The sequence below is a fragment of the Enterococcus malodoratus genome (assembly GCF_027659535.1).
GTDB lineage: Bacteria > Bacillota > Bacilli > Lactobacillales > Enterococcaceae > Enterococcus_A > Enterococcus_A malodoratus.
This window is the reverse complement of sequence record NZ_JAQDPG010000011.1, coordinates 57672-115342: the sequence shown is the minus strand read 5'-3', so window position 1 is coordinate 115342 and position 57671 is coordinate 57672. Positions and strand designations below refer to the sequence as shown.

Annotated in this window: 53 protein-coding genes and 2 pseudogenes (2 of these 55 cut by a window edge); 14 read left to right on the top strand and 41 right to left on the bottom strand. The window is 40.5% G+C overall.

Translation table 11 applies throughout. The features are described 5' to 3' along the window. The 3 genes and pseudogenes from PGP85_RS16965 to PGP85_RS16955 all read right to left on the bottom strand — a co-directional run. Window positions 1–190: pseudogene (locus PGP85_RS16965) on the bottom strand (sodium ion-translocating decarboxylase subunit beta) (it extends 925 nt beyond the left edge of the window). A gap of 30 nt (window positions 191–220) precedes the next feature. Further along, window positions 221–598 (bottom strand): acetyl-CoA carboxylase biotin carboxyl carrier protein subunit, encoded by a 378-nt coding sequence (locus PGP85_RS16960; RefSeq protein ID WP_251865642.1) that lies wholly within the window; start codon window positions 596–598, stop codon window positions 221–223. Between the two features lie 14 nt (window positions 599–612). After that, window positions 613–930, bottom strand: a complete 318-nt coding sequence (locus PGP85_RS16955) for a hypothetical protein (RefSeq protein WP_270328567.1) — start codon at window positions 928–930, stop codon at window positions 613–615. Between the two features lie 402 nt (window positions 931–1332). On the opposite strand from PGP85_RS16955, the gene PGP85_RS16950 reads away from it, so the two are divergent. The 3 genes from PGP85_RS16950 to citG all read left to right on the top strand — a co-directional run bounded on the left by PGP85_RS16950 (window position 1333) and on the right by citG (window position 4379). Next, window positions 1333–2679, top strand: a complete 1347-nt coding sequence (locus PGP85_RS16950) for a CitMHS family transporter (RefSeq protein ID WP_270328565.1) — start codon at window positions 1333–1335, stop codon at window positions 2677–2679. Between the two features lie 97 nt (window positions 2680–2776). Then, window positions 2777–3472, top strand: coding sequence for a GntR family transcriptional regulator (locus PGP85_RS16945; protein ID WP_010743069.1), 696 nt, complete (start codon window positions 2777–2779; stop codon window positions 3470–3472). After that, window positions 3465–4379: a triphosphoribosyl-dephospho-CoA synthase CitG gene (gene citG / locus PGP85_RS16940; protein WP_010743068.1), complete on the top strand. Its 915-nt coding sequence runs from the start codon at window positions 3465–3467 to the stop codon at window positions 4377–4379. Before PGP85_RS16945 ends, citG begins: the two co-directional genes overlap by 8 nt. Here citG and PGP85_RS16935 read toward each other — a convergent pair. Beyond that, entirely contained in the window at window positions 4325–5035 is a 711-nt protein-coding gene (locus PGP85_RS16935; protein WP_270328564.1) for a response regulator transcription factor, read from the bottom strand. The two genes, citG and PGP85_RS16935, sit on opposite strands and share 55 nt — an antisense overlap. 51 nt (window positions 5036–5086) lie before the next feature. Here PGP85_RS16935 and PGP85_RS16930 point away from each other — a divergent pair, with 51 nt between their 5' ends. Next, window positions 5087–6859 carry a sensor histidine kinase gene (locus tag PGP85_RS16930; RefSeq protein ID WP_270328563.1) on the top strand — a complete coding sequence of 591 codons (1773 nt, stop codon included), beginning with the start codon at window positions 5087–5089 and terminating at the stop codon, window positions 6857–6859. 162 nt (window positions 6860–7021) lie between these two features. Here the strand turns inward: PGP85_RS16930 and scrK are convergent, their stop codons facing one another. The 5 genes from scrK to PGP85_RS16905 form a co-directional block, all read right to left on the bottom strand. Continuing rightward, window positions 7022–7900 (bottom strand): fructokinase ScrK, encoded by an 879-nt coding sequence (scrK, locus tag PGP85_RS16925; protein WP_010743065.1) that lies wholly within the window; start codon window positions 7898–7900, stop codon window positions 7022–7024. A 20-nt stretch (window positions 7901–7920) separates the two neighbouring features. Beyond that, on the bottom strand, window positions 7921–10602 hold the full coding sequence (mngB, locus tag PGP85_RS16920; RefSeq protein WP_270328562.1) for a mannosylglycerate hydrolase: 2682 nt from the start codon (window positions 10600–10602) through the stop codon (window positions 7921–7923). Window positions 10603–10692: 90 nt separating this feature from the next. After that, window positions 10693–11793 (bottom strand): PTS fructose transporter subunit IIC, encoded by a 1101-nt coding sequence (locus PGP85_RS16915; protein ID WP_090403662.1) that lies wholly within the window; start codon window positions 11791–11793, stop codon window positions 10693–10695. 18 nt (window positions 11794–11811) lie between these two features. Then, window positions 11812–12135, bottom strand: coding sequence for a PTS fructose transporter subunit IIB (locus PGP85_RS16910; RefSeq protein WP_010743062.1), 324 nt, complete (start codon window positions 12133–12135; stop codon window positions 11812–11814). Beyond that, a complete protein-coding gene (locus tag PGP85_RS16905) occupies window positions 12132–12593 on the bottom strand; it encodes a PTS sugar transporter subunit IIA (RefSeq protein WP_270328553.1) in 462 nt (153 codons plus the stop codon). The genes PGP85_RS16910 and PGP85_RS16905 overlap by 4 nt, the downstream gene beginning before the upstream one ends. Before the next feature lie 262 nt (window positions 12594–12855). On the opposite strand from PGP85_RS16905, the gene PGP85_RS16900 reads away from it, so the two are divergent. Next, entirely contained in the window at window positions 12856–14790 is a 1935-nt protein-coding gene (locus PGP85_RS16900) for a BglG family transcription antiterminator (RefSeq protein ID WP_270328552.1), read from the top strand. A gap of 35 nt (window positions 14791–14825) precedes the next feature. On the opposite strand, the gene hxlA is transcribed toward PGP85_RS16900, so the two are convergent. Genes hxlA through PGP85_RS16885 form a run of 3 tightly spaced genes read right to left on the bottom strand, consistent with a single transcriptional unit; the run spans window position 14826 to window position 16986 of the window. Beyond that, on the bottom strand, window positions 14826–15452 hold the full coding sequence (hxlA, locus tag PGP85_RS16895) for a 3-hexulose-6-phosphate synthase (RefSeq protein ID WP_270328550.1): 627 nt from the start codon (window positions 15450–15452) through the stop codon (window positions 14826–14828). A 21-nt stretch (window positions 15453–15473) separates the two neighbouring features. Next, entirely contained in the window at window positions 15474–16037 is a 564-nt protein-coding gene (hxlB, locus tag PGP85_RS16890; protein WP_270328549.1) for a 6-phospho-3-hexuloisomerase, read from the bottom strand. Between the two features lies 1 nt (window position 16038). Then, a complete protein-coding gene (locus PGP85_RS16885) occupies window positions 16039–16986 on the bottom strand; it encodes a class I mannose-6-phosphate isomerase (RefSeq protein ID WP_270328547.1) in 948 nt (315 codons plus the stop codon). A 144-nt stretch (window positions 16987–17130) separates the two neighbouring features. Here PGP85_RS16885 and PGP85_RS16880 point away from each other — a divergent pair, with 144 nt between their 5' ends. Beyond that, window positions 17131–17889, top strand: coding sequence for a DeoR/GlpR family DNA-binding transcription regulator (locus tag PGP85_RS16880; protein WP_270328545.1), 759 nt, complete (start codon window positions 17131–17133; stop codon window positions 17887–17889). A 40-nt stretch (window positions 17890–17929) separates the two neighbouring features. Here PGP85_RS16880 and PGP85_RS16875 read toward each other — a convergent pair whose 3' ends face one another. Then, on the bottom strand, window positions 17930–18583 hold the full coding sequence (locus PGP85_RS16875; protein ID WP_270328543.1) for an isochorismatase family protein: 654 nt from the start codon (window positions 18581–18583) through the stop codon (window positions 17930–17932). A gap of 129 nt (window positions 18584–18712) precedes the next feature. Between PGP85_RS16875 and PGP85_RS16870 the strand changes: the two genes are divergently transcribed. Next, complete coding sequence (locus PGP85_RS16870; protein WP_270328542.1) at window positions 18713–19045, top strand: hypothetical protein; 333 nt, start codon at window positions 18713–18715, stop codon at window positions 19043–19045. 51 nt (window positions 19046–19096) lie between these two features. On the opposite strand, the gene PGP85_RS16865 is transcribed toward PGP85_RS16870, so the two are convergent. The 4 genes from PGP85_RS16865 to PGP85_RS16850 all read right to left on the bottom strand — a co-directional run bounded on the left by PGP85_RS16865 (window position 19097) and on the right by PGP85_RS16850 (window position 25447). After that, a complete protein-coding gene (locus PGP85_RS16865) occupies window positions 19097–19975 on the bottom strand; it encodes an ROK family protein (RefSeq protein WP_270328540.1) in 879 nt (292 codons plus the stop codon). Between the two features lie 140 nt (window positions 19976–20115). Next, the gene (locus tag PGP85_RS16860; protein WP_010743052.1) at window positions 20116–21429 is read right to left on the bottom strand and encodes a glycoside hydrolase family 125 protein; all 1314 of its coding nucleotides are present in this window, start codon (window positions 21427–21429) and stop codon (window positions 20116–20118) included. Further along, a complete protein-coding gene (locus PGP85_RS16855) occupies window positions 21383–24031 on the bottom strand; it encodes a glycoside hydrolase family 38 N-terminal domain-containing protein (protein WP_010743051.1) in 2649 nt (882 codons plus the stop codon). Before PGP85_RS16855 ends, PGP85_RS16860 begins: the two co-directional genes overlap by 47 nt. Window positions 24032–24067: 36 nt before the next feature. After that, window positions 24068–25447: a PTS sugar transporter subunit IIC gene (locus tag PGP85_RS16850; RefSeq protein WP_010743050.1), complete on the bottom strand. Its 1380-nt coding sequence runs from the start codon at window positions 25445–25447 to the stop codon at window positions 24068–24070. 157 nt (window positions 25448–25604) lie between these two features. Here PGP85_RS16850 and PGP85_RS16845 point away from each other — a divergent pair, with 157 nt between their 5' ends. After that, window positions 25605–26321 (top strand): GntR family transcriptional regulator, encoded by a 717-nt coding sequence (locus PGP85_RS16845; RefSeq protein ID WP_010743049.1) that lies wholly within the window; start codon window positions 25605–25607, stop codon window positions 26319–26321. 42 nt (window positions 26322–26363) lie between these two features. On the opposite strand, the gene PGP85_RS16840 is transcribed toward PGP85_RS16845, so the two are convergent. Then, window positions 26364–27782, bottom strand: a complete 1419-nt coding sequence (locus PGP85_RS16840) for a glycoside hydrolase family 1 protein (RefSeq protein ID WP_010743048.1) — start codon at window positions 27780–27782, stop codon at window positions 26364–26366. Between the two features lie 297 nt (window positions 27783–28079). On the opposite strand from PGP85_RS16840, the gene PGP85_RS16835 reads away from it, so the two are divergent. Then, window positions 28080–28793, top strand: coding sequence for a GntR family transcriptional regulator (locus PGP85_RS16835; RefSeq protein WP_010743047.1), 714 nt, complete (start codon window positions 28080–28082; stop codon window positions 28791–28793). 150 nt (window positions 28794–28943) lie between these two features. Continuing rightward, window positions 28944–30293 carry a PTS sugar transporter subunit IIC gene (locus tag PGP85_RS16830; protein WP_010743046.1) on the top strand — a complete coding sequence of 450 codons (1350 nt, stop codon included), beginning with the start codon at window positions 28944–28946 and terminating at the stop codon, window positions 30291–30293. Window positions 30294–30386: 93 nt separating this feature from the next. Here PGP85_RS16830 and PGP85_RS16825 read toward each other — a convergent pair whose 3' ends face one another. Together PGP85_RS16825 and PGP85_RS16820 are read right to left on the bottom strand one after the other, a co-directional pair. Then, window positions 30387–31535: a hypothetical protein gene (locus PGP85_RS16825; protein WP_270328539.1), complete on the bottom strand. Its 1149-nt coding sequence runs from the start codon at window positions 31533–31535 to the stop codon at window positions 30387–30389. 439 nt (window positions 31536–31974) lie between these two features. Beyond that, window positions 31975–32418 (bottom strand): MerR family transcriptional regulator, encoded by a 444-nt coding sequence (locus PGP85_RS16820; RefSeq protein WP_010743044.1) that lies wholly within the window; start codon window positions 32416–32418, stop codon window positions 31975–31977. 142 nt (window positions 32419–32560) lie between these two features. Here PGP85_RS16820 and PGP85_RS21345 point away from each other — a divergent pair. Both PGP85_RS21345 and PGP85_RS16805 read left to right on the top strand, forming a co-directional pair. After that, window positions 32561–33255 (top strand): annotated as a pseudogene (locus PGP85_RS21345) (SDR family NAD(P)-dependent oxidoreductase). Between the two features lie 157 nt (window positions 33256–33412). Further along, entirely contained in the window at window positions 33413–33976 is a 564-nt protein-coding gene (locus PGP85_RS16805; RefSeq protein WP_010743041.1) for a hypothetical protein, read from the top strand. A gap of 119 nt (window positions 33977–34095) precedes the next feature. On the opposite strand, the gene PGP85_RS16800 is transcribed toward PGP85_RS16805, so the two are convergent. The 15 genes from PGP85_RS16800 to PGP85_RS16730 form a co-directional block, all read right to left on the bottom strand. After that, the gene (locus tag PGP85_RS16800) at window positions 34096–35325 is read right to left on the bottom strand and encodes a glycosyltransferase (RefSeq protein ID WP_270328536.1); all 1230 of its coding nucleotides are present in this window, start codon (window positions 35323–35325) and stop codon (window positions 34096–34098) included. A 12-nt stretch (window positions 35326–35337) separates the two neighbouring features. Continuing rightward, complete coding sequence (locus tag PGP85_RS16795) at window positions 35338–36030, bottom strand: aspartate/glutamate racemase family protein (RefSeq protein ID WP_270328533.1); 693 nt, start codon at window positions 36028–36030, stop codon at window positions 35338–35340. Window positions 36031–36100: 70 nt separating this feature from the next. Next, window positions 36101–36925: a class I SAM-dependent methyltransferase gene (locus PGP85_RS16790; protein WP_010743038.1), complete on the bottom strand. Its 825-nt coding sequence runs from the start codon at window positions 36923–36925 to the stop codon at window positions 36101–36103. Window positions 36926–37202: 277 nt separating this feature from the next. After that, window positions 37203–38312, bottom strand: coding sequence for a hypothetical protein (locus PGP85_RS16785; protein WP_270328531.1), 1110 nt, complete (start codon window positions 38310–38312; stop codon window positions 37203–37205). A gap of 230 nt (window positions 38313–38542) precedes the next feature. Beyond that, window positions 38543–39472 (bottom strand): nitronate monooxygenase, encoded by a 930-nt coding sequence (locus PGP85_RS16780; protein WP_270328530.1) that lies wholly within the window; start codon window positions 39470–39472, stop codon window positions 38543–38545. Between the two features lie 37 nt (window positions 39473–39509). Then, entirely contained in the window at window positions 39510–41096 is a 1587-nt protein-coding gene (locus PGP85_RS16775) for an HAL/PAL/TAL family ammonia-lyase (protein ID WP_010743035.1), read from the bottom strand. A 98-nt stretch (window positions 41097–41194) separates the two neighbouring features. Then, complete coding sequence (locus tag PGP85_RS16770; RefSeq protein ID WP_010743034.1) at window positions 41195–42457, bottom strand: L-lactate MFS transporter; 1263 nt, start codon at window positions 42455–42457, stop codon at window positions 41195–41197. Continuing rightward, the gene (locus PGP85_RS16765) at window positions 42444–44018 is read right to left on the bottom strand and encodes an acyl CoA:acetate/3-ketoacid CoA transferase (protein WP_270328529.1); all 1575 of its coding nucleotides are present in this window, start codon (window positions 44016–44018) and stop codon (window positions 42444–42446) included. The genes PGP85_RS16770 and PGP85_RS16765 overlap by 14 nt, the downstream gene beginning before the upstream one ends. 211 nt (window positions 44019–44229) lie before the next feature. Further along, the gene (locus PGP85_RS16760) at window positions 44230–45579 is read right to left on the bottom strand and encodes a sigma-54 interaction domain-containing protein (RefSeq protein WP_270328528.1); all 1350 of its coding nucleotides are present in this window, start codon (window positions 45577–45579) and stop codon (window positions 44230–44232) included. Window positions 45580–45820: 241 nt separating this feature from the next. Next, window positions 45821–46465, bottom strand: a complete 645-nt coding sequence (locus tag PGP85_RS16755; RefSeq protein ID WP_270328527.1) for a DUF998 domain-containing protein — start codon at window positions 46463–46465, stop codon at window positions 45821–45823. 75 nt (window positions 46466–46540) lie between these two features. Continuing rightward, a complete protein-coding gene (locus PGP85_RS16750) occupies window positions 46541–47272 on the bottom strand; it encodes an AAA family ATPase (protein WP_333490243.1) in 732 nt (243 codons plus the stop codon). Between the two features lie 127 nt (window positions 47273–47399). Next, a complete protein-coding gene (locus tag PGP85_RS16745; RefSeq protein WP_270328522.1) occupies window positions 47400–47708 on the bottom strand; it encodes a DUF2089 family protein in 309 nt (102 codons plus the stop codon). 27 nt (window positions 47709–47735) lie between these two features. Continuing rightward, entirely contained in the window at window positions 47736–48527 is a 792-nt protein-coding gene (locus tag PGP85_RS16740; RefSeq protein WP_270328521.1) for an LPXTG cell wall anchor domain-containing protein, read from the bottom strand. A gap of 17 nt (window positions 48528–48544) precedes the next feature. Further along, on the bottom strand, window positions 48545–49102 hold the full coding sequence (locus PGP85_RS16735; RefSeq protein ID WP_270328520.1) for a hypothetical protein: 558 nt from the start codon (window positions 49100–49102) through the stop codon (window positions 48545–48547). After that, on the bottom strand, window positions 49095–50534 hold the full coding sequence (locus PGP85_RS16730) for a helix-turn-helix domain-containing protein (protein WP_270328518.1): 1440 nt from the start codon (window positions 50532–50534) through the stop codon (window positions 49095–49097). Before PGP85_RS16730 ends, PGP85_RS16735 begins: the two co-directional genes overlap by 8 nt. Window positions 50535–51014: 480 nt before the next feature. Between PGP85_RS16730 and PGP85_RS16725 the strand changes: the two genes are divergently transcribed. After that, window positions 51015–51767, top strand: coding sequence for a CPBP family intramembrane glutamic endopeptidase (locus tag PGP85_RS16725; protein WP_270328517.1), 753 nt, complete (start codon window positions 51015–51017; stop codon window positions 51765–51767). A gap of 39 nt (window positions 51768–51806) precedes the next feature. On the opposite strand, the gene PGP85_RS16720 is transcribed toward PGP85_RS16725, so the two are convergent. The 6 genes from PGP85_RS16720 to PGP85_RS16695 all read right to left on the bottom strand — a co-directional run bounded on the left by PGP85_RS16720 (window position 51807) and on the right by PGP85_RS16695 (window position 57234). Beyond that, window positions 51807–51992, bottom strand: a complete 186-nt coding sequence (locus PGP85_RS16720) for a hypothetical protein (protein ID WP_270328515.1) — start codon at window positions 51990–51992, stop codon at window positions 51807–51809. Between the two features lie 174 nt (window positions 51993–52166). Continuing rightward, window positions 52167–52526: a hypothetical protein gene (locus PGP85_RS16715; RefSeq protein ID WP_010743022.1), complete on the bottom strand. Its 360-nt coding sequence runs from the start codon at window positions 52524–52526 to the stop codon at window positions 52167–52169. 137 nt (window positions 52527–52663) lie between these two features. After that, window positions 52664–53326, bottom strand: a complete 663-nt coding sequence (locus PGP85_RS16710; protein ID WP_010743021.1) for a TetR/AcrR family transcriptional regulator — start codon at window positions 53324–53326, stop codon at window positions 52664–52666. A gap of 96 nt (window positions 53327–53422) precedes the next feature. Next, window positions 53423–54253, bottom strand: a complete 831-nt coding sequence (gene msrA / locus PGP85_RS16705) for a peptide-methionine (S)-S-oxide reductase MsrA (protein ID WP_270328602.1) — start codon at window positions 54251–54253, stop codon at window positions 53423–53425. A 139-nt stretch (window positions 54254–54392) separates the two neighbouring features. Then, complete coding sequence (locus tag PGP85_RS16700; protein ID WP_090403608.1) at window positions 54393–56492, bottom strand: FtsX-like permease family protein; 2100 nt, start codon at window positions 56490–56492, stop codon at window positions 54393–54395. Continuing rightward, window positions 56473–57234 carry an ABC transporter ATP-binding protein gene (locus PGP85_RS16695; RefSeq protein WP_270328513.1) on the bottom strand — a complete coding sequence of 254 codons (762 nt, stop codon included), beginning with the start codon at window positions 57232–57234 and terminating at the stop codon, window positions 56473–56475. Before PGP85_RS16695 ends, PGP85_RS16700 begins: the two co-directional genes overlap by 20 nt. 147 nt (window positions 57235–57381) lie before the next feature. Here PGP85_RS16695 and PGP85_RS16690 point away from each other — a divergent pair, with 147 nt between their 5' ends. Then, window positions 57382–57671, top strand: partial view of a LytR/AlgR family response regulator transcription factor gene (locus tag PGP85_RS16690; RefSeq protein WP_270328512.1) — the beginning only. Its footprint extends 403 nt past the window's final position; only the first 290 of its 693 coding nucleotides appear in the window; its start codon is at window positions 57382–57384; its stop codon lies beyond the right edge, outside the window.

Below are 57671 nucleotides of genomic sequence, written 5' to 3'. Positions count from 1 at the left end.
TCTCCGCCAGCGCTCAACACACCGGATGCTGGGAAATTCACTAGGATAGTACCCAGTCCCATCGGAACAAGCAGCGTTGGTTCATACTCTTTCTTAATTCCTAAATACATCAATATTCCGCGATAACCATCATCACTATCCGACCTGGCTCTTGGCCCATACCTATTACACCTTGGATCAACGTCTCCAAAAATCTTCACTTCCTCTTTTAAAATAATAATTAATTGATCGTAATCAACGCTTCACCAGGATTGATGACATCGCCTTCTTTTACATGCAGAGCAGAAACCGTGCCGGCTTTCCCAGCAACAATCTCATTCTCCATCTTCATTGCTTCTAAAATCATCAATGGCTGGTTTTCTTTTACCGAACTGCCGGGCGCCACTAAAATCTTTAAAATCGTTCCCGGCATTGGTGCTGTGATGGCATCCGCCCCTGCTGGAGCAGTTTCTACTATCGGTTCTGCTGCTGGTTCCGGATCAAGTGTTGCAGTCGCGGCCATCGTCGGTGCAGCAGCTGGTTGTGGTACGCCGCCGATTTCTTCCATTTCAACTAAATACTCGCTGCCATCAATGGCAATTTTGAATTTTCTTAACATAATGATGCCTCCATCTATTTTTTCTTAGCTACTCTTTTTACATTCAGCTGATTTCCATTCATGGTGGTCGCTGTTAAGCTGGCCGCAATCACTGAAACAAAACGAACTTCGGGGTTGCGTTTCATAATTCTTTTTACGACAAACTGGCTGTTCGGGTGGTCGCCCGCAGCAATAGCTGTAGCAATCAAACTGACACGTTCATGCTCATTTCTATCTGAAGAAACAAACGCAGGCAGCGGCTTCCAGCACGACTCAACATCTTTATTTTCGTTATTTTTAGGTTGTTTCTCAGCCATTTTTCGTTTTCCGAGTAATCGTTCAAAAATTCCCAACGCGCTACTCCTTTCCAACTATTTTTTTGCTCATCCACATTATAAAAGCATTCCAAACAGAAGAAATATAATTTAGTTAAACGAATTGTTCTTTCATTGTTTTTATTTTAAAAAAATCGATTAAAAATCATAAAAACGTTGATATAAAAGGTTTTTAACAGCGTTAAGATTTTGTTAATAACTTATTAAACAATGGCTAAGAATTATCAATTGAGAATTGTTCTTTTTCTGTTTTTTACGAAATTCCCGCTATCTAAATACTTGCATTTTGATTATTCTATAGTCGTCAAGCGGAGCAATTCTATCAAAACAAGCAGCTGCCATGGAAGAACTTCTATATGTTATTACGTTTTTTAATCGGTATTTATTGTTAACGCTTACAAAAATAGAGAGGAGAATATCATGTTACTAACTGTTTTATCTTATGCAATGATCATCATCTTCATGTTTGTAATAATGAAAAAGAAAATGTCGCCCTTTACCTCGTTAGTGATCATCCCATTGGTTTTTACGCTGGTGGCGATGGCTTCAGGTGTAGCCAAGAAAGGAAATATTGGGGATTTTGTTTTAGAGGGGATTCAAACAACAGCAAATACGGGAATCATGTTACTATTCGCGATTCTTTACTTTTCAATTATGCTGGATGCCGGACTATTCGATCCAATCACGAAAAAAATGATTCTCTTTGCTAAAGGAGATCCAATGAAAATTTTGGTTGCAACGGCGGTCGTTGCTGCGGCAGTTTCATTAAATGGTGATGGAACGACAACAACACTGATTTGCTGTTCTGCTTTCATTCCGATCTATAAGAAGTTGAATATGAAAATGATCAACCTTGGTGTTTTGGTAATTTTACAGAATACCATTATGAACTTACTACCTTGGGGCGGACCTACTGCACGAGCGATGGCGGTTCTAGAAGTAGACGCCGATATTCTGACTTATTTAGCTCCGGGAATGATCATTTCCCTTCTATATGTCATCTTCTTTGTTGCTCGTCGAATGGGTAAACAGGAACGTGAACGCTTAGGGATCACAGAATTGACCGATGCTGAAATCGAAGAAATGACCACCGTTACTGATCCCGAAACACTAAAGATCCGGCGGCCAAAAAACTTCCTATTCAATGCTGTACTGACATTTATTCTAATTGCTTGGTTGGTTTCCAGCTCATTCATTCCATCTATCGCGATGCCTCCGCTGCTATTGTTCTTGATCGGAACGTGTATCGCATTGATGGTCAACTATCCAGTTCTAAAGGATCAGTCAAAACGGATCGGCGACAATGGCGGCGACGCGGTCCAAGTAGTCATTTTAGTATTTGCGGCGGGCGTTTTCATGGGCTTATTCCAAGGTTCAGGAATGGCGGAAGCTTTGGCCTTGAGTTTCACCCAAATCGTTCCGAAGCAGCTTTCTGGTTTCTGGGGGCTGGTCATCGCTTTGATCTCTGCTCCAGGGACATTCTTCATTTCAAATGATGGTTTTTACTTTGGTGTCTTAACGGTTCTTGCCGAAGCCGGTCGTGAATACGGCTTCACCAACATGCAAATGGCTCTGGCTTCTTTAATGGGACAAGCGTTCCATCTATTAAGTCCTTTAGTCGCTTTCATCTATCTATTGCTTCGTCTAACTGGTTTGGACATGGGGCAATGGCAAAAGGAAACCGCAAAATACGCGTTAGGCGTTTTCGCAATTTTCATCGGTACGATTGTTTTACTTGGCCATATGCCAATCTATATTCCACAATAATCAATTAAAGGGATCAGGCTGTCTTAGCAGCCGGTCCCTTTCAGACGTATATCTTTTATGTATGGACTGTTCATTTTTTTACGAAAGGAACCTTTTTATGAATACAGTCGTCGAATCTGTACGAAAAAATTTAGATTTTACTCAAAATAAAACATTAAAAATTTTGATTTATGAAGCGTTCAAAAAAACTATAGTCCTGGGAGATATTCCAGCAGGCTCAAGAATCAATGAGAACGAGTTCGCCGATGTCTTGAATATCAGTCGAACGCCGATTCGTTTCGCCATGTCGCAACTAGTGAAGGAGCAATTAGTCGAACATGTTCCTCGAGTCGGCATTGTGGTCAAAGGAATCAGTATCAAGGATGCTCATGAAATTTATGAGATTCGAAAATCGTTAGATACTTTAGCTACGATCGCCGCGATGAAACAAATGAACGAAGAAGATTTTGCCGAACTGAAGAAAATTTTGGAACGTGGTGAAGAACTAAATAAGGAAGAAAAAGTCGACAGTGTCCTGCAGAATTTTTCTGATTTTAATGCCTTCATTTACGAAAAAAGCCAAATGTTTCGTTTGAAATCCTTTGTCCTAAGTCTGCAAGCCTACTTGCTCTACTTTAGAGATATCGCCATTCGTTCATCTGATCGTCGGGATCGAGCATTGGAGGAACATTGGCTGATTTTCCGCGGTATGCAAACCAAAGATGAGGATCAAATTCAATTAATTACTCATGAGCATCTTGATCACTCATTGAAATTTATTCTAGCTGAAATGGAGCGGCGCAAAATTGATTGAACCAACATTACAAACGATCGCTGCCTACGCGGAAAAAGCGCTGCTTTATGAAGTCTCACTGTCGCCAAAACCTGGTTTGGTCGATCGTTTAACTAATGGTGCGCATCAAGACATGGATTACGATACTTTTATTGACAGCATCACTGGCCTGCGTCCGTTTTTCATGCGCTACCTTCAAGCCGGCTTTAAACATCATGGAACAATGCCGCAATTATTCACACAACTGCGCCAAATCGGAATCGAAGCAGAAGCGGCTATGTTGAAAGCAACCGCTGGTATCAACACGCATAAGGGAGCGAATTTTTCTTTTGCCATATTGCTTGGCGCGACCGGCTACTATTTACAGCAATCATCCGCTCTTATTTTCAGTCCCGAGGATAGTCAAACGATAGTCCAATTAGCTAGTGAGATGACCACGGCTCTTGTCGAAAAGGACTTTCAGCAGTTACCAGCAAAAAAGAACCTATCTTATGGCGAAAAATTATATCTAGATTATGGACTGACCGGTATTCGCGGTGAAGCCGCGGCGGGCTATCCATCGTTAACTAAGCTTTCTCTCCCTTATCTGCGAAAAAGAAGCGAAGAAGCGACCGAAATACGCCTCTTACGAACTTTGATCTATTTAATGAGCGAAGTGGAAGATGGCAACCTTTTGCATCGCGGCGGCTATCAAATGTGGCAGCTCGTTCAAATGGAATGCAAAAAAATTCATCAAGAGAAGCTTCCCGCAGAAGAATTTCTTGATGAATTGGTACGTTATGATCGGCTCTTGATTCAACGGAATCTAAGTCCTGGTGGTTCCGCTGATCTTTTAGCATTAAGTATTTTTTTTGGTTTCTTAGAGGAGCTATTCTACTCTCCTTCTGGAATGAACGTGTACCCAATGCCCCAAACCGTTTTCAAGTAGCGGACATTTTTAGTGTCATCTTCGATTTTGTTTCGCAGATGATTGATGAAAACCATAATGGTATTCGCATCAAATTTGCCGTCATCCCAAACATTGCTGTAAATCTGTTCTTTGGAAAAAACTTGATCCGAATTTTCCATAAAAAACTGCATAAGCTTGATTTCCTTTGACGATAGCTTAATCAATTTCTCATTTTTGAAAAATTGATAGCGTAATTTATCTAAGCGAAAATTGCTTTTCACAATCTCCTTGTCACTGTTTTTCCGTGTCTGATCACGAATCAGTTTACCTCGGTCAAGCGTTGTTATGACTTGGGTTTTTAGGATATTTGGTGAAAATGGTTTGGTCAAATAATAGTCGGCGCCGACTTCCAATCCAGCGATAATTTCTTCTTCACTTTTTTTTCCGCTTAAAAAAAAGATTGGTACGATGGGATCTTGTTCACGTATAATCTGAGCTAAGTGATAGCCGTCATTTTCATGCTCCAGGCTAACATCTAACAGAAAAAGATCGAATTCGATTCTCGAAAGAATATCCACAGTTCGCTCAACGGAATCACTTTGATAAATAAGGATGCCCGTCGATTGTAATGATTTCCAAATTAACCGTCGAATCGCTGGATCATCATCAACTACCAGAATTTTTCCTTTTCGCATTGTCGCTTCCTCCTCGTGTTTCTGGACTGATTTGTATGAAAGGGTTAGGTCATGAAAAAACCGTCGAACAAATGGCTCTATGTCGGAATTATCACCGTATTATGTTTAACTATCTTAAGTATTCTTTATACCGCTTTTAGCTATTACAACACTCAAAAGCATGCATTAAAAATAGGTCAAAGTCAATTAGCAATCATAAATAATTCAACGATCAAAATTTTACAATTAGAGCTTGAGGCTTATTCCCTAGCACTGGAAAATTGCGCTACAGATATCCAAAACGGTGGACACGGCACAGTTCAAAACCAGCTGCAGAAAGAAGTGCCCGCCGCAAAAGGAATCTATCAGATCCAACCAAACGATCAGTTCAATAAAGGCTGGCAATTTCAAAAACATAAAATGCTTGATGCGGCGACTGCACCGGATTATCTCAAAAATGATCCTTTGTATTTAGACGCTTTACAGGGAAAAATTACGAAGAACGGACAAGCCTATTTTTATAAAAATACTTCCTATTTAAATTTGTATTATCCCATCTTCAAAGATTCGCAGATCCAATCGCTGATTGTTCTGCCTATCGATCTTGAAAAAGTCTATCAGAACAACTTTCAGCAGAATGAACAATTGAATGGATACTCCATGGTGAAAGATCAGGACATGGAAATTATTATGCATCCATCCACTCAGCAAATCGGATTATCTGTGGTAAAGGATCGCAAAAGAGAATTCCCTGACCTTGATTATTCTGATTTGAAACGCCTAGAAAAAGATCAATTGACTCATCAATCGGGAACCTTGAGCTATTATTCTTATTGGTGGACAGAAAATACACCAAAAAAGGTGTTGAAAATGACCGCTTATCGCTGGATCACTATTGGCGATGCTAAATGGATCGTGGCCAGTGTTTCTGATTTTAACGAACGCAACGGAACCGTTTTACAAAAAAGTCTGATCACATTGGCCTTGCTGGCTATTCTATTGATTGTAATTATCCTTCTTGCAATCACGATGCGCAACTATGCGAGACATAATCATACCTATTTGGAAAATATTCGATTAAAGGAACGACAGGCGTCCTTGAAGGAAAAGCATTCCTTAGAAAAGAATCTATTGCAAGAATCTAAATTGGAGACTATCGGCCTATTGACCACCTCGATCGTTCACGACATGAATAATTTCTTGACGCCGATGATCGGCAACCTGCAACTATTGATCGACGAACACAAAGACAATGAACTGCTCATCGCTGATTTGAACGAGGTCTACCATGCTGCTGAAAAAGGTCAGCAGTTATCAACTAATGTGCTCCGGTTCAGCCGTGTCAGTAATACCCAGAAAAAAACGTTCTCTATTAATGCCGTTATCAATGAAGCGCTCGATACGATGAGTATCTTGATTCCCAAATACACTAACCTAACACGCGATCTTCAGACAGATGGTCTCTGCTATATAGAAAAAGACGATTTACAAATTATTTTGTACAATTTGATCACTAATGCCTATCAAGCACGTAGTAAAGGAAATGTCATCCATGTGACGACTTATTCCGCTGATAAGCAGCAACTAGCACGTTTTGAGAAACATTCCTTAGGTTATCAGCATAAAAATATTCTTGTGATTGAGGTTCGAGACCATGGTCCCGGAATACCAAAAGAAATTGGTGATAAGATTTTTACGCCGTTCTTTACGACCAAACCAACCGATGGCGGAACCGGATTAGGATTGTTCATCGTCTCTTCAATCATTAAGAAAAACGATTGGCTGCTGGAAGTCGAAAGCTCGACGGATGGAACCCTCTTTCGAATTGCTCTGCCGATAAATTAATAAAACGATGCCGAATTTTTGGCATCGTTTTTTTGATGCAATCATCCGCTTCTCACTTAATTATAACGAGGATTCTTTTATCTAGACAGGAAGTACAACGAAAGAACAATCTTTTCAATTAATACACAACGAAAAAGCCGCCAAATTCGGCGGCTTCATTTTTTATGAGTGTAATTTTGCTTCTTTGGCTAGTGCTAGACAACCGATCGTTCCCGCATTGTTGCCAAGTTTCGGAGTAACGATATAGTCCTCTAATTCTGGTGTCTTCACATATTCGTTCACTAGTTCCTTAAAGCGAGCACGTACTTTTTTAACTAAGTGTTCTTGCTGCATCACACCGCCGCCAAAAATGATCACGTCTGGTGAAAACATCAAGGTCGTGTTGTAGGCGCATTGCGCGATGTAATCGGCTTCGATCTCCCAATAGGGGTCGTCTTCACTCAAGTCTTGCCCCTTGCGTCCTAAACGTTTTTCAATGGCTGGGCCTGCCGCCATACCTTCCAAACAATGTCCATGGAAAGGACAGCTGCCTGCAAAATCATCATTAGGATTACGACTCACCAGCACATGTCCCATCTCTGGATGGCTGAAGCCTTCGATGAAATTGCCCTTTTGCAAGGCACCGCCGCCAATACCCGTACCGATTGTGTAATAGACGACACTATTAACACCATCGCCACGGCCTTTTACATATTCGCCATAACAAGCGGCGTTCACATCTGTCGTCCAAGCGATTGGTAAATCGAATTCTTGCTTTAACGCGCCAACAAAATCAAAATTTTGCCAAGCAAGTTTCGGCGTTGAAGTAATATAGCCATAGGTTTTCGAATCCCGATGAATATCGATCGGACCGAATGAACCAACACCAATACTGACTAGTTGTTCCGCATATTTCTTGAAAAAGCCGATCACCAAGGCCATCGTTTCTTCAGGTGTGGTCGTTGGGTAGCTGGCCCGTTCTACGATTTCCAGCTCACTATCTCCCACAGAGCAAACAAATTTTGTTCCGCCGGCTTCGATGCCGCCAAATAATTTTTCCACTAAGCTTCACTCACAATCATTTAGATTTGTTCCACATACAAGGTCACAAATTTCGCGTGCCCGATGTTTTCAAGCTCTATTGTATCATTAATTATTGATAGCGGTTCCTTTGTTTCTTCTTTCAAGTCAACTTTTTCTGCTGCTTTGACGGCATGATTAAAGGTAATCTTTGCTCGACCATTTTCCTTCAACAGACCATTATAAAGACGTAAGATATATCCTGGCCGGTCTTCGGCTTTTTTCAAGACACTTAAAGTCAAATTCCCTTCGATTTCAAAAAGGCTGAAATTCGCCGGCAAAGTCTTTTCCACATCGCCTAAAGTAAAGATCAGACGCGAATTTAAAAACTCTGCATATTGATAAACTTCGATCGGTGTAACCACTTGTTTCGCAAGTTGCGCAACGTTTGACTGATCGAAACCATCCGCAAAATAAGCCACTGAAAAATCAAAGCTCATAGTTTTGTGGCATTGTGCATCGGGAGTAGCAATTACGGTCTCACCGGATGCACGACCCGGACGATACATCAGATTCTCTTTGCCCATAAAGCCATAGGTCCGGAAAATCGTTAAACGAATCGTATCGAAAGCTTCACCAACAATCTCATACTCTCGCACAGCTTTTGGCATCACGGAAACACCACGACGCTCCTCGAATAGACTAACGAAGGATTGACACGTTTCAACCGCGATCGGCTGTTCATTCCACTGCTCTTTATTGGCTTCCCAAAGCGCCATTTCCTTTTCAAAAACAACTGGACGCTCCAGCGTACCAAATTGCTGATCGGCGATCGAGAATTTCGAAGCGATTCCGGTATCAAATAGGACACAAACGCGATGACTATCCACCTTTTGATTTTCGGCAGTCAATGTGAAATCAATGATCGGCGAGTTTTTCCTTAAGGCTAATTCTAAAGCGATCGGGAATTCCGCCGAGGCCTTTTTCTCAGCCCGTTCAGCTAGATCCTTTGGTACCTTCAACATGAATTCTAAACGCACCGACTGATAAATAGCCGACTGCTTGATCGTGATTTCCGGTTCGAAATCAGCGGATGAAATCACCCAATCCTTAACTGGCGGCGAATAGTTGAAGGAATCACCATCATCCCCGTTTTCTTCAATGATTCCTTGATTCTTATAGAGTACTTCATTGGCTTTATCTAAAATATCTAAAGATCCGTTCTTATTGACTGTGATGTGGTAATAGCCATTTTCGATCACGTTATCAGAGATTGTCTGCAATGGTGCACTGCTGTCACCTTTAAGATCGATGGTCAATTGTGTATAGCCAACGCTTGGTACTTTGCTTGCTTCGAATGCGATTTTGGCTTTGTAGACTTTTTCTGGCAAATAGATTTCCTTAACAGAGTTCAATACGTTGCCTTGATTTAAGACATACTCTGTTTGATCGATCAGTTCTAAAATCGTGTATGGCAAAGAATCGCCCGCTTGATCAAGAAGCGCGAATTCTTTTTGCGGTAGGTAAACTTCCGCTTCAATCACACCTTCACGTTCTGTGTCATAAGTATTGAACAGCGTAAATGTGATTTCGTGTGCCTGCGGATTATCGATTGCGGTCGAGATTTGGCGCAAGGTTAATTCAACTAAGTTCATAGAGATATCCCGAGCCTGCTTGTAGCGCATATAGACATCTTCATTCGTTGTGTCCGATACACAGGAACCGATAGAATCATGGGCAGCATTCTCAAACATCAGCTTCCAGATTTCTTTGACTGTTTCGACAGGATATTCAAAACCGAGCTGCATCGCCATCGTCAGTACCGGCTCCATTACGTTCACTAGATAATGCTGAATCTGCGTGTTCATCGCCTTTAAATCAGAACGGGAAGAGAAAATCGTTTTGTGGATGCGCATCAGCTTGCCATTGATCAATTCACCCGCGACCTCTTCTAATTCCGGCTGACGTTCTTTAACTGTTGCGATATATTTTTCGATTGTTGAAAATTGCAGCTCGTATTCCGCTTGATAAAGTTTATTCATTTGACCGACTAGCTCAGGCAAATTTTCTCGCACGGGTGCTTGGTCAAAACCATTTGGGAAATAGACTTGATCGGTCGAACTGCGTCCCCATGTTGTTTTGAAGGGCTCTTGATGTAAAAATTCTGCTAAATCTTTTTCCCGTTCAGGAATCGCACCGCCGATATAATAACCGCTAGGAATTTGATAAACATTGACCACCGAACCATCTTCTCCGCGCCAAGTGTATTCTGTATGGGCCACATCGTCGTCACTCACCCCGCGCCAAAACATCGTGTCCTCGATACCAAACTCACGATAAATTTGCGGCATACTGGCTGCTTGCCCAAAGGAATCGGGCACATAGCCGACATTCATATAGTCGCCGAATTCTTCGCAAATCTTCATGCCGTATAACATATTGCGGACAATACTTTCACCAGAAATTACCAGCTGATCCGTTTGGGTATACCATGGACCAATGATCAGTTTGCCTTGTTGAACCAATTGCTTGATTCTGGCTTTATCCTGCGGACGCCAGTTCAAATAGTCATCCAATAGCGAGGCTTGTCCATCTAAAATGAAACTATCATAGGGAGTGTCTTTTTCTAAGTGCTCCAAAACTTTTTTCAAATCGTGCATCAAATAGATTTTTGAACGGCTGGTAGTAAAATACCATTCGCGATCCCAATGACTGTGAGGTACTACGTGTACTGTTTTTTTCATGCAAAAATTCCTCTCGTTTGATTAAAATAGGCACTCAACGATTTTCACCGTCAGTGCCTATTAATTTTTTTCGTTTATCGAACCCGCTTTTTAATTTTCAAAGCTGACATCGATGTCTTCCAAATCGATGTCTTCAGCTTTATCTTCCTGTTTGTTGAAGTTCACGAATAGTGGAGCGACAAAGCCGATAAAGGCTGCCCCAACGAATAAACCGACTAAGTAAGCCCAGCCATTACCAACGGTGAAGAATCCATAAATTCCTCCGACCGGCGGCATTTTTGCGTACATTCCAAGGGCAATACCTAACCCAGAAGCGATCGCACCGCCAATCATGTTGATTGGTACTAATTTCAAAGGGTTCACTAAAGTAAATGGAATCGCCCCTTCCGTGATCCCGATAAAGCCCATCACAAAATTGTTGCGTCCTGCATCCAATAATTCTTGGTTGAAACGTTTTTTATGGAACAAAGTAGCTAACGCATAGCCAAATGGCACAGCACAAATCGCTACATTTACAATAATCGCTGGTAAATAAACGCCTTCTGCCAATAGAACATTTCCGGCCATCCAAGCGGCTTTGTTGACTGGTCCGCCTAAGTCAGAACCGATCATTGCGCCCATGATCATCGCAAGCAAGATCTTGTTCACATCGTTTTCGATCATCGTACGAATCCAATCAACGAGACTGGTATTAATCCACGCGAGCGGTTCGGACAATAGAGCACCCATAACTATCGCTACCGATAATGTCGCGATCAGCGGTAAAATCACTAATGGCATAACCCCTGAGAATGATTCCGGTAATTTGATTTTTTCTCTAGACCATTTCACTAAATAACCCGCTAAGAACCCGGCAATTACAGCACCAAGGAACCCGGCATTGGTACTTGTCGCCACCGCACCGCCGATAAAACCAGCACCCAACGCGGCTTTGTCTCCAATAGAATAAGCAATAAATCCAGCCAATACCGTATTGATCAACCCGATCCCGGTCCACCCAACTTGCTCAATCAAATAAAGTGCATGCTTCAAACCTTCTGTTTCTGCGTAAGGATCTAAACTCGTCAGTCCCATACCCAATGCAATCATTTTCGGAATCGCGACGACTAAAGAAGCACCAATAATCAACGGCAACACAAAACTGATTCCACTCATTAAATGACCTTTGAAATCTGCTAGAACTTTTTTCATCATTCTTGCCCCTTTTCTTTAATTAGTTTGTCTTTGTTCAACAGCAGCGATACATTTCTTCAAAACAGCTTCCGGCGCTTTAATACATGTATTGATATTCACGCGAAGCTGCGGTTTTCCATCGAAGCGTTCTAAGCCAACCACCTTTTGATCCGTCGCCAACAGTAAAAAATCTGCCGCTCTTGCTTCTTCCGGGGTAATCTCATTGACCTGTCCCAGTGATCCTTGTTGTTCAATTTTGACATCATAACCTAATTTTACTCCAGCCTTTTCTAGTGCCTTCGCTGCCATCGGTGTGTGTGCCAATCCTGCTGGACAAGCGGAAATTCCTACGATTTTCATATGATCCTCTCTCCAATCATTTCTTTTTTAATCAATTCTACTAATTGTGTTTTATCCTCAGATTGTTGAATCTGTTGAGTAAACTCGTCTTCTAGCAAAGCCGTTGCCAACCGACTCAGCATTTCCAGATGGACGGTTCCTTCGTCTTTTTTTGGAACCATCAAGGCAAAAATATTTTTTACCTCAGAATCATCAAAGGTTTCCCATTCAACTTCATGTTTTAAACGAATAAACAAAACCGTCGGCTCCAGAACTGTCTCTGCCTTCGCATGAGGAATCGCGAAGCCATCTTGCAGTCCAGTCGAATACTCCGCTTCCCGTTCGTTAAAAGCCCCGCAGGTTTCGATCGCATTCGCGACATAACCTGATTCATAGGCATAATTTGCTATAACTTCAAACAGTTCTTCTTTCGAAGCGACCACTACATCCAGAAGGATATTATTTTCTTTAAAGTCCATATTGGAAACTCCTTTCTCATAATTTAGGAAGTAATTTTTCTTTGTAGCTAGTTTGACTCGTGTTTCGTTTTTCTTTACACGTTTAATTTACGAGTTCTGGGACTTTATGTAAACACTTCCAATTTCCAACTAATTTGGCAATTGTTAGTAAAGCGTTTTCCAAAGGGATTGCCAACTTTTTTGGAAAATAGCGGTACTGCTGAAAGATTTCAATCTTTTCTTCTATACTGTATGATTGGTTTAAGTACCGGAGGTGAACCAAGTGTCGAAGCTTGCTTATCAACGATTAGATGACCTATTGGAATTATTAGCCAAACAAACCACACCGCTACCGATGAAGGAATTAGCCAAGAGCTTTTCCATTTCTGAACGAACCGTGCGGACAGACATTGCGAATCTGAATGACCTATTAAGCAACGTCGGTGCCACGATCACACTGGTTCGGGGACAGGGCTATTTGCTGACGATTCTTTCCAAAGAACAATTCAATGACTGGTGGACAAAAAGCATGTCTTCTGCAGATTCTTTTTTGACGACAAGCGAAGAACGACAGGCATATTTACTCTTTCTTCTATTTAAGAATGAAACCCCTTTATCATTAGACGATTTTCTAGATCAGCTGTTCATTAGTAAAAACACGTTCTATTCCTATTTGAAAACTGCGCGCGATAATTTGATGACCTATCAATTAAAAATCGTGAATCGTCCGAATATTGGTTTTGAGCTTTTAGGGAATGAATTTGCGAAACGACAGGCGATCAGCGATTTGTTGATCGAAAAGGATTTGCAAGAATATTTGATTGGTTTCACTGAAATGGAGCTGGCTCTCTTTGATAATATCGACCTAGAGCTCTTACAGGACTTAGAACTCACCTATCTCGCACCTTTGGAATTATTGGATTCGGATTACTATCATAAAAATATCCTTTCTCATTTTGCATTAGCGATCAGCCGCTTTTTAGCGGGTCATGAAATGACTGGATTTCCTTTGCGTGTACCAATCCTAAAACAGCATGCACAAAAAGCCTTATGTCATTTTTTAGATGAGATTGACCAAGCCTTTGATATTCAATTGAGCAGTGGAGAAAAAGAATATTTCACCTACTATTTAGCATTGAATGCTCCGCGGTTAGTTGAAACAGCATCGACCAGCAATTCTTCTAGTGAGACAGCCAAAGCGATCGTTGATGACTTACTGCATGCCATTAAACGAACGTCTAATTTTGACTGGGTCGAAGATAAGATGCTGATTGAAGACCTAACTTCTCATATCGAAGGTTTTATCAATATGAACTTAATGGAGGCACGCCGCAGCAATCCCTTATTAGCAACGATCAAAAAGTCCTTTCCACAGGCTTATGATCTCTGTTTGACTCATTTAGAAATATTGGGCAAACAGCATGGATTGTATTTTTCTCAGGATGAGGTCGGATATATCGCACTGCACATCGCCGGCGCAATGGAAAGAAACTCCAGCAGTGCCCATCGAAAATATCGCGTAATCCTAGTTTGCGGGACCGGTCGCGCTATGAGCCGGATCATTGAAGCTAAGATCAACAAAAATTATCAAGAAACGATCGAAGTAGTGGATCGCCTTTCGTATGTGGAGTTGCAGCAGCACAATCTATCCACTGTTGATTTTGTGATCACGACCGTTCCGTTGGAGCAATTAAGTATTCCTCATATCTATATCAATATGGCAAAATTAGATAAAGAAATCGTAAAAATTGAACACTTCATAGAGAATTTTAAAGGCTCGAAGGCCGAAATCTACTCATTATTTTACGAAGACTTTTTTCTTCACGAAGATTTTGATACTAAGGACCAACTGCTTAAAAAAATGACTCAGCAATTATTTCAAAAGGATTTTGTCCCAGAGAATTTTCATGCCAGCATTATGAAACGAGAAGCGATCAACCAAACCAATATTAACGAATGGTTGGCGATCCCGCATCCGATGTCCTTATTAGCCAAACAATCTGCCGTGTCGGTAGCAGTCATTCCGAATGGTGTGGATTGGGGCGAAGGCGATCTGGTAAAATTTGTCTTCCTCTTTGCTATCAGCAAGGAAGACTACGAGGATACCGAAGAGATCTACAGCCTGCTGTTAGAGTTAATGGAACGTGAAGAAATTCAACAAGCGATCTTGCAGAACAGTGAATACAAAAACTTTTTAGAGCACATCAAACAATTATAAAAAGGAGCCGGGAAATCTTCCCAGCTCCTTTAAGCTTATCTCAATGCCGCTTTGATACTTTTCGCAGCCTTTAGCGGATCGGCCGCATTCAAGATTCCGCTGCCGACAATCACGATATCTGGTTCTAATGCGACATAATCACCAACCGTTTCACTGTTAATTCCGCCGGCTACAGCAACTTTTACTTTTTTCGTATATTGCTTCAATTCTTTTAAATCCTCCAAAGGTGTTCGTCCAGCATGCTGCTGATCTGCCCCAGTATGAACCGCGATAACATCAACACCTAAAGCCTCAATAACCGGAATGCGTTCAGCATAATTCTGTACACAAATCAGGTCTACCATAACTTGCCGATCCTGTTTTTGCGCCTGTTCCACACACCCCTTGATCGTCAAATCATCGGTGATTCCTAAAACAGTTACATATTCAGCGCCGGCATCATAAGCCAATTGTGCTTCATACGACCCCGCATCCATAATTTTTGCATCACATAATACTTCAAGCTTCGGATAACTCGCCTTAATTTGGCGCACCGCTTCACGGCCTGCATCAATCAAAAACGGTGTGCCTACCTCCACAATATCAACATACGGATGCAGTTCTTTTAATGCCTCAAGTGCCTCAGCTAGATTTAACTCGTCAATCGCTAGTTGTAATTTCATTTATTTTCCTCCTTTATGACTTCATTCTAAATTCGCGTGCTTTTCAAATGCACGATCCGTCGGTATCTTTTGTTCTAGCGCCAGCTCAACAATCAAGGAATCCGCCAGCAATAGCACTGCTTCTTCAAACATACTGCCGCCAGGTAAAATCCCCTTTTGGTTCTCTCTACTCTCGGGAAGTTTGTCCGTATAGGCTGGAATTCTGATGATTCCAGCTGATAGTTTCGCTAAAGTCGATTCTGGAAAAATGGTAAGGCTGATGATTTCTCCGCCAATTTCACGGGCTTTGCTTGCTGTGTTAATCAATGATGCCGTTTCGCCTGATGCGCTGGCAAGTATCAATAGATCATCTGGCAAAAATGCCGGTGTCGTCACTTCGCCTACGACATAAACGTCATAACCTAAATGCATCAAGCGCATCGCTAATCCTTTTAACATCAGCAATGAACGTCCCGCTCCCGATACGAAAATTCGCTTTGCTTGCTTAATTCCTGTAGCCAAACGATCGATTTCTTCTTGATCGATGTTCTTCAACGTATTTGCTAGTTCCATCGCCGCTGTATAAGCTACCTCTTTGGTTTCCATTCTATTCCTCCTCGTTTTTATAACTTGCGACAAACATATCTAACGTTCCCGCGATCTCTAAGGAATCGACTCCGGCTGGAACCAAGATCGTTTCACCTTTCGAGACAATCACATCATTCACCTTGCCTTCACCTTCTACTATAGTAATGAAGACAAAACGTGCGAGCTGATACGTGCCCCGATCTTCCGTTTTGATTCGGCTTAAACTGTATAAACCCGGTTCATCCCAATAATCAGTAATCTCACAGCCAGCTTTTTTATAAGGTTCGATCCAAACAAATCCTTCTGAGGTATCAGGAACCAGAACATTTTCCAATACCTTGTCAATGTGCAGTTCTCTTTCTTCACCAGTTTCTGGTTCGATTCTGCCATAATCATATAAGCGATACGTCAGATCCGCGTTACGAGAAATGTTGTAGGTCAAGACATCTCGATTTATTGCATGCAAGGTGCCTGCGGGAATGTCAATAAAGTAATCTTTCTTAGCTGGTAAATACTTCAGTAATTTTCCCCATTCACCAGTCTCCGCCCATTCGGCAAATTCCTTTTTGCTTTTCGCATGATGGCCAAATTCGATCTTGCCATCCGCAGGTGTATCTAAAATTACCCAAGCTTCTGGTTTCCCCCGTGAGTTATCATGTTCCAATGCATATGCGTCATCAGGATGAAGCTGAACCGATAAATCCGATAAAGGATCCAATAAATTGACTCGAATCGGCAGCTCCTCCGTATCGCAATCAAACCAGTCCGGATATTCTGTATAAAGCTGAGAAAGAGTCAGATCAGTCCCTGCCACCGGACAATCCGCTGCGCCTGGCAAAGCAACAACATTGTACACTTCTCCAATTGGATAGAGATCCGTCTGATAATTAAATGTTTCAAGCATCCGTTTACCGCCCCAAATTCGCGGTTCAAAAAAAGGTAAAATCTTTACTATTTGTTTTTCCATCAAAAACCAACCTTTCTATTTTGTTTTGCTTCACAATTCAAATTATACATATATTTTTGGTTTTATCAAGATAAACCAAAAAAATAATTTTGTTTTGCCAACAATATAAATATTTTGTGCTATAATTCTCTAAGGAGGGATCGTATGCGTTTATCCAGTGAAGAACGAAGAAACAAAATTCTCCATGAAGTCATGAATCAAAAAGTGGTTTCGATCAATAATTTAGCTGCAAAATTTCAAGTAACGACAGAAACCATCAGAAAAGACGTCGGTTTTCTTCAAGAAAAAAACTTACTAGCAAAAAAACATGGTTCAGTCGAATTGACAAAACCCTTCTTAGAAAGCGAATTTTCAGTTAAAGAAAAACAGCAAATGAAAGAAAAAAACGCGATCGCGGAAAAAGCTTTGGCCTTTATTCCACAAAACGCGTCGCTTTATTTAGATACCAGTACCACTGTTTTACAGTTAGCAAAATTGCTTGTGATGCGCAATGATTTAACGATCGTGACAAATTCACTGCAAATCAGCCAAATCCTAGCGACCTCTGATAATCAAGTCCTATTAGCTGGCGGTCAATTCCGCAAAAAAAGTAATTCCTACGTGGGCGCTTGGACTTTAAATGCTTTACAAAGTTTAAATCTCGACTTAGGCTTTTTAGGCTGTGATGGCTTCTCCAAAACGGGACCGACAATTCGCTCCTATCAAGAATTGGAAATCAAGAGCACCGTTATTGCTCACTGCAAAAAAAATATGATCCTCTGCGACAGCTCAAAAATCGGCAATCAAGGTCTCTACACTTTCGCGGACTTTCAAGACATTGATATGGTCTTGGCAGAACGTCAACTGACTGAGGACGAACGAAAAAACTTTCCGGATGAGCTGCTCTTTTATTCGCAAGATTAAAAAAACTCCTGCTGAAAAATTTCTCGGCAGGAGCTTTTTACTATTTAGTTTCCTTTTTTGCTTGTTCAATCCTAGTTAAAATGTCTTCTGTTGTAGTCGTTTGTCCCAACTTAACAAATAATTTTTCGAAAAAAACTTGATGCAGCTCATCATCGCGATCGGCACAGGCATCTTCTACTACAATGACCTTATACCCATGCTGATACGCATCTAGGGCAGTTGCATAAACACCGTTGGCTGTTGCTACGCCCGTTAAGATAATCGTATCGATATCACGACGGCGCAATTGCAAATCTAAATCCGTTCCAAAGAATGCACCGGGATTATGCTTCGTTACTTTAATGATATTTCCAGTACTTTCATCCGTCGCAATCGGCATCACATAGTCAGCAAACGCCGCAGGTAAATCGGTGTATGCTCGACCACTGCGCTCCTTATTCAAAAATTGCATTGTCGTCGGATCAACGTTGACCAGCGTGATCCAACCTGCTGTATTTTTCAACGCTTCGGCTAATTGATTATTCTTTTCCAATACCTCTGAAGCAGTGTAAGGCTTCAACTCGCCAGTCCCCATAATCCCTTTTTGCAAATCAATGACGACCAAAGCCGTTCTCGCTAAATCTAAATTCTTCAAATAAAACACTCGCTTTCTATTTCTCAAAAAGTACCTTCCGTAATCTACGCCATTTTTCATTGAAAATCCAGTTAAACTAGTCAATTTAAGAAGGAAAACGTTTCATTTAATATTTGTGATCCCTCAATTTGCTAGGTACAATAAAGAGGAATAGCCTGTTTGATATTTCTCACAAAGGAGGAACGTATTATGAAGAAAGCATTGCTCGTCGTGCATCGGTATAAACCAGAAAAAGATGATGAATGGGGTTCTATCGCAAAAGATTACGCTACTTCGGATATGATCGAAAACATTGCTAAAATACATCCAAACTATGATTGGCGTCCTGCTTCTTTGGCGGAGGCTAGACAATTAATGCATGACCTTAAAATCGATCGGCTGATTTTAGTCCCCATGTTGAAGGAACATATCGAAGAATTAAACGCTTATCCTGATGTTCAGGTCGATTCCCTCACTCCTGGCGAGTACGGCAAAGTAAGCAAGCCGCCATTCAACTTTCTAAAAAAAGATTATTTAACGTGATTCATTCTCGCGAAAAAACCACTCTCCTTTTGAAAGGAAAGTGGTTTTAATTTAATCCTGTTCTTCTAAAAACTGATAGACTGCACCAATCAAATTCGCTTGACTCAAAAATTTACAGGGCATAATAGAAGCCTTTAATTCCTTCGCGCCTTTTTTCAGCAATAATTGCTGCACCCGTTCTTCTATATTGAACAATAAATCTTCTCTTGTTGATATTCCACCGCCGATCAATACTCGATCCGGGTCCAATGAAACCAAAATGTTATAGATACCGATACTCAAGGCATTGTAGAAGTAGTCGATCTGTTCTTGAGCCAATTCATCGCCAGCTTCAGCCAAGTCAAAGATTTCTTTGCTGGTATAGTTTCGATCGTCCGCCTTGATGTTTGAAAAACGTTTAGACATAGCCACCGGACTGCCTAGGTCGCTCAACGTTTCCAAAGTATCATTGTTCATGATCTGATACCCGAATTCGCCGCCAAATAAATTCGTCCCTGAGCGTAATTTCCCATTGATCGCGATTCCGCCGCCAATTCCCGTACCGATAATCATAAGTGCAGCCGACTCTAACCCTTTCGCATTTCCCTGCCAAATCTCAGCTAGCGCCGCACAATTCGCGTCATTTTGAAAGGAGACCGGCACACTTAAAAAGTCTGCCAATTCTTGCTTGATCGGAAAACGATGAAGATACGGCACGGCGCTTACGCCATAGATCACACCCTCTTCGACATTGACCGCTCCCGGCGCACTGATTGCCACCCCGTCAGTGATTTGATGTTCTTCCACCAACAATTTTAAATACGCTTTCATTTCATCCCATGTTTTTGGTGTTGGATAGCTAGGCAGCTCTGTTAACGCCTCATTTCCCCATAATCCGCCTTTGATCGCCGATCCGCCGATATCGATTGCTAATATTTTTTGACTCAACACTTTTCCTCCCTAAAAACGGCAAAAGAACTTTTTCTTTTGCCGTTTATTTCTATCTTTTAATTTTAATGAATATGAAACATCGTTACAATATTCTTCTTTATCGAAAAAACAAATTCCAGCAAAAAAATCAGCCGGTCGATTTATTTTTTTAGTTTTAAATAATGCAAAGCCAAATTGCAGTAAGTCATATTCGCCCAGGAAAACCATTCTCGGGTAAACTGATTAGGATCATCTACATTGATACCTTCATGACATTGCAAAGTACCTGCATCTGTTTTTGAAATCAGTTGAAGTTTTGCTTCGATCACTGCTAAATCATCTGATGTTAAGCCTTCCATCGCCAAAGAAATCGGCCATACATAAGCGGATGGTGTATGCGGACTGCCAATCCCCTTCAGACATTCACCAGTATAATAATAAGGATTCGCAGTGCTCAAGATTTTACTTCGAGTAACGAGGTAAGTTGGATCATTTTCTGCGCAAAAGCCTAAAAATGGCAGCGAGAGTAAACTAGGTACATTCGCATCATCCATAAATAAACTATTTCCTAGCCCATCGACTTCATAGGCGTAGTAATACTCGCCATTTTCATCGACTAAACGTCCATATTTTTCAATTCCTTGTGTGATCTCCGCCAACAAGCGAGTCATTTTCTCTTCAAGTTTCGGATTCGATTTTTTCGGCAGCAACTCTAATAACTGTTTCAAAATAACCACGATGAACTGATTCCCCGGAATAAAGTAACCATAGTAACAAGCATCATCACTCGGACGAAAACCGCTCCATACCATGCCTGTATACTCAATCGGACGGCCTTTTCCATCACAAGGAATTGTATCAGATGGCGGACAATCTGTCCGAACAAAGGTGTACATTGAAGTCTCATGATGCTGCTCGCGAATGAATGTATCTATCGCAACAGAAGCAGCTTCCCAAAATTTTGGGTTCAAATGCTCAGTATAACCTGCTTGCTGCAACTGATACCCTAAGAAAAACGGAGCACATAGTGAATCAATTTCAAATTTACGTTCCCAAACTAACGCCGAAATAGGAACATTTGATGTGTCATTACTGTAGTGTCCGCCATCCGCTTCTTTGTTAAAAGCATTCGAGTATGGGTCATGCAGCAAATAAGTTAATTGCTGCTCCAAAACTCCATGAACCAATTTTTTAACGGCCGGAACTTTGTCTGCAATCATTAAATATGGCAGCACTTGAAATGTGGAGTCACGCAACCACATCGCTGGAATATCTCCAGTCGCTACAAAAATTTCACCATTTTCACGAACCGATACTGTATTCGTGATCGTATCAACGAAGGCCTGACGAAAAAGCTTTGTTTCTTTTTCTGTAGGAAGCTCTACTGTATCAGCATAAGCTTGAATTTCTTCAATTAGTTTTTTCTGATCAATCATTGCTTCTCCCATCTTTTCCTCGATTGAAGTAGATACCATATGTGCGAATCTCCCCGCTGTTGAAGTCGGCCAGTTCAAATTCAGTTACATTTGACGCAATAGAACGGATAAATTTTCCTTCTAAATCAAGTAATACGATATTCGCAGGCTGTTCAAAGGATAGTTTTCCGGGAGCTGTTTTAATAGTCTCAAAAGTATTATATAAGCGCAGTTCAAATCCGCTATTATCGATCGTTGGCAAGAAGCTGCTAAAAACGACCGCTAAATCTTCCACCGTGATGAATGATTTTAAAACAAGTTCTTTTTGCAACGGATTTACTGGAAAATATTGAATCGGTGTAGTAAACCGATTGATCGTCTGCGTTTGATAGTACAAGTTTTCCTGAGTAGTTTCCAAATAGAGCATCTGTAATTTTTGCGGATTGTACAGATTTTCTAAAACGATACTGCCTTCAAAAACAAGTTCTCCAATTAATTGACTTTGCGGTGTTGGCACTACTTTTGTTTGCAATCCAGAGGCATCACCGGGTCTTCTCAAAGTATCTGGACGACCTAAAAATCCTACTCCGCGAAACAAAGTGATTGCCAATGTATCATACATTTCTCCTACCACTTGAAAATCTTTTGTTCCTCTGGTCAAAAAACTCCAACTTGATTGTTCATCATGAATATTGGCAAAATGGATCATTGGACGCATACTAGTCGGCTCTTCCTTATACCCGATTTCTCGCCAATCATGTAAATGTGTATCTTCAACTGGACGTTTGATCACACCAAATTGTGTATCCGCGTAAGAGTATGCCGCCTGAACATCTGTTACGATCATTAATCGCAAACGATGATCCAGTACGTGATTGTCAATCGTCAATTTCACATCGATTGCCGTACTATTTTTAGCCAGTTGTAATTCCAATATATAGTCAACTTTGCCATCTAATTCTTGTGCTTTACGTGACTCAAGGTTATACGGGAGTTTCCATTGACCCTCCACGATGATTCGGCTGAGTAAATTTCCTTGCTCGATCCTCACGTCTTTTGTCTGCGTGAAATCAAGAGTCAGTACCCAATCATCAAAGGCCGGAGAAAAATCATATGTGTCGCCTTCGTCTCCCCCGTCTTCAACTTTCAAGAAATCAATCTGCCAAGTTTGCTTGTTCTTTGAGAACAGATCAAACTTTCCTTCTTTAAATTGTAGTAAAAAGTGTTCATTTTCGATTCGTTCGGCTTTGTTGAGCGACTTTGCCAAATCCTCTGTTTCTAAAAGCTGCAGCTGCAGCCATCCCATCGCAGGTAAGTCGCACTCCAACATAATCGTTGACAAATAATAGTAATCATCAATCATCTCAGATCGATCACGTCGCAAACAGCCGGCATTTTCTTTTTGCTGATCAACAATTTCAAAATCGATTACATTCCCTGCCTGATCCATTAAGGAGAAGGACGAGTTTTTCGTCGAAACAATGATTTTACGTATTGTCGCATTTGTAAATGGCAATGGATTCCAAATAAACAAGTCATTTTCCTGTTCGTTATTCAACGAGATGCTTAGTTTTCTCAACAAATAATCAACACACGATTGTGCCTCTTGTAATGCGTTGATTCCACGCATCAAGATATCTTGGTTCGTTTCATCACTATTACAGCCACCGGCGCTGTCATGCGCTTGACCGCGTGCGACAGTTTTCCAAAGACTATTGATCAGTCCTTGTTTTGTCGCGATCCCGTAATTGTTTGCAAGAGCCGACATGGGTTCCAATTGGTACGTAAGCACTCGCTCCAACTGATCATAAACTCGTTTCAAGTCATAGCGTGAAGAATAAATACCTCGATGGATTTTTGAATCAGACGGATCAATGAACTCACCAGATAATTCTTTAAAAGAGGCCTCGTTTTTCTCTAAGGCTTTAAAAAAATCCGGATAGCTGCTTTCGATGAATTGACTATCATTTTCAATTACTTGATTCGCTTTAGCAATCCGCTCTTTTAAATTGAAATCAATTGCACGCTGATCTCCTCCGACCGGTAATACATGTGCATTGCTTTCCGTTTCTGTTGAAATACGATCAAATAAATCAGCAAAATTATCCTGTTCAATCAAATCAACGCCAGCATAATACCCGTTTTTGATATTAGCAGTCAGAACTTTTGAACCATCATTACTTGTCCAATAGAAATAGCGTACCTGAGCTTCTTTAGGCATCCCTCGCCAAAACAATGCTTGCTCAATCCCGAAACCGTTAAAGATTTTCGGCATATCTTGACTTTGCCCAAAGGAATCAGGTAAATAGCCGATTCGCATACAGCTACCTAAATTCTCAGCTTCTTGAATCCCAATTCGCAGATTGCGAACCGTTGACTCCCCAGAGGTCGTCATCTCATCGATTTGTGTAAACCACGGACCAACAAATAAACGACCAGCTGTCACTAATTTCTTGATTTGTTCTTCCTTTTCAGGAAAAATCGTCAAATAATCCTCCACGATCGACATCTGACCATCTAATGTATAATAATCTAATTGGTTGTTTTCCAATGCGGCTAAAACCTCATCCATATGGAAAATAAATTGAACCCGGGCTTCCTGTCTCGTAAAATACCATTCATAATCCCAATGGGTGTGAGCTACCGTGTAAATATCCTTCATCACAAAAAATTCCTCAATTCTTAAAGATCTTTGTTTCTAACCTGCATTTTCTGCCATTAACTGAGCAGTTGTTTCTTCTTTTGTTTGTTCTTCGATTAACTGTTCCGCTCTTTCATGGCGTTGATTTAAAACAACGAATGGTGCGTACAGCACGACATCTAGCACCACTAGTACTGCTGTTAATATAACCGGACTAATATGGAACGCACCTAAAACCCACGTACTTAAAAAGATCGGTTCATTTCCGGAGTTCAGTACAACTAATGGAACAACCCAGCCGATTGACGTCACAATATATGCAATCACTGCATTAATGATCGGTACTAAAATCCAAGGAATGAACATCAATGGATTTAAAACGATTGGCAAACCAAAGATGACTGGTTCATTGATCCCAAAACAACCGGGGATCAATGCCAATTTTGCCACTTCTCGTTCCTTCTCACCTTTTTTTGTGAAGATCAGCATTGCGATAATCAATCCAAAGGTCGCACCTGATCCACCGATCATGGCATAAACATTGGTCATCGTATTAGGCGAAATCGTGATTCCAGCAAAACTTTGGGTCTCTGCGAATTTTGCGACGTTCTCTAAGAACAATGGCAACCAAAAAGCAGATACGACACCCCAAACAATATTAAATCCATGCAATCCAAGGAACCAAAGAATTTGCTGCAGCAAGATAACGATCAGTATCGCCGGCAATCCCGTTCCAACTGAAAGCAAAGGTTTTATCAGTATTTCCGAAATCATTTGCAGCAGTGAAACGTAGCCTAATGATTCAATCAAGATACGTACTGCTCCAAAAATCAACAACACTTCACTGATCGGAATCAATGAAAAGAAAGAATCAAATACATTTTGCGGTACATTACCAGGCATTTTAATCGTAAATTTACTTCGAGTAAATTTTGCAAATAGAGCAACTGAGATCATCCCAACGATCAAGCCAGTAAACATTCCTTCATAGCTGAAGAACGAGGTTGAGAATCCTTCGATCACCTTAGCTTTTGGTTCTAAGAAATTTACATTCTTAGGGACCATCACAAAATACGCCGCAAATGCCAATAATGTTGCTATAATAGGATTTAAACGTTCATTATTTTCTTTACGTTTTAATTCTATCGCATATGAATATGCAGATGAAAACACAACGATCAATGCGACAATACCTAATGTTGCGTTTCCTAAGTAGCCAAATAATTCACTGATATTTGTTAAAATGACATTATCAATATGTTGACTCTTAATAAGTGCGTCTAGCTGCATTTTGATCAAATTGGAAAAAGAACCTACAACTGTAAATGGAATCGTTCGAACAAAGGCGTTCTTAATTGCTTGTAAGATGGTGTTGCCTTCAACCCAAGCAGATGCTTTAAGTAAAGGTTCTTGAAGTTTTTGCATATCAAATTTCATCATCGGTACTCCCTTATCAAATTAGTCGAAAACGTTTTCTGAATCCAATTATATACAAATTGATAAATTTGTAAACACAATATTTTTTAAAAACATTTACAAATTTTATTTTTAATGTTAAATTGTATACACAAATGCTAAAAAGGAGGTTGACAAGTTGTACAAGTACCGCGAAATTTATTCAGACATTAAACGTGATATTTTAACAAATCATTATCGTGCTGGGACTTTACTACCGACACAGGAATTTTTTGCAGAAAAATATGATGTTTCGAGAATTACTCTAAAAAAGGCATTAAATTTATTAGAAAATGATGGGTTGATCTTCAGTAAGCAAGGTTCCGGAACATTCATTCGCCCTCAAATCGAAAATAATGACAGTGAATTATTACCATTAGATTTACCGGTTGGTGTGACCTACTCTCATCGTGATCAAAAAATTTCCAGTAAAATTTTATCTTTTGATGCACGTTTGCCAGAAAAAGAAGAACAGCAAAATTTAGGGATCAACGCAAGCGATCCTGTCTATCAATTCAAACGTGTCCGTTCCATTAATGAACAAATCTATAGTTTGGAGCATGTCATCATGCCTACACAAGTTGCCCCGTTGAATGAAGAAATCCTTCAAGGTTCTGTGTATGATTATCTTGGACATGTAGCCAAATTACAGCTGACCGATGCGCGGCGAATTATCTATGCGGATCACGCGGATCAAGAAGTCAGCGATTCTTTAGAAATTGAAGCAGGTTCTCCTGTTTTGGTTATTGAACAGGTCGCTTATGATCAAAAAGGCAGTGCCTTTGAATTTTCAAAATCCTACTTTATCAGCAGTAAAAGCAAGTTTTCACTAGATATCCATTTGAATCGAAAATAGAAAAGCGGCGGTGACAAATTTTGTCACCGCCGCTTTTTTTATTTATACTAATCGATCAACATCATACTCAAAACCATTTTGATCGCTGAGCTGTTTGTAGAATTCGCCGCTTTTCTTGATCGTCCGTTTTTGTGTTGGCAGATCAAGAGAAACTAAACCATAGCGATTCTTATAAGCATTGATCCATGACCAGCAATCGATGAATGTCCACAGATGGTAGCCTTTGATATTGCACCCATCATTGATTGCCTTCCAAAGATAGGCTAGATGGTCCTGAACATATTCGATACGGTAATCATCGATCACCTGACCTGTTTCATCCATGAAACGTTCTTCATTTGCTACGCCCATCCCATTTTCCGAAATGAAGGATTCAATGTTGCCATAGTTTTCTTTGATATCCATACATAGATCATGAATGCCTTTTTCATAGATTTCCCAACCACGGTATTCGTTCATTCGACGGCCAGGCATCACATGGTTCTCAAAAAACCAGTCTGGTAAAAACGGCCCCTCTGGATTGACAGCCGTTAGACGTGCTTTTACCCGCCGCGGTTCATAATAATTCAGACCCAAGATTTGAGCAGTATTTTCTTTAATACAAGCAAGGTCTTCTTCTGTATAATCACTTGGTAGTTGGTCATATTCCCGCAGCAGTTCGACTAATTTTTCTGGATACCTGCCTTTGACCATGGGATCTAAGAAGCTGCGAACATAAAATAAATCGGCAATCTCCGCTGCCTTCACATCTGCTGGATTTTGACTTCGCGGAAAGGTCGGACTTAAGTTCAAAATAACACCGATCTTACTATTTAAATCACGTTTCTTATGCGCCGCAATCGCTTTGGCGTGGGCCAAGATCGTAAAATGTGTTGCCTGCGCTCCACGCTTAAAATCAATTATATTCGGATAATGGAAATCCTCTAAATATGAACCCAAGATTGGTCCTAATGGCTCGTTAAAGGTGAACCAATGATAAACCAAATCACCAAACTCCTTGAAGCAAGTATCCGCAAATTTCACATAAGCATCGACCACTTCCCGCGATTCCCAGCCACCTTTATCCTGCAAGACAGCCGGCATATCAAAATGATATAAGTTGGCAAATACTTTGATGTTATTCTTGTTCATTTCCGTAAATAAATCACGATAGAATTCGATTGCTTTTGGATTGACTTCACCTGTACCATCCGCTGGAAACATCCGCGCCCATGAGATCGAAACTCGGAAAGAATTATGACCGGTTTGTTTCATCAACTGCACGTCTTCTTTGTAGCGGTGGATATGATCCGTCGTAGTCTCTGAACTAATGCCTTGATAAAAACGATACGGCTGTTCCTTATACCAGCGTTCCCAGACAGTTTCCGCTTTACCTGTTTCCCCCCGGCCTTCTGATTGTTCCGCTGACCAAGCGGAGCCCCACCAAAAATCCTTTGGAAATGTTAATTGCTGTTTATTCATTGTGTCCCCCTTTTTCATAATTAAGACTTCATTTTTAGGCTGTATGTCTATCAGACATACTCTCTAGCCAAAAATTTGGTCATCAATTTCAGTTCTTAAACATGTGAACTGAGAGAAATGACATTTTCTTGAATGCCATTTCATCATAACACCGCTTCCGTAAAAATAAAATAGCTTTTTTATTAAAAATATATACTTTTAAAATCAATTTATCTTTTTACCTTTTAAAGCATTGCTAAAACGTCGCAAAAGTATATAATTATTTATATCTTTATTCGCTTATTCAAGGAGGTAAAAATGAGAAAGAACGCTAAATATATGGAAATTTATTTAGATGTAAAAAGAAAGGTTGAAGATGGCACCTATGCTATCGGGGATAAATTGCCTACTGGTATTGAGTTGGCTAAACACTACAACACTAGCAAACTAACGGTTAAAAAGGGGTTGGACATGTTAGTTTCTGAAGGGGTTTTGCATAGTCGAAGCGGATTTGGGACTGAAGTCTTGCGTAAACCGATCGACAATTCAAAGGTTTTTGGCCCTAGCGAAGGCTTGATGAGCGTTGTTGGAGAAGATCATGTTGATTCGGAGATTCATACCTTTTCAATTGAACTTCCTTCAAAAAAAGTGGCTGAGAGACTGCAACTCAACGAGAAAGAGTACATTTATAATATCGTCCGCAGTCGTTTTGTCGATCAGCAGCCCTATTCCTTAGAACAAACCTTCATGCCCCTCTCCATCATTCCCGGCTTGGAGCCGAAGCATTTAAAAAAATCTGTTTATTCCTATATTCGTGACGAATTGCATTTAGAGATTAATGCCTCACACGTTTGGATGAAGGGAGTACTGGCAACAGAGTTTGATGCTAAAATCTTGGGAATCGATGTGGGCGACTTTATGATCGAAATTGAAAAGAGTGTTTCTTTAGCGAATGGCACACCTTTCGAATATTCCATCACGAGACACTTGTACAAAGACTTTATTTTTGAAGCTGTTTTTATGGAGAATTAAGTTATGAGCTGGATATTTCAGCTCTTTTTTTGTCGCCTCTCAACAAAAGTATATATTTTTCAAAAAAGGTATTTACTTTATTTGAATTACGTTTTATTATGTAACCAAGGAAAGTGCTTACAAAAAATAAAACAATAAGGAGAGTCTAACGTGGATAAAACAAATAAAAAGGAACAGCTCTTTGAACGCTTTGGAATTATCGCGACGAAGCTAGGCAATCAGATCCACATGCGAACTTTACGTGACGCGTTTGCCACATTCATGCCTTTCATGATGCTGGCAGGGTTCGTGACCTTAATCAATTACGTCATTTTAGAACCAACAGGTTTCATGGGAAAGATCGTCAATCCGGCAACACTGACAAAAATCCAAGAAATCGGTATGTCAATCGCCAATGGTACATTGAGTATTACGACATTATTAGTCGTGGCCGCAGTTTCATATCATATGTGTGTCAGCAGAAATTATACCAATCATATTGCAGCGGTCTTGGTTTCGATCTCCACTTTTATGGTATTGACCCCAATGAAAATGATGTTCACTCCTGAAAATGCAAAAAAAGCGATTGAAGTCACAGGGGTTATTCCTGGCACACATACTGGTGCTTCGGGTATGTTCGTCGGAATCTTTGTCGGCTTATTAGCAACAGAGCTATTTATCAAGTTGTCTACAAATGAAAAACTGCAAATTAAATTATCGGGAAATATTCCTCCAGCAGTATTGAAATCATTTAATGTTTTGATTCCGATCATGATTACCGTCACACTATTCGCGGTCATTGGGTTTGGCGTGAACCAACTTTTCAATATGGACGTGAATGGGCTGATCACAAAAGCAATTACTGGCCCCCTAAGTCATGTGACGACAGGTTTACCTGGATTCGTCTTGATTACATCAATTGCGAATTTATTCTTTGGTTTCGGGATTCATCAAGCCGTGATTTCAGGTTCTTTGCTCGATCCCTTTTTACTACAGAACATGCAAGAAAACATGGCGGCCTATGCCAATCATGAACAAATTCCACATATCATTAACATGGCCTTCAAAGATACGTTCGCCGTAATGGGTGGTTCTGGAAATACGATTGCTTTATTGATCGCGATCTTCATTTTTAGTCGCCGTAAAGATTATAAAGACTTCGCGAAGTTATCTGTTACACCTGCCCTGTTCAATATCAGTGAGCCGATCATCTTCGGTTTGCCAATCGTGTTTAATCTTAGTTTGATTATTCCTTTCGTCTTGGCTCCAATCTTCTCATTGGTCACTGCTTATTTTGCGACAGCCGCTGGATTAATCAACCATGTCGTTGTTCAGATTCCTTGGACCACACCACCCGTCATCTCAGGATTCTTAGCAACTGGCGGTGACTGGCGTGCCGCTGTATTGCAAATTGTCATCATTGCCGTAAGTGTCTTTATTTACTTGCCATTCCTGCGTATCGATGAACATGTCACCGCTAAAATGGCACAAGCTGAAGCGGATACGAATGTATTAAACTAAAATTTCCAGCCATAAATAGAAAGGCAAGCAAAACTGTTGAATCATCAGGTTTGCTTGCCTTGTTTTTATATTATTTTGACTTTATGCCTTATTTTAGTAAGCTCCAGCAACTGAGCCGTTTGAGTGATCATAGTTCGTGTTAGCAAATGAAGGTCTGCCACTATTTGTTACATCTTTACCATCTCTCAAGACTTTCAAATTACGGATTTTGAGTGGTGTGTTCGTAGTATCATGTAAAATGTAGGCACCGCCTTCAGCAGTCAAATTCGTTTTATATTGTCCAACGAGTGTATTATTCACAAAATTTTGTACATATCCCGATGCAAAATACTTCACGCGCAGGTGAACGGTTTGGCCATTAGCGATTCGCAGTGCATTTGTGTTAACAGAATAGTATTGTTGCCCAGTAACACCTGAATTTGCTGGAAAATTAATATTGGTTGTATTGATTCTCCCTTGTGCGAAGTTGGCGTCTGATCCCGCTTGGTAATGCAGACCTACCCCAACTTGACCACATGCTTTTCCATTTCCTGCGATAACAAATTGCATCTCATAGTCACTTTTATTTCCTGTCATAGTAACATTTGCCGAAAAATCAATTCTCGCGTTCCCGCTTAAATTTGCTTGATCAAAAGGTTTATTTGAATACAATAAACGATACGATCCTGAAACGCCCTGTTCAACACCGCCAACACCAGTTATGTTAACATCAACTTTCTTTGGTGTTACTCCCGGATTTGGATTATTGTTTGATGCCGCCTTAGTGGAATAGAAACCGATACCCTCATAGCGCCAGCCTACCTTTACTAAGTGATCTTTTTCAGACGCGTGCAATGTGTAATGATGCGTGCCGGTCTTTGCATTTGGGTTATACAAACGATAGACAGGAACAGATCCGCCTGATTGCCACGAGACACCTTCATAACGCCAGCCTACTTTGACTAAATGATTTTTTTCATTTGCATTAATTGTGTAGTGATGGTCGCCGCCGTTGTTTGGATTATATAAACGATAGACAGCCGTTCCACTTGCCGGCGTTTCCCAAGCGTTTCCTTCATTGCGCCAACCTACTTTAACCAAGTGATTACGTTCATTCGTATTTGCCGTATAATGGTGCTCGCCTGAATTCGGATTGTAGACCCTCAGTAACATCGCAGCATCAGCATCCTCCGCCTGAACAAATAATGTTCCGCCGATCAATAAAGCTGCTGCAACAAAAACACTAGCTAAAAACTTTTTCATCTCCATTTCCTCCTATAAATATTTAATAGTTCCTACCAACTAATTGCTTGAATAACGGCTTTTACGTTCTCCTTTCATGCTATTTATTTTTCGAGAATTTCTCCTCTAAAAAAGTACTCGTTTTTTTGTTAGCGCTTTAAAAATAAAATTCTATAATCATCTATTTTACAGACATGAAGCTACATTTTATAAAAAGAATGTTTTATTAATCCATGATGTCAAATATTTATAGAGCATTTAATTCTTACCGCTGAATAAATAATATTTAAAATAATAATTCTATTAATAATGATTATACACATTATCAGGCATTCGTTCTAGTCAAAAATGTCCAGCTATTTGTCATTAATAGCTGGACGATTGTATTCTATAGTGATCCATTTACATTAGTTTGTGGGAGCTGACACATTCAAGAGGACTGTTAGAGTTGTTTCAATCTCTAAACTCGAAATCCATTAGCCAATTGCAGCTCGGCTTTTTCTTTTTTTACGAAAGCTACTTGGGCATCGATTAATTCTTTTGCCTTAGGAGAGTTGTAGCGATCGATTTTGATATCGATCTCCTTAAGATTTTCCATCAATTGTGCTTGCTGCCGCAAAACTTCTTCCTTGTGGGTTTGCAGCAGTGCCTTTCTTTGCGGAATCGTTTTAGACCCGTCCATACAGTATTCAATGTATTGCTTGATATCGTGGATCGGCATACCTGTATTTTTCAAGCAGCAAACGGTGTGGATCAAATTTAAATCAGATTCGGTGAACTCACGATAACCTGAATCATTTTTTGCAACAAATGGTAATAGCCCCTTTTTATCATAAAAACGAATCGTGGAAATCGTCAAATCGAATTTTTCAGCTACTTCTTTAATTGTATATGTTTCAGCCATTTTTATACCTCCTAATTCAGATAGCTAAGTTGATTTGCAAACATGAAAAACCGCTAAACAAGCCCTTTGGCCTAAACCATGGTTTAGGGTTTATGCTTACAGTAAATCAGAAAGAAGAAATAGTCAAACGGAGGAATTTATTATGAAAACAGCAGTAATCACTGGCGCAAATAAAGGGATCGGCTTTGCGATCGCCAAGTCATTGGGGATCAAAGGATGGCATGTCATCATTGGTGCTCGCAACAAAGAACGTGCTGAAACGGCGGTGACTAAACTTCAAGAAGCAGGCGTGTCGCATGTTGACTACGTCTTGATCAATCTTAGCAAGATTGAAACGATCGAAGAAGCAGTAAAAAAAATCCAGCAAGATTTTTCAACGATCGATTTATTAGTGAATAATGCCGGAATCCCTGGCGGACACGGTTCAAGCCTAACTGAAAGCATTGAGGATCTTCAAACGACAATGCAGGTCAATTTCTTTGGTACATTTCAATTAACCCAAGGATTGCTGCCAATTTTAGAAAAAACAATGGTCGTATCGTGAATATTACGATCCCAACTGAAGCAAATCCTTTTTGGAATCCTTTCGCCTACAAGTCAACTAAAGCTGCACAAAACGTGATGATGCAGGCATTAGCAATTGATTTCGAAAAGGAACATAAAAAATTGGAGATTTTCAGTATCCATCCCGGTCCAACCACGACCGATCTAAACGGGAATATTACCGCGGAAGGATTCCATACACCTGATGATGTTGCTGAAAAAATCTCGGACATTCTTTTAGATGGCAACTCTCATCAAGGAGAATTTCTAGAAATCTACGGCGAACTAAAATAATCTCTTTCGATAAAAACAGAACCAATATCAGACTAGCAAACTGATATTGGTTTTTTTATACAACTTAGCGGTCGTATCGAAAAATGAGACGTAAGTCTGATATTAAGGAAATTACAAGACTGGTATACTTTAGAAAAGGTCACGAGGAGGAAAATAAATGAAGAATTCAGATAAAAAAGTGAATGTTGGTAGAAAATTCTTCTGGATTTTATTCTTTTTAGCATTTGCGATTACGGGTTTTACAAACTTTGCGATTGATCATCAATTTACTTGGTTTCGAATTGTCGGCAGCGCTTTGATTTTTGGCGGTTCCTTATTGGATGCTTTGCTTTTCAGTAAGAACTATCGTGTGATTCATTCAGTCTCAGTTTTCACCGTTTTAATTGTCCCGTTTTTCATGGTTATTGAACGGACGGTCAACACTTACTTCTTGGATGCGCCGATTTACTGGCTTTTTCCGATTGGGTTGCCAATCGCACTGACTTGGATCGCGTATTTCTGGGCCAATATCGGGGTTCGCAAAATTTTACATTGGAATATGGGTTCCTGTCTAGGTATCGCCTCACTGTTAGCAATTCCGGCAGTTTTGATTACCAATACCATCGCTAATCAAACAACTGTTTATAACATTATTGAAATGAGTTTTATTACCATTGTCACGCTGTTAGCTTGTGGCGGTCTAGGGTTGATCGCGGGGCTCTTTATGCGTAAACGTAATTAATAAAAAATGAAGGCATCCAGCGTTTGTTCAATCAAACTGGATGCCTTTTTTATGCTTAATTTATTTTTACTAGCAAATAACTATCTACGTCATTTTCATCTGCTGGAAGGTCAAGCGCCCTATTCAAGATACTGTCTTTCGATGATTTCCGCCGCATTCTTAGTACCATTTGTCTTTCTCATTAATTCTCTCATCTCTTCTGCCTTTTCGTACATTTCAGGTGTTTGGAGTATTTCGATTCCCTTATCCAAGGTTTGAGCAGAAACCTTACTCGGACTTAATGCGAGTGCATTGCCAAATTTTTCGCAATAAGCAACATTGACTTCTTGTTCATACTGCAGCCCGATCCCAATAAATGGTTTACCAGAGGAACAAGCCGTCTGCACAGTTCCTTCACCGCCGTGAATCACAGAAAAATCAACTAGCTCAGATACCTCCAAAGCTGGCAGCCAATCGAAAACATGGATATTGCTTGCCGAATGATCGACCTGTAAATAATTTTTGATTGGTGCAATCACCTCAATAGTTGTATTTTCGAAATAGCTCAACACTTTTTTGATCAAGGAGCGATTGCCTGAGCTTCCCATCGCAAAATACACGACCAGTTTCTTTTTCTTGCGCGCTTCTGTGATCACTTGAAGAACTGCATCCGGAATAGCATAAGGCAGATGAGCAAAAATCGGACCAACGGATTGATAATTGGCTGGAAAATTTAATTCTGCCGTGAATGCCGGATGCGTGGTAATCAAATTCAAATCACCGTCTAACATGTCTATCGTATATTTTGGCAGCTCCAACTGATAGCCTCGAGCAACTTTTTTAAAGGCAGCTGGCTTCCAGGTTAGATGTTTAGCAACTCCAAGAAGTGCTTTCCAAAGGGTATTCGCCGGAAGATACGGCTTATTTAACTGACTAGGCAGCACACACGCCGCTGTATTATTAAAATGTGGCCGCGACATCGCGACCGGTTTGACATACACCAGAGGAATCTTGCTGATACGAGCAGACATGAAAATCGTAACATTGCTGCCGGTCACGATTACCTGCGGAGCTAGTTCTTTGATCAGCGCCAACTCACTCTCGACACGTTCCGCGACCATCTTTGTAGTAAAGGGATTTTTCAAACTTTTCCCTTGATCAAATTTCATAATTGAATCTTCTTGCTGCGGCGTCAGCTTTGGACTCAGCAAATAAACTGCAAAATTCTGCGCTTTGATCAGATCAAGATATTTCTCAGAGAAGCCGCAAAAGACACAATGATGATCCTGTCGTAATTGTTTGGCAATCTCGAGCATGCGAGTTGTTTCGGCTAAGTTAAACGTTGCAGGTGCAAAAAGAATCGTCTTCATCATTCTCCTCAATTATTCTGCCAAAGCTTGTTCGACGGCTTTTTGAGAATGGATCTCGGTCGTATCAAACACAGGAATCGTGACATCCATTTGCTGAATCAGCAAACCGATTTCGGTACAGCCTAAAATCACGCCTTCCGCTCCCGCTTTGACGACCTGTTCAATCACGGCAATAAATTTCGCTTTCGATTCTGATAAAATTTTACCGTGGCACAGTTCATCAAAAATTATCTGATTAACCGTTTCGATATCTTCTTCCGTCGGAATCCATACCTCAATTTCACTCTCGATAATTTTTTGTTTATAAAAATCTTGCGTCATCGTATATTTAGTTCCTAATAACGCCACTTTTTTAATATCTTTTTCCTGCAGCTCAGCGATGGTTGCGTCTGCAATATGCAAAATTGGAATCGATAAATAATCCGCGATTTGCGGTGCAACCTTATGCATCGTGTTGGTACAGATCACTAGAAAATCCGCCCCTGCTTGCTCCAATTGCAGTGCTTCTTTTCCTAAAATCTCACCGCTTTTTTCCCATTCGTTTGCTACCTGACACTTTTCGATCTCTTCAAAATCAACGCTTGCCAACTTGATTTTGGCTGAATGCAGACCGCCTAATTTTTGATTTACTATTTCATTGATTCGAGTATAATACGTCACCGTACTTTCCCAACTCATACCACCTAGCAAACCGATCGTCTTCATATACACACCTCTTCTTACTTAATTATTTCTTCATTATAGCAAGAAAAACAGTCTCACACGATTCCGCCTATTATTTTTCAACCACAAAACAAAGTGTCTCTGACTCGACCATAGATGGACGCCCGAGAAGATCTCCGCAAATTTCGTTAGATGCAAATCCGATCTTTTTCAATTCCGCTAGTAGTTCTTCTTCAGCAAACACTGTTTCCCATATAAAAAACTCTTTAAAAGAATCAGGATAAAGCAGATAGTGCTGATCCAAATAGGTGGTTGTTCCAGGATAAGTTTTTTGTGCAGAGAGATGGATACACTTCTCCTTCGTCCAAAAATTATCCTCTTCGACTTGCCATGTATTTGCCTCTTCAAACGCGGCATATTTCTGCGGTGTGAAGACATCAAAAATGAATCGTCCGCCTGGTTTTAGTGCTCTGTAGACCTTTTGAAAAATCCGTTGTCGATCCGTAGGTGAAAAGACACCCAGATCACAATAAATCAGTACGATGACATCATATTGTTCTTTTCCAAGATCTGCTGTTAGATAATCCCCGCACTGATAGTCGATGGTGTAATCCTTTTCCTTAGCCGAATTTTTCGCATAAGCAATACTCAATTCTGAAAAATCGATTCCTTTTACTTGGTAACCCGCCTCACAAAATTTCTCTGCATAAATTCCCGGTCCGCAACCAAGATCCAGCAGTTTCGGAAATTCCTGCACCGGACATTTTTGCGTCAACCACTTCATAGACTGACTAATATATTCTGAATTTCTAGTCGCTCCATCAAACTCGCTGTCTAAGTGAGCAGCTAACATTTTGGGTGCTATGTGGTCATCCAACCAAATTGAATCTTGGCTCTGACTAAACATTGGTACTTCCATTTTAATCTCTCTGATCATTTTCTTTTCCTCTTTCTGACTGACGACAATCCCAAAGGCAACAAAAAAACGTAGAAAAAGTTCTGCACACCAAATAAACTGTCTTTTCTTGCGAAAATTTTCAGTCTATTCAATGTCAGAATCCTTTTCCACGTTTCACTAAATTACTTCAGTTGCGTAATGAGTAGTGCGCCGGACCGAAATCCCCTCTAATCTTTTTTAATGTGATTGTCGTCTGTTTTATTTTAGCATAATCCATAAAAAAGGATCAACCACACATTATGGTTGATCCTTTGATTTAAGCTGCCATCTGACTGGTTTGATCTAACGCCTCTTCAAGCTGTTTGTATTGTTCTTCCGTCAAATAAGGTTTATAGGTCCGCTTGATCTGATCGATCTGAGTTTGTGTCAACTGACTTCCGCTACTGCGGATCGCTTCTAATAGATCGTTGAAATCAGTTTCTGAAATAAGCGCGCTGCTGCTTTGAGCAGAAGAAAGAATTTCCTCTATTTTTTCCATTGAAACCGTATCAGCCTTTTTAGGTAACTGGATTTTTTTCTTTGAATCCTTTGCTTGATTATTCATTGTCAAGTCGACAGTCACTGTTGCGCCATCACTTTTCGCAGCAAGTTTCAGCGTTGTTTTTTGCGTATTCTTTTTCGTATTTAAGGTCGTGGTTTGTTCATATTTTGTCAATTGATCAATATTTTTCTCAAAATCTTTCGCGGCCTTTTTCTCGTCTTTATTGCCATTTTCTTTCGCATACTTGATAAAGCCTTGAATATCTTTCTTAGTGAATGTTCGTTTGATCGTATCGTCTGTTTTCTCAAAAGAATCCGAATCTAACGTATCAAGATAGTCACTGAAAAGTTTCGAATCGATGTTTCCGCTAATTGCTGCTTTGCTTGTCTTACCTTCAGCCGTTTTCTTCATATCCTCTTCTGTGATATGAACATATTTTCCTTGAAGCTCTTTCAAGTCCTGATCATTAATCGGAATCTCCTTACCAAACTCTTTGGCGATTTCGGTCGCCTCTGTCAAAAATTCGGTGCTGAGATAAACGGATTTGTTCTTTTGATCGCTAAAAAATTCGATTGGAATCTTTTGTCCTAGAGCATCGAATTCCATATTCATCGCAAGTAAATTCTTTTTGCTGTCTTTAAGATAATCCCCGGAGATTTTAGTTCCGCTGATCATTTTTGAAGCCATTTCCATCGAAGTGCGTGTCGGTGCGTCTGCATCTTCTGCCTTGATCGACACTTTATCAATCACGATAGAGTAGTCGCCAGCATTCATTTCAGCTTGCTTTGCCAAAGCGCTGGTGAATTCCTTCTGTGTCTCTTTCTTACATCCGGCAAAAATGATCAACGCTAGTGCTGCAACCATAACCAGTTTTAACTTTTTCATTTGGTTTCCTCCTATATTAAAAATAAAGAAACGTATACAAAAATATCTTTATTCCATCATATAGGTAGCGATTGTTTAATACAAATTATTTAGCCAATAGATTTTATAATGCTGAAAATAAAAAATAAATCAAATTATTTCATGTTTATGCTTTTACAAAAAGGATCAGCCAAAACAATTGTTTTAGCTGATCTTCTCTTGAATATATTCTTCAGAAAACTAAACGAATCTTATACTAAACTCAATCCCTTAATCGTTTGTTCTGTGTCGGTCATAATACCGGCGATAATTTGTTTTGCTGGTTTTATTTGACTGATTAAGCCCGAGACTTGTCCAGCCATAACTGAGCCGTTTTCAATATCGCCAGCAGCCGCTTTTCTAGCAGAGCCCATTGTTAATTCTTCAAGTTGTTCTCTAGGCATATTCTCTTTTTCCCATTGAACGTACTGATTGATCATTTTATTTTTTAGACTTCTGACTGGGGCGCCGCCGTTACGACCAGTCACTGCTGTATCCATTTCTTCAGCATTGGCGACAAACTCTTTTACATTTTGTGGAATTGGGCATTCCTCTGCCAGCATGAAGGCTGTCCCCATTTGCACGCCTTGTGCGCCTAATGCGTAGGCCGCCGCCATCCCCTTACCATTGGCAATACCACCTGCTGCGATGACTGGAATGCTTACTGCTTCAACCACCTGAGGCAATAAAACCATCGTTGACAGTTCACCGATGTGTCCGCCAGCTTCTGAGCCTTCCGCAACGACCGCATCTACTCCAAGTGCTTCCATTTTCTTAGCTAGTTTTGCACTGGGAATCACTGGGATCACTTTTACATCCGCCGCTTTGAAAGCTTCCATATAATTTTTCGGCGTTCCCGCTCCAGTCGTTACGATCTTGACGCCTTCTTCGATGACTACTTTCACCATATCTGGAACATTTGGAGCCATTAGCATAATATTTACAGCAAAGGGTTTGTCCGTTAATTTTTTACAGTTAATAATTTCTTCCCGTAATTGCTCCTCACTCATTCCGCCAGCGGCAATAATTCCCAGTCCTCCAGCGTTCGATACGGCTGCCGCTAATTGATGTTTCGAAACCTGCGCCATCGCGCCTTGAAAAATGGGGTACTGAATGCCTAAAATCTCGGTAATTTTCTTCATTATTATTTTCCCTTCTCTGCAAAAATTCTTTGTGTTGCTATTTATATGATTCTAAGAAACCTTTTGATGCTTCCATATCGATCGTAAAAATCCGATCCTCTTTAACAAAACTCACAACCTCGCGGTAAGCCTGATAGAATAGCTTTGTAGCTTTTCCTAAAGGTAGAGCAGCTTCTTCCATCCTCAAATCAATCGCCTGACTGGCATGCATTAATTCGACGCCATAGATATAGTTCAAGCTTTCATTGATTTCTAACAAACGCTGCGCTGCCTGCAAAGTATTCGTCCCAGTATCCTCCACACCGCCCGCGACAGGTTGAACATTCAATGAAATTGGGTTCGCTAATGACATGATCTCTCCATGCAATGCAACGATTGGGACATGCAGCGAACCAAAACCATGCCCTTTGTTTTCAGGCACTGTCAAGAAACGCGGCAAGCCAGTGAATTCTGCTTCTTCTAAACGCAGACACCGTTGAATGACATTGTGTGAGATGTGCCCTAACGTTAAACTAAGCCGTTGAACAGCTAATGCAACAGGTAAGGATTCGAAATTGGCTGATGGAAAAATTCCGCCAGAGATCGTTTCAGTCTCAACGAAATATTGAGCGATTTGATCATATTCTTTGTACTCTTCACTCGCATCTTCAATGATACTAGGATTGTCGTCAGAACTATTGATCTGAATTGTCAGCATTTCCTCTAAATCTACTAGCGCTCGTTGTGCCTCTGATAAGGTGTAGACAGTCGTTCGATAGGATAACGGATCTTGCAGCGGTCTTTCGTCGTTCAATTTCCATAAATAAGACCCGGATAAAGCATCCCGCATCGTCTCCGCGGTCTCTTTTAATAGAGGAAACGGTCGAACACTGATTGGTTGAGGAAGGATCGGCGCAACGTTTCCATTCAATCCTTCTAAACTCAATCCGAAAACCAGCGGACTAACGTCTAATGTTTGCCGAACATTGCGTGCTCCGGCTATCGCGTAGGCTGTTGAGATACTATTGGTCGATAAAATAGCTAACCCATCTTTTCCGATCGGTGTCAGTTTTTCTAAACCAGATTTTTGCAGTGCCAGTTCTCCGCTGATTGTTTCGCCTTGGTAATTTGCCTGCCATTCTCCCATCATCACCAAACCGATATGACTTGCCAACATGATGTCGGCTTCACCCATACTGCCGCGGCTAGGGATCAATGGCGAGATTCCTTGATTCAAGAACGCTTTATACAATTCGACCACCGCTGGTTGAACTGCTGCTTGCCCTTGAAGCAGGGTGTTTAGTCGGATGACCATCGATAATCGGCTTAAGTGATCCGGCATCATCGCACCCGCACCTGCTGAATGCGATCTCAGCATGGAGCGGTTAAAGCTTTCTGAAGCGGTCAGGACTTCTGGTGATAATTCGCCCGATGCATCAAATAATTTTTGATCTTTATTCAAACCAACCCCAACCGTCAATCCGTAAACCGGTGTTCCAGATACAGCACCGGCCATTAATAATTCGTAAGAGCGTTCCACCCGTTTCAACGCCGCATCAGTAATTGTGACCTTGACTGCTTCTTCAGCAACCAGCCAAGCATCTTCTAACGTGAGGCTTGAACCATCTAAAACAATTGCTTTCATTTATTATCCTCCCAGTTACATCCCTTAGCTAAAATTGCCGACCATACTTTGCGATCGATAGAATTTTAGCTATTATTTTTTTGATTGATTTCCATACATTAAGCATTCTTATTTTTCTTTTTAGTCAACCCTGCATTGATTTGTTTCAGTGAAAAGGCTAAGACAAAGCCGATTACTGCGACTATGACACCCGTGACGAACGCAGAAGTAAAGTCGCCGCTATTCTTTTCACCGATAAAAGCAGTCAAACGCGGTGCAATAAATGCCGCCACAGAGAAACCTAAGAAGACGAAGCCGTAGTTTACCCCTTGATTTTTCGAACCAAAATTTTCGATCGTCAAGGGAGACATCATCGCCGCCACGCCGCCTTCACAAAGGCCTAATCCGATCAATCCGATACCAAAACCAACAGTTGCCTTTATAAAGATCATACTCAATAAAGATACCGCGATAAACATAAATAAGAGCATGAAGGTATTAATTCGAGTCAATTTATCAGAAAGCGCGCCCCACAATACCCGACCTAAGCAGTTGCACATTGCATAGATACTAACAAAAGTCGCTGCTACCATCGGTGTAAGACCAAACATGTTTTGTCCAATATCCGCTGCATTTGAAGAAATCACTAGTCCAGAAAAACAGCCTGTCGCGTACAGCATCGCAACTAAATAGAAACGTAACGTTTTAATCATGCCTTTCCAATCAAAGTTTTCTTCGATCGTTGGACTAACCGCCTCGCTTGTTTCTTCTTTTGCCTCTGCAGAATCTTCGATTGGCGCATTTCTAATTAACGCTGAACAGATCAAAGAGATAACCAAAAAGATCGCGCCTAATTGAATGAAGGTCGTCCGCACACCAAATTGTTCAATCAACCAGCTGCCTAATGGTGCAAAGATCATCGTACCAGCACCAATCCCGGTAATAACGATCCCGGAACACAACCCGCGTTTATCAGGGAAAAAGCGTTGCGAATTGTTGACGCAAGCGATATAGCCCAGATTCAATCCAAATCCGCCCAGCAATCCGTAGGTTAGATATAATTGCCATAATTGTGTTGACAATCCTGCCAGCGCAAACGAAGCCGCCAGCAATAGTGAACTAAATAAAATTAATTCTCGTGACTTTCCTTTATCCGAAATTCGCCCGCCGATAATAATTGGCAGCGGTGAAATCCCTACAGCGATTGTAAAAGCTAATGCCACATCTGGAACAGACCAGCCGTTTGCCGCTGCTAAAGGTGAAGAGAAAACACTAAAGGCGTAGATCCCTCCTTGGCAAATAATAATGCCGACTGATGCAAATAAAACAACCCAACGATTCACCTTTGTAGTAGCCTGTTCGATACTTTTAGTTCTTTCCATGATCTTCCTCCATTATTCCAGCTAACTTGCCCCAATTTTCCATAAACAACTCTTTCGGCATTTCTTTTAGATTCTCTGATACGGCAACCTCAAACTCCATTTGAGCTAAAATATTTGCTTTTAGATCAACCCCGGGTGCGATTTCGATCAATAGAAGTTCCCCATCCTCTAATGTAAAGACCGCTCTTTCTGTTACAAAAAGCACTTCCTGCCCGGTTTTGGCAGAATAATTCCCGTTAAAAGTAATTTGATTCACTGCCGGAACAAATTTCTTATGTTTCCCTTCTTGCGTGATCGTTAAGCGGCCCTCCGCTACTTCTGTTTTCAGTCCCCCGGCTGTAAATGTTCCAGCGAAAACCAACTTCTTAGCCGTTTGAGAAATATTGATGAATCCACCGCAGCCAATCACTTGATTGCCCAGCTTACTGACATTTACATTGCCGGACTGATCAACTTCAGCCAGTCCTAAAACCGATAAGTCCAATCCGCCGCCATCATAAAAATCAAATTGCTCGTGATGGTCAATGATCATTTCACTGTTGTACGCGTGACCAAAATCTTTTAATCCGGCTGGAATGCCGCCGATGGTTCCTGCTTCAGTCGTCAAAATGATTTGATCATCAATCGCTTCTTCAGCGGCAATCGTTGAAACATTTACAGGGATACCAACGCCTAAATTCAAGACCGTTCCCTTTTTCAATTCCATCGCTGCACGTCTAGCAATGACTTTGCGATTATCCAGCGGTAATTTTGGAACACTTTCAATCGGCAGCTTTACATCACCGCTGAAGGAAGGTTCAAACAATGTTGTACCCGTTTGAAAATGATTTTTTGGTTCCGATACCACCACGTAGTCCACTAGGATTCCCGGTATTTTTACATCTTTAGGATGCAGGGTTCCATTTTTGACTACCCGTTCAACTTGAACGATGACTTTTCCGCCGCTGTTGTGGACCGCTTGGGCAATTGGTAAAACTTCCATATGGAGACCTTCTTTTGCCAATGTCACATTGCCGTTTTCGTCGGCGACTGTTCCACGGAGCAACCCGATTTGCAGAGGAAAACTTGGATAAAACATCCATTCCTCCTCAAGCAGATCAATGATTCTAACTAACTCTTCCGTGGTAGCTTCGTTCATTTTTCCGCCTTCTTGCCTCGGATCAATGTAGGTTTCTAACCCTATTTTGGTGATCAGACCCGGTCTTTTAGCGGCGATCTCCCGATAGAGCTGCGCTAAAACACCTTGCGGAAAATTGTAGGCCTCACACTCATTGTTTTGGATCATCTCCGAAAGCTTTGGTGAAGACGCTTTGACGATGCCGCCAATCCAACGTTTTAATAAGCCGTTGTGGGAAAGATGCGACATCCCCTTATCTTGCCGGTCCCCCCAGCAGCTAGAGTGCATGACCGTCAACTGTTGCGGACTTCCTGTTTTAATGAATCGATCCTCCAGAGCCAACGCTACTTCTTCATTGGCACAGGCCAATTCAAAACCGCTGACAGCTAACGTATCATTGTCTTCAATCAGCAAAGCTGCTGCTTCTTTGGTGATTACTTTCACTTTCGTTTACTCCCTTCGTTCTCTATTACTTAGCAATATTAAACTGACCTTTTGACTAAGTTTTCAAATATAGTGAAATAAATCACATTAATTGCTACTTTTCTATTAAGCAAATGCTGTGCCAAAATAACAAACCTTATCCTCTCGCAAAAGAAGGCAAAAAAAAGCAGCCAAAGTGTAATCGATCATTACACTCTGACCACTGTTTCCCTCATACTGTATCGTTTCTTTCCAATTCGAGCTCACGTATCTTTTTATAAATAAATGGACGGCTGACATTACTATCCTCGGCTGTCTTACTAATGTTCCATTGATTTTTTTGCAGATTCTGCTGGAAATAGATTTTTTCAACATAGTCAATAAAATCCGGGTAATCATAAACGTCTGCTAAGGCTTGCAGCTCATCACTTTCCCCAATACTTTCATCAACAAGACTTTCTTGTAAAAGGATCGGCAGCTCGGCTGTCACCACTACATACTCAATATAATTCTTTAGTTCCCGGGCATTGCCCAACCAATCAGAAGACATTAAATGGTGCAGGTGCTGTTTTGACAATGTCACATTGGCTTCGTACTTTTGATTGAAGGAATCTAAAAAGTAATTAGCTAAGGCTAAAATATCTTTTTTCCTTTTTCTAAGCGGAGGGATCGTTACAGGGATCGCGTTGATTCGATAATACAGATCCCGACGAAATTTTCCTTGTTCGACCAACTCGAACATGTTTTGATTAGAGGCAGAGATCAAGCGAAACGCAACCGGCATTTCGTTCATGCCTCCGACTCGACGCACCGTCATTGTTTCTAAAACGCGCAGCAGTTTCGCCTGCAGCTCTAAAGGCATTTCTGAGATTTCATCCAAAAACAGCGTTCCCCCATCGGCATTTTCGATCAAGCCCGGTTTGCTTTTCTCTGCCCCGGTAAAGGTCCCCTTCTCATAGCCAAAGAATTCGGATTCAAACAAACTTTCAGGTATCGCCGCACAGTTTACTGCGACAAATTTATCATCGGCGACTTGGCTATGCCGATGAATGAAATTCGCAATTACTTCTTTCCCGACACCTGATTCCCCTAATAGTAAAATCCGGCTATTGTACGAGGCAACCTGTTTACAAACGCGAATGATCTTCTTCATTTCATTACTCTCAGCGATCACTGACGTCGCTATCTCGACTTGTTCTTCAACTTTTTCCGGCTGAGTTCTTTCGTTGCTTGATAGCTCCTCAAATTCTTCCTGGGTCAGCGGTTCTGATTTTGTCACGACTAAATGCATCGTGCCATCTGGATAAAAAATAGGCGTCGATTTTGATTGAATATGATACCCAGCTTGTGTGGTCAGGGTTACTTCAGAATTTTTTTCTGATTTCAAAGTTTCAATCGTCGCAGAAGTATCATAGATTTCACTGGCGACAAGGTCATAAACATTTGAATTCAATAATTCGTTTAACGTAATTCCCAAAGTCATGGCCGTGAAATCATTGGCTAATAAAATATTTCCGTCCCTGTCTGTTACAAACAATGTCGTGATATCGTCTGTCATCAATTTCGTTAAAGTCTGACTCATTCTCCTGTTCCTTCCTAAATCGTTCTTCGTTTTATGATTAAAATGACTTGATTTATAGCTAGAAAAAATGTGATATAAATCACATGGTTGGATAGACAAGGGTACTATACCATTGTTTCGTTACTCCGTCTATTCCAGATTTCATTCGTTGGCTACATAAATTAATTCCCTTTGCTTACTCAGAAGAACAAAAAAACACTCAACCAATGGCGAGCGTTCCTTTTTACCTATTCTTCTAACTTTAACGAGATCGTTTCTTTATTTCTCCCATCGTCAGAGCAACAATCGGCAAATAATTGAAAACAAAGCTTAGCCGCTGCCAAAAACCTAATTGCTTAAAAATGACCAATTGATTCAGCTGCGGAATACGTGCCAAACCGTAAATAGCCGCAACAGTCAAACTTAAAAGCAATAGGACAAAATAACGTCGGCTTAATTCTCGCTTGTTTTGCTTTTTATAAATCAAATAAAGAAACAACGGAAAAAGCAGAAAACCAGCATAACCGATTCCCGATCCAATATTGTGGACCCAAGTCGAAAAATTCCACTGAGCATCCGCAGTGTCTACACTAAAAAGACCGGTGAAAATGCAGTCTCCAATTCCATAGGTACCAATCGCTGCGGCAGTCAGTCCGGCCAATGGACGCGATGTTTCTTTAAAGGTCGTATAAATAGCTGGTAAAGATAACGTGTAAAAGCAACCCGCAACCACCGACCAGATCAAAAATGCTCCGCGAACCGGACTGCCGACATCACCAAACAAGCTCATTACAGCAGTCATCTGATGGAGTTCCGGATAAAAGATTCCCAATACATAGGGTGTCAAAAAATCACTGATGACACCTATCATCAAAAAATGAAAGCCATATTTCTTCAAGACGTTCAATGTTCCCATCTCCTTAAATCTTAGCTAATACTATTTTAGCATTGAACTTCTTAACGAGAAAAAGAAACCCTTTGTTCAATTCAGGAGATAATGCAGCATTCGTTTCGGATCATCGTAAAACAGTTTCGTTTCTTTAAAGGCGATCGTTTCCTCCAAAGGCAGCTTTTCTAGCCCATCTTCTGAAAACTGATAGATCGTCGCATCAGGATAAGCCATCAGGATCGGAGAATGCGTAGCGATTATTAATTGACTGCCTGCCTGCACTAAACGATGAGTTTCCTGCAGCAAGGTATATTGCCGACTAGTTGCTAATCCAGCTTCCGGCTCATCCAGTAAATAAAAACCTTCTTTGCCAAAACGATTTTCAATAATCGTCAGCAGGCCTTCTCCATGCGAGCGGGTATGCAAAGATTTTCCTCCATAGGAAGCATACGCCACTTCGCCATCCTCTTCGGCCATATATTCCAATTCCGAAGCAACATTATAATACGTTTCTGATCGCAAGAAAAATTTGGATTTAGGAAGATTTCCCTTCCTGACTAAGCGAACCGATTCATGTAAGTTTGAATGGCTTTCGACCGTGTGAAACGTGAAATTTTGACTGCCGCCTTCCGGATTAATCCCATATGCCACAGCGAGTGCTTCTAAAATCGTTGACTTGCCCGTCCCGTTGTCGCCAGATAAAAAAGTAACAGGACGATCAAACACCAAACTACCTTTATGCGCTATTTCTTGAATCGCGAAAACATCAAACGGGTAGCCCGTTCCCTTTTTCATATTCGATAGTTTCAATTCATGAACAAATATTCAGCCACCTCCATTGAAATTAGTCGATACTTTTATTCATCATACCTTAACCTTCAGCGAGAAAGAAAGTGCCCCTCAATAAAAAACCTTCGATCCATTTCAAAATGAAATGAATCGAAGGTTTTAGTTAATCGACAATCAAACAGTTTAATGATTTGCCATATTCTTGTACCACAGTATCCGCAATTTCTTGATCGATTCTGCCTTCTTTTTCAAGCTGCTGAATCAATTGAATAATGTTGTCATTTTCTTTGCGCTCACTGATTCGAATCTTCTGAATCAGCTTATCCAATTGTTTCCGAAGTGTTGGATAACTGGTTGAGTAGATAGTCGCCAGTTCTTTGATTGACCCCGACGAAAGAATAAAGAATTTTATAAACTCGATTTCCTCTTCACTTAAATCTGAAATCCAACTTGGTTCTCCGCTAGTTTTCATAATCCCCCTCATTTCTGCTAGTTGATGCTAAGCTTTTTTTCGTTTACTAAATGCTACCAATCCAATCATCGCTAAGAAGAATAATCCTAAAATGATCAGTCCATTACTTCTAATGCTGCCTGTTGATGGCAATCGTTTAACCGCAGGGTTTGCTGCGCTGAACTCATTTCCTGCCAGGTCAGTGATTTTGATATTGGTAAATAAATCGACACCACGATCATTTAAGTTCGGATTGTGGGCTCGCGATTGAATTTTCTGTTCGCTATCTGTCTCGGCATTTACTGGATCCGCTGCCGGATCAACTTTCTTGTCGTAGTACAAGGTTGAGATGATATTATTCCCAAAATCAACATTTTCTGTTTCTAACTCTTCTGAAGTTGTTTCTGCGGTCAGTTCAATTAAGCCTTCATAAAATTGGGCACTGGCAAAATCCGGTGCACGACCATCTTCTGTGTCTTGATAGTTTTTGTTAAACTGAAAAATCAATTGTTGGTTGCTGACTTGATAATTTCCCATCTCGCCTAAACTACCGGATTGATCTGGGTAAGTTAGATTGGCGGGCAAAGCAACTGACATCATCGTATTTGCTTCGATCAATGCCGCTTTAGCCAGCGACCAATTCAATTTCACTTTTACCGAATCCTTGTGATTGATGCGCTGGTCCTCTGTGATTGCTTGATCGTCCATATCCGTGATTGCTGCTTCGTTAACCACCACACTTGCTTCTTCAATGGTTTCTGCAAAGATCGACATTGGGAAAATCCCAATCATCATTCCGCAGATTGCTGTTAGTGACCATAATTTCTTTAAACGATTCATTCGTTTTCATCCCCTTTTTAAAACGTAATATATTCCTGCTTGTTGGTTTCCGTCATTTTAGTACCATATAAAATCGTTCCTGACATACTTGCCAGCATTCGAACAAGTTCCCGCTCGCCTGTCTTATCGGTCGGGAGCTCTGCCAAAGGCAGCGCGCTGATCTTTTGTTCGATTGTTTCCAATGCTTCCGTACTTTTCGTCTTCTCTGTTTGCCGCGAGGCTTTTTTGCCGGTTTTCGGAAGCTTGGATTTAGTCGTTGGTGATTGCGTTGTTTCACTTGTTGAAGACGTTTCATCTGAGGAGCGTTCTCCATTTGATGACGTTTCTTCATTTGCTTGGTCGGGCGGCTGTTCCGGTTCGATTGCTTCACTGGCGGGAACCATCTCTGCATTTTCTTCTATTCGATCATTGGTAATAATCAACATATTGCCGCTTTCCGATAAATCAAACGATCGTCTGACCTGTTCCTCCTTGACCTGCTCGATCAATTTTTCGCTGCTGTATAAGATCGGCGCATTGGACTGATAAAACATCATTGAAGGCAATGCAATCGCGATCAATAAACTTCTATTCATAGGCGCCTCCCTTAACCGTTAATAATAAATGCCCAAATTCGGCCCAATCCTCCGGTGTTGGCGGCCGCTTCCAAATCATTTGGTGGCATGGTAATGTATCAATCAAAAAATCAGACAAATAGATTTGGGTCTTCGTACTTAATTTTTCTTCATAACAGATATTCATACTTTGCAACGAACGCAGCATCGTTTGAATGTATTCGTTATAGCTGCTGCCGTGAGAAAAATCGATGCAAATATAGACAGGGTCTTCCAATTCCTCAACTGAAATTTTCGTGATCAGGAAAAACAAATAATCATAGTACAATTTATTCCGTTCCTGTTCGGAATGAAAAAGTCCCTGTTGACCAATTCGTTCGATGAAATCTTGGATCAGCTCATCCAACTTAGGATTGATCTCTTGAAAGTAACGGCGCTGGATTTTCGTCACAAAAGTCGTTTCACGAAAATGATAGATTAGCCACTTCCGATTAATTCGCAGCAGTCCAGCTACTAATGACCGATCCTCTTTCAATCGAGCTAACTCAAATCGTGAATGGTTAGCTAAATATTGCAAAAACTCCTCCACCAATACTTCCGCCTGCTGGTTCTCATCTTGCTTGATAAATTGCAGTTCCTGTTGCAGATCAACCTCCATCATTTGGCAAAACAGCAGCAACGCAGCAATCTCGCGGCGCTTTTCTACTTGCGTCAACGTAAAATGATTGTCCAGCCATTTTGAAAGATACTCAGTCGCCGCATTTTCTTGATAATCAATGTAGTTATCGGCTATCCCGTGTCCTTTTCTCAGCCGAATCAATGCAACACTCATGTAGAAAAGAAATTTATGTTCCTTTGTTTTAGGCAGCGACAGATTTAAGTAATGTTCCAGATAGCGAAAAATTTCTTTGGCTTGTTTTTGAATCTCTTCATCAAAAGGACTCGTTAACCCGTTGAAAATCTCATAATATAAACCAAACAAAAAACTTCGAATCGAAAACTCATTTCCTATTAATTGATTTTTCTTTAACTGAAATCCTTCATCCGTCAACTGCTCTTTTAGACGTTTATATAAGCGATAAGTACTTGAACGGCTTACATGCAGCTCTTCAATTTGTTTATCCAAACTCGTTTCATTGGTCACATACCGATGAAAAATCTGATACGTCAAGCTACGCTTTACCAAAAAAAGCCGCATTTTTTTTACAATCGCATGGTTCAATCGATGAACCTCGATTTCACCTGTTTCAAGCAGTTCGATCGTCGCATCGTAGTGATTTTCCTCTAGCTCTGCTTGGAGTTCTTGCAGGTACTTTTCTAATTTATAGCGAGAAATTTCCAAAATATCTCCGAGCTGTTCAATTGAGCAATACGCATTCTTATTTAATTCTAAGTACTGAAGTAAGTACCATTTATAGCGGTCATCATCTATCAATAAATCGTTTGCCTGCATCTCTCGCTCCTTTCATACCACGATTAATAATTAACTAATTTTATTTAATTATATTATCCAAATCGATACATTTTAATTAGCAAAATAATCAATTTGTCCTTATTTTTTTTTATTCGCACAAAAAAAAGAGATTTGCATAATGCAAATCACTTTGAATCTATAGTTCAATATTAACATATTATTAATAAAATTTAAAAATATAATATGTTTATTTGGCAAAACAACAAAATATATGCCTTGTTCTTTTATTATATGCTTACTTTATGGTACCTTGCTCATTTTTAAAACTTATTTAATGAGAAAAGACATAAGTTAAAAAATAATTATTTTCTGTTAATATTTTTGATAACTGAGGTCACCCGTTTTGCCTGACTCATTCATTTAAGAATCCAACTCAACAGCTCTAGAACAAATTCTTTTACATTTTCTTTTACAATCACTATGCTAAAAATAATTTCAATTTGAGAGGAGTCTATTGATATGGACAAACATTTTTTTATTGAGAAGAAAAATGATTCCCTAGATTTTCCCTTTTACAATGGAAAACCTAAAACTATTAATACGGCACAATGGGCAATTATTCTTGGAATACTTTTTATCGGTTTTCTTATTTCATCTTTTTGGGATCCTAATACCTCTTCTTCTTTAGCATTTTTAGTAATCATCGTTTTTAGTTTTATGAAGCTTTTTTTTGGAATAGGAAGTTTGGCTCTATTTGCTGGAAAGGATGCCTTTCTATTATTTAGGAAGTTTAAACCAAAAGATTTACTATTTTTAGCAGGTATTTTGATCGTTGATTTTCTTTATGCAGGTGCCGCGGTCGTGATAGTCAACCTATTTGATCCGGCAAAAGCCAATCCAGCGGTGGTTTCGTCCACTCAAGCACATGGTCTAGAATTATTTTTGATCAACACATTGAGTAATATCCCTAATCTTTTAGGTGAGGAATTTCTCGCACTGCTGCCCTTCTTGGCGTTCTTGTATTTCTTCTACCAAAGAGCGCATTGGTCTCGTAATAAAAGTATCGCCATGGCGTTGCTCTTATCTTCGATTATTTTTGGTTTGCTGCACTTACCGACCTACCAATGGAATTGGCTGCAGGTCATCTTTGTGATCGGGTTAGGCAGGTCAATTGAAACGGCTGCCTATATTCGAACAAAATCCATATGGGCCTCTTTTCTTGTTCATTTTATGTTCGATACCTTGGCCTTCTTGGTAGGATTCTTGGCTTAGAATACAAAAAAAACAGAGGAAATTCCTCTGTTTTTGTTTTTATACTAATGTTCTGCCTTTGATCAATAAGATGACCAAGAGTCCCACCATCGCACCTAAGCACGCTCCCTGAAGCAGAGATAATACAAGATACATTCCATTGATTTTTTTACCTCTCGCGAAGATATTCAAAATAAATGATAGGACAAGTCCAACGATTGATAATACCAACAACACTTGTAACATACTAGCTCCTCCTTTTGACTTTCGTCAGTAATAAATATACCCAAAGCCTGATAGATTTCTGACAAAGTGAAACTATTTTTTCAAGTTCTTGATCTATTCAGCGAAAAAGGCGGCGCTTCTAAGAAATCTGAAAGTATTGTTTCCTGTTTAGCGTAACCTGTTAGCACATTTCGATTAAAACGTTCGTTTTGCAATCGTGATATATTTTTTCAAGATACTTCCGCAGACGTATGATAATGCCAAAAAGATCAAACCAACTAAAAATCCAACGAAAACTTGCGGAAGTCCAGTCAACGTAACGAATAAGACGTTGAACGGTATATGCAGAATGCCAAAAAGATTCAGCATAGAAATCGCCGGCAAAGCGACACCAATCATACCAAAAGCTCCTGTTAAAACGGACAAGATCGGCAAGATAAAGATTCCTGAAAAGACCACCGCTACACCACTACCAATTCTTTCAAACATATTTCTCTCCTCCTTATTTCCTCCATTAACACCATAACTACTTTGCTTATTCATTTTTTGTTCCATCTTAAACACTCCTTCTTTTTTTGTTTTTTTATTTTTATTCGCTTTATAGGTTTTATAAACAAAACGATGATTCTAGTTTTAGATACCGAACGATGGTATGTATAACTTTAAAATGAAACTGCCTGTGCAGGCAGGGATTATTTTTTTTGTTCATATAACTTGCGGAATTGTTCCAGCTTTTTGACGGCAGTAGCATCAAATACTTCAATTCCTAATTTATCCATCATCTCTTGAAAAAGCGCGAAACGATTAGCGACACTGCTTGGATCATCATCATGGATCAATGGCGTTAACCAAATATTGATGAGTAATAAGATGACCTCGGCCAATTCTTTGGGATACTCTGTTTGAATGGAGCCATCCGCGATTCCTTCTTCAATAATCGGTTGAACATAATGCGGCGCCGATTCTTTGAAAATCCCTTCTAGCTGCATAACCAGCATCTGCGGATTTTTAAGAAAATCCGGTGCCATTTGAAACATATCCTCTTGGCGGGGATTCTCTAATGCTGAAGTGAACAAGGCTTGTAGTTTTTGCAAACCGGTCATATTCTTATTTTTTTCAAGCCGTTTAATATGTTCCAGCTCGTTCTCATTATTTTGATAAAGCTTGTCCATCACACCATCCAAAATATCTTCTTTGGATTTGAAGTGATGATAGATCGCCCCTTTTGATAAGCCGCCAAGATTATTGACGATATCTTGAATCGAAGTATGTTCGTATCCCTTTTCTAAAAAGAGCTGCGCGGCCACATCCAAAATTTTATTGATCGTTTCTTCAGGATATTTATTACGTGCCAAGACGATTGCCTCCTATTCATACATTCGGTTGGTATGTATATAATATAATCCCTTTCACCTTGGTTGTCAACAATTTTTGAAAAATTCATTTAAAGACTATTTTTTTCGCCGCAAACCTACTCGCAGTTTTACCTTCAGATGCTGATAGGTTAGGAAATGCCGCCGTTCTCGCTTGATTGCCTTATAACGCTTAGGCTGCTTTTTATAGAATTCTTGATGATAATTTTCTGCTGGCCAAAAAGTTTCCGCTGCTCTAATTTCTGTAACAATCGGTTTACTATATCTGTCAGAGTCAATCACAGCTTGTTTCGTTTTTTCCGCAATCCTCTTTTGTTCGTCATTTGTTACAAATATGATCGGGCGGTACTGAGCACCCCGATCTTGAAATTGACCAGCGTCATCCGTTGGATCAGTGATTTGCCAATATAGATCAATCAATTCTTGATAGCTCACAACGCGTGTGTCAAAAATGATTTCTACCGCTTCAACATGACCTGTGGCGCCGCTGCTGACCTGATCATAACTAGGATTTTCGATCGTCCCGCCGGTATATCCTGAAAGAACGGAGACAATTCCCGGATGGTTTTCGAAAGGTTCCACCATACACCAGAAACAGCCGCCAGCAAGAATTGCCCGCTCTTGATAAGCCGGATCAGTCACAAAATGCTTCTCCTTCACAGCTTTCTCGACGACCGGATCATTTCCAGTGATTTCTTGATAAAAGTCCGTCACATCCGGTGTCAAATTATTTCGTAAAGCCAATGGACGCAATTCTGCCTCCAGCTTCGCCAATTGTTCTTTGAAATTTTTCTGGTCAGCTAACGCGTTTTTAGTCGTCGTTAATAAGTAGCGCTCCCACTCACGAGTATTCGGATTCAAGATCAGATTATAAATCCTTTGCAGCACTTCTTCTTGAGTCAATTGCATTGTTTCCATCCCCTTACTCGATGATAAATGTCTGAAATCATCTGCAATTTACCACAATTTACTTGAATAATCGAATAGTTGGATTGGGACAAAAAAGAAGGCTTATCGAATTGGATAAGCCTTCTGGTTATTGATACTGCTAAATTTTCAAAATCCCTTTGATTTTCCGGAATGACACGCCATAGATAATCACTTGGTAAAGAATGACTAGAATCAGCAGCACACTATCCATCATCAGTGCGTTCATTTCATTACTGGTGAATTGACCATCATTTGTACTAAACATCAACAGGGTAAATCCATAGATCAGAATCGAAGCGAGAACAGTCGGCAGAATAAATAATTTATTCAATTGACTGACCACACATTTTCGAATGTAGTGATTGTTTGCGCCTAAGCGTCTTAAATCTTCAAAAAGCTGTTGGTTGGATAAACCGATCGTGATGCTGCGAGTATAAGAGATCACGCCAACCGCGGCTAAACAAATGATCGCAACAAAAATGAAGACTAAGAAGAAAACTGCGACACTTTGGAAAAATGTGTTTTCCACCAGCACTTTCATTGCTGGATAATACTTCCAATCATCCATCAAACCAGTGTTGCTAGGTGTTAGCTCAATCTTTCTATCATACCCATAGTCTTGATTATTTGCCCTGGCTTTTGCCGACTGATAGGCATCATAGGTATTGTAAACCGCCATTTTAGGTGACGCCTTCTCAATGAACTCCTGATAAACATCCTGAGCGAATGGATAAGATGCTTCCACATCCGCAACATTAAACAAAATCTGTTTCGTTTGATTTTCTTGAGTAAGGTTTGTTTTGACTTTTTGATAGTCTTGATCGTTCAAAACATACCGGCGGCTTCCTTGACTGACAAGCTGCTGGCAGCGAACGATTCCCTTAAACTTCAACGGAAACGCTTCTTTTGTGACCGGATTTGTCACTTGATCCATGTCGTCATCTTTTTCGAAAAAGGATTCTGCCTCTTCTTGTCCTTTCACTCGATAATAGTGGCCTTGAGGGATTTCGAGCGTATTATTCGTTTCCCGATTAAAGGTAGCAGCATCGATAAAATCGGCTAACCGATGATCTTTCCTATAATCCTCGATCAATTTGCCATCATCCGTCCAATCACGCTCTACCCCACTAGCCAGCAGTTCTGAAAAAATTATTTCCTGATAATTCTTGATTTTCACATCGTGCTTCTTTGCCAAACGATAAAGGTCTTGCTGGTCTACTTCATCTTCAGCATGATTATAGTGCAGCTCGTAATCTGCTGGGCTATTGGCAATCGCATTGGTAGAACTAGCCAACTGCGGCGGATAAAAACAAGCGAATAAGCTGGCCGACAGCAGCAAAGCGATAATACACATATTCCGAACGGTTTGTCGGCCCTGAAATTTCATCATGTTGGAAGCAATCAGGTCATTATAATACTTCTGCGGATTTCTTCCTCGTTTGCTCTTCATAATAGTGTACGTCATGATACGGTAGATTCCGATCAATGAAAGCAAGTAGGTAGCGCTCCATATACCTGGAAGCAATACTCCCATCGTATTGGATACGATACTAGGTACTACAAAACCCAGCAGAATCCCTGCAATCAATAAGATGATTCCAGACACGCCATATTTAGCAGTGGCTGGCCGCAGCGGTTCACTCTTATGCTGATGGTATAAAATCTCCATCATATCGGTGCGGCGAACAAAATTGTACAACTGAAACAATACCGGGATCATCGAAACGAGTCCAAAAACCAGACCAATCGCGATACCTTCGACGGTCAATCCCAACGACATCTCACCTAGATTTACCAAAATGAGCCGGAAAATCTGCCAGATCAGAAAAGCTAGACCAATCCCAAGAATTACGCCTGCCGCAATACAGCCGATCATCAATTGCAGCAGCTCGATCGTCAGTTTTTGCGACAAGTATTTTTTCTTTGCGCCTAAGGCTAGAAAGACACCTGTTTCTCGACTTTTATATTTTAGAAACAGATTGGCCGCGTACATGATGAAAATCAAACAGCCTGCGATCGCGATCGCAAAAATCATCATTACCTGTTTACGGCTATCCCCGCCGACTGGCAATGTTTGTTGAACAATCGTACTGTAAAGCATCACAGCGTACGAAGTGATCAGCAACACTGAAAACGTCATACAGAAAATAAATTGCAGGTAATTCCGCTGATTGTATTTTCGCAGCTTTTTTAATAAATCAGATAGCGATAGCTTCATCAGGGTTCCCCTCCAATTCTTTCAGGACATGGAGCAGCTCATCGAAGAATTGTTGTCTGTTCCCCGTCCGTACCAGCTCTGTGAAGATAGTGCCGTCCTTCATGACTAATACGCGGTCACAATAACTCGCTGAAAAAGTATCATGAGTCACCATGAAAATCGTCGCTCCTAAAGTATTTTTGGCTTCTATAAACGCTTCGATCACTGTGTCTCTTGATTTGCTGTCTAAATTTCCAGTTGGTTCATCTGCTAATAGGATCAGCGGATCATTCATCAATGCTCTAGCCACCGCTGTTCGCTGCTTTTGTCCTCCAGAAATCTCGACCGGATACTTATTGGCGATTGAGTCAATTCCAAATAATTTAAGTAATTTGCTGACCTTTTGTTCCATTGGACGATATGGTGCTTGAGTGATCACCTTTGGTACACAAACATTTTCAAAAATTGTCAGACCATCCAACAGCATGAAATCTTGGAAGACAAAACCGAGTTTCTTATTGCGCACCTCGGCCATCGCCTCTTCATCGAGATTCGCCAATAAAGTATCATCTAAACGAATCTCACCTTTCTCATATGGAATAAAACAAGAAATACAATTTAATAAGGTCGTTTTTCCACTTCCTGACGGCCCCATCACCGCAACAAATTCGCTCTCATCCACTGTAAAAGATACATCTTTCAACACGTCATACTGAACCCCACCAGTATGAAAACTTTTATACAAATGATCCACTGTTAACATTATTTACTCCCCCTTGTTTTCTATACCCTTATTCTAAGCAACTCCGCCTCACTTACCCATGGGGCATTTTGTAAACTTTGACTCGTTTACCGTCATTTTTGGCATCCCTTTAATGATATAATGGTGAAAAAAATGGAGGGTGGTTGAATGTTAGAGGTTGTCTGTTGTGACGATGAAAAAGAAATGCGTAAAGCATTGATGAGAATAATCGAGCCGGAGTTGCAGCTGCAAGGTATTGAGTATCAGCTGCGTGAGTTCTCTTCGGGGGAAGAATTACTCAGCAGTCGGCTGGAGTCGATTGATCTTCTTTTTTTAGATATTGAGATGAAAGCTTTAGATGGTATTGAAACGGCCAAGCAATTACGAAAAACTAATCAGCATGCTGTGATCATCTTTGTCACAGCGTTTGCGGATTTTGTCTTTCAAGGCTATGAAGT

Bases quoted from the DNA above. Each gene is read 5' to 3' on its own strand.
- PGP85_RS16860 (WP_010743052.1), bottom strand. From the start codon at position 21,429: ATGGTATCTACTTCAATCGAGGAAAAGATGGGAGAAGCAATGATTGAT.
- PGP85_RS16780 (WP_270328530.1), bottom strand. From the start codon at position 39,472: ATGAAGAAAATTACCGAGATTTTAGGCATTCAGTACCCCATTTTTCAA.
- PGP85_RS16820 (WP_010743044.1), bottom strand. From the start codon at position 32,418: ATGGCTGAAACATATACAATTAAAGAAGTAGCTGAAAAATTCGATTTG.
- PGP85_RS16790 (WP_010743038.1), bottom strand. From the start codon at position 36,925: ATGATCAGAGAGATTAAAATGGAAGTACCAATGTTTAGTCAGAGCCAA.
- PGP85_RS16960 (WP_251865642.1), bottom strand. From the start codon at position 598: ATGTTAAGAAAATTCAAAATTGCCATTGATGGCAGCGAGTATTTAGTT.
- PGP85_RS16945 (WP_010743069.1), top strand. From the start codon at position 2,777: ATGAATACAGTCGTCGAATCTGTACGAAAAAATTTAGATTTTACTCAA.
- PGP85_RS16740 (WP_270328521.1), bottom strand. From the start codon at position 48,527: ATGAATCGTTTAAAGAAATTATGGTCACTAACAGCAATCTGCGGAATG.
- PGP85_RS16935 (WP_270328564.1), bottom strand. From the start codon at position 5,035: ATGCGAAAAGGAAAAATTCTGGTAGTTGATGATGATCCAGCGATTCGA.
- PGP85_RS16805 (WP_010743041.1), top strand. From the start codon at position 33,413: ATGAAGAATTCAGATAAAAAAGTGAATGTTGGTAGAAAATTCTTCTGG.
- PGP85_RS16910 (WP_010743062.1), bottom strand. From the start codon at position 12,135: ATGAAAATCGTAGGAATTTCCGCTTGTCCAGCAGGATTGGCACACACA.
- PGP85_RS16695 (WP_270328513.1), bottom strand. From the start codon at position 57,234: ATGTTAACAGTGGATCATTTGTATAAAAGTTTTCATACTGGTGGGGTT.
- PGP85_RS16880 (WP_270328545.1), top strand. From the start codon at position 17,131: ATGCGTTTATCCAGTGAAGAACGAAGAAACAAAATTCTCCATGAAGTC.
- PGP85_RS16870 (WP_270328542.1), top strand. From the start codon at position 18,713: ATGAAGAAAGCATTGCTCGTCGTGCATCGGTATAAACCAGAAAAAGAT.
- PGP85_RS16885 (WP_270328547.1), bottom strand. From the start codon at position 16,986: ATGGAAAAACAAATAGTAAAGATTTTACCTTTTTTTGAACCGCGAATT.
- PGP85_RS16795 (WP_270328533.1), bottom strand. From the start codon at position 36,030: ATGAAGACGATCGGTTTGCTAGGTGGTATGAGTTGGGAAAGTACGGTG.
- PGP85_RS16745 (WP_270328522.1), bottom strand. From the start codon at position 47,708: ATGAAAACTAGCGGAGAACCAAGTTGGATTTCAGATTTAAGTGAAGAG.
- PGP85_RS16720 (WP_270328515.1), bottom strand. From the start codon at position 51,992: ATGTTACAAGTGTTGTTGGTATTATCAATCGTTGGACTTGTCCTATCA.
- PGP85_RS16715 (WP_010743022.1), bottom strand. From the start codon at position 52,526: ATGGAACAAAAAATGAATAAGCAAAGTAGTTATGGTGTTAATGGAGGA.
- PGP85_RS16825 (WP_270328539.1), bottom strand. From the start codon at position 31,535: ATGAAAAAGTTTTTAGCTAGTGTTTTTGTTGCAGCAGCTTTATTGATC.
- PGP85_RS16700 (WP_090403608.1), bottom strand. From the start codon at position 56,492: ATGAAGCTATCGCTATCTGATTTATTAAAAAAGCTGCGAAAATACAAT.
- PGP85_RS16775 (WP_010743035.1), bottom strand. From the start codon at position 41,096: ATGAAAGCAATTGTTTTAGATGGTTCAAGCCTCACGTTAGAAGATGCT.
- PGP85_RS16915 (WP_090403662.1), bottom strand. From the start codon at position 11,793: ATGAAAAAAGTTCTAGCAGATTTCAAAGGTCATTTAATGAGTGGAATC.
- msrA (WP_270328602.1), bottom strand. From the start codon at position 54,253: ATGCAATTGACTCAAGAAGAAGTGCTGCAAAGGATTTATAATCTGATC.
- PGP85_RS16930 (WP_270328563.1), top strand. From the start codon at position 5,087: ATGAAAAAACCGTCGAACAAATGGCTCTATGTCGGAATTATCACCGTA.
- hxlB (WP_270328549.1), bottom strand. From the start codon at position 16,037: ATGGAAACCAAAGAGGTAGCTTATACAGCGGCGATGGAACTAGCAAAT.
- PGP85_RS16760 (WP_270328528.1), bottom strand. From the start codon at position 45,579: ATGAGTCAGACTTTAACGAAATTGATGACAGACGATATCACGACATTG.
- hxlA (WP_270328550.1), bottom strand. From the start codon at position 15,452: ATGAAATTACAACTAGCGATTGACGAGTTAAATCTAGCTGAGGCACTT.
- PGP85_RS16855 (WP_010743051.1), bottom strand. From the start codon at position 24,031: ATGAAGGATATTTACACGGTAGCTCACACCCATTGGGATTATGAATGG.
- PGP85_RS16725 (WP_270328517.1), top strand. From the start codon at position 51,015: ATGGACAAACATTTTTTTATTGAGAAGAAAAATGATTCCCTAGATTTT.
- PGP85_RS16840 (WP_010743048.1), bottom strand. From the start codon at position 27,782: ATGAATAAACAGCAATTAACATTTCCAAAGGATTTTTGGTGGGGCTCC.
- mngB (WP_270328562.1), bottom strand. From the start codon at position 10,602: ATGAAAAAAACAGTACACGTAGTACCTCACAGTCATTGGGATCGCGAA.
- PGP85_RS16785 (WP_270328531.1), bottom strand. From the start codon at position 38,312: ATGAAAAAGTTAAAACTGGTTATGGTTGCAGCACTAGCGTTGATCATT.
- PGP85_RS16730 (WP_270328518.1), bottom strand. From the start codon at position 50,534: ATGCAGGCAAACGATTTATTGATAGATGATGACCGCTATAAATGGTAC.
- PGP85_RS16905 (WP_270328553.1), bottom strand. From the start codon at position 12,593: ATGGACTTTAAAGAAAATAATATCCTTCTGGATGTAGTGGTCGCTTCG.
- PGP85_RS16835 (WP_010743047.1), top strand. From the start codon at position 28,080: ATGAGAAAGAACGCTAAATATATGGAAATTTATTTAGATGTAAAAAGA.
- PGP85_RS16770 (WP_010743034.1), bottom strand. From the start codon at position 42,457: ATGGAAAGAACTAAAAGTATCGAACAGGCTACTACAAAGGTGAATCGT.
- PGP85_RS16950 (WP_270328565.1), top strand. From the start codon at position 1,333: ATGTTACTAACTGTTTTATCTTATGCAATGATCATCATCTTCATGTTT.
- PGP85_RS16875 (WP_270328543.1), bottom strand. From the start codon at position 18,583: ATGAAAAATGGCGTAGATTACGGAAGGTACTTTTTGAGAAATAGAAAG.
- PGP85_RS16850 (WP_010743050.1), bottom strand. From the start codon at position 25,447: ATGAAATTTGATATGCAAAAACTTCAAGAACCTTTACTTAAAGCATCT.
- PGP85_RS16800 (WP_270328536.1), bottom strand. From the start codon at position 35,325: ATGAAGACGATTCTTTTTGCACCTGCAACGTTTAACTTAGCCGAAACA.
- PGP85_RS16735 (WP_270328520.1), bottom strand. From the start codon at position 49,102: ATGAATAGAAGTTTATTGATCGCGATTGCATTGCCTTCAATGATGTTT.